59 protein-coding genes, 2 tRNA genes and 1 pseudogene (2 of these 62 running past the window's edge) are annotated in these 55,251 nt (G+C 66.0%); 29 read left to right on the top strand and 33 right to left on the bottom strand.

Features of this window, described 5'->3' with window-relative positions; genetic code table 11:
* The 5 genes in view from cobJ to JIN95_RS12325 are tightly spaced (at most 22 nt apart) and all read left to right on the top strand, a layout consistent with a single transcriptional unit that may run on beyond the window.
* Window positions 1-394: the 3' portion of a precorrin-3B C(17)-methyltransferase gene (cobJ, locus tag JIN95_RS12345; RefSeq protein WP_095635964.1), read on the top strand. It extends 683 nt beyond the left edge of the window; 394 of the gene's 1,077 nt are visible here — the last part of the coding sequence; the start codon falls outside the window, past its left edge; its stop codon occupies window positions 392-394.
* The gene (locus JIN95_RS12340; RefSeq protein WP_095635965.1) at window positions 384-683 is read left to right on the top strand and encodes a ferredoxin; all 300 of its coding nucleotides are present in this window, start codon (window positions 384-386) and stop codon (window positions 681-683) included. The genes cobJ and JIN95_RS12340 overlap by 11 nt, the downstream gene beginning before the upstream one ends.
* Window positions 680-1,393 carry a cobalamin biosynthesis protein gene (locus JIN95_RS12335; protein WP_200531673.1) on the top strand — a complete coding sequence of 238 codons (714 nt, stop codon included), beginning with the start codon at window positions 680-682 and terminating at the stop codon, window positions 1,391-1,393. Before JIN95_RS12340 ends, JIN95_RS12335 begins: the two co-directional genes overlap by 4 nt.
* On the top strand, window positions 1,390-2,607 hold the full coding sequence (locus tag JIN95_RS12330) for a CbiX/SirB N-terminal domain-containing protein (protein WP_200531672.1): 1,218 nt from the start codon (window positions 1,390-1,392) through the stop codon (window positions 2,605-2,607). The genes JIN95_RS12335 and JIN95_RS12330 overlap by 4 nt, the downstream gene beginning before the upstream one ends.
* Before the next feature lie 22 nt (window positions 2,608-2,629).
* Complete coding sequence (locus JIN95_RS12325; protein ID WP_200531671.1) at window positions 2,630-3,007, top strand: DUF3209 family protein; 378 nt, start codon at window positions 2,630-2,632, stop codon at window positions 3,005-3,007.
* Window positions 3,008-3,432: 425 nt separating this feature from the next.
* On the opposite strand, the gene JIN95_RS12320 is transcribed toward JIN95_RS12325, so the two are convergent.
* Window positions 3,433-3,507, bottom strand: a tRNA-Arg gene (locus JIN95_RS12320).
* A 214-nt stretch (window positions 3,508-3,721) separates the two neighbouring features.
* Between JIN95_RS12320 and JIN95_RS12315 the strand changes: the two genes are divergently transcribed.
* Entirely contained in the window at window positions 3,722-4,324 is a 603-nt protein-coding gene (locus tag JIN95_RS12315; protein ID WP_095635969.1) for a recombinase RecA, read from the top strand.
* Window positions 4,325-4,386: 62 nt separating this feature from the next.
* Entirely contained in the window at window positions 4,387-4,806 is a 420-nt protein-coding gene (locus tag JIN95_RS12310; RefSeq protein WP_200531670.1) for a CoA-binding protein, read from the top strand.
* Window positions 4,807-4,870: 64 nt separating this feature from the next.
* On the opposite strand, the gene JIN95_RS12305 is transcribed toward JIN95_RS12310, so the two are convergent.
* Window positions 4,871-5,722, bottom strand: coding sequence for a hypothetical protein (locus JIN95_RS12305; protein WP_200531669.1), 852 nt, complete (start codon window positions 5,720-5,722; stop codon window positions 4,871-4,873).
* 107 nt (window positions 5,723-5,829) lie between these two features.
* Window positions 5,830-6,810 (bottom strand): PLP-dependent cysteine synthase family protein, encoded by a 981-nt coding sequence (locus JIN95_RS12300; RefSeq protein WP_200531668.1) that lies wholly within the window; start codon window positions 6,808-6,810, stop codon window positions 5,830-5,832.
* Between the two features lie 111 nt (window positions 6,811-6,921).
* Between JIN95_RS12300 and thrS the strand changes: the two genes are divergently transcribed.
* The 4 genes from thrS (at window position 6,922) to JIN95_RS12280 (ending at window position 12,155) form a co-directional block, all read left to right on the top strand.
* Entirely contained in the window at window positions 6,922-8,901 is a 1,980-nt protein-coding gene (thrS, locus tag JIN95_RS12295) for a threonine--tRNA ligase (RefSeq protein WP_200531667.1), read from the top strand.
* A gap of 76 nt (window positions 8,902-8,977) precedes the next feature.
* The gene (locus tag JIN95_RS12290) at window positions 8,978-10,141 is read left to right on the top strand and encodes an alanine--glyoxylate aminotransferase family protein (RefSeq protein WP_095635974.1); all 1,164 of its coding nucleotides are present in this window, start codon (window positions 8,978-8,980) and stop codon (window positions 10,139-10,141) included.
* 90 nt (window positions 10,142-10,231) lie between these two features.
* On the top strand, window positions 10,232-11,341 hold the full coding sequence (locus JIN95_RS12285; RefSeq protein WP_200531666.1) for a guanosine monophosphate reductase: 1,110 nt from the start codon (window positions 10,232-10,234) through the stop codon (window positions 11,339-11,341).
* Window positions 11,342-11,435: 94 nt separating this feature from the next.
* On the top strand, window positions 11,436-12,155 hold the full coding sequence (locus JIN95_RS12280; protein ID WP_200531665.1) for a class I SAM-dependent methyltransferase: 720 nt from the start codon (window positions 11,436-11,438) through the stop codon (window positions 12,153-12,155).
* A 39-nt stretch (window positions 12,156-12,194) separates the two neighbouring features.
* On the opposite strand, the gene JIN95_RS12275 is transcribed toward JIN95_RS12280, so the two are convergent.
* From JIN95_RS12275 to JIN95_RS12265, 3 genes are all read right to left on the bottom strand, one after another.
* Window positions 12,195-13,517 carry an MFS transporter gene (locus JIN95_RS12275; RefSeq protein ID WP_200531664.1) on the bottom strand — a complete coding sequence of 441 codons (1,323 nt, stop codon included), beginning with the start codon at window positions 13,515-13,517 and terminating at the stop codon, window positions 12,195-12,197.
* A gap of 349 nt (window positions 13,518-13,866) precedes the next feature.
* Window positions 13,867-17,205: a PAS domain-containing protein gene (locus JIN95_RS12270; protein WP_200531663.1), complete on the bottom strand. Its 3,339-nt coding sequence runs from the start codon at window positions 17,203-17,205 to the stop codon at window positions 13,867-13,869.
* Between the two features lie 410 nt (window positions 17,206-17,615).
* Window positions 17,616-17,689 (bottom strand) — tRNA-Lys (locus JIN95_RS12265).
* A gap of 160 nt (window positions 17,690-17,849) precedes the next feature.
* Here JIN95_RS12265 and JIN95_RS12260 point away from each other — a divergent pair.
* The 5 genes from JIN95_RS12260 (at window position 17,850) to JIN95_RS12240 (ending at window position 24,012) form a co-directional block, all read left to right on the top strand.
* Window positions 17,850-18,908 carry a TAXI family TRAP transporter solute-binding subunit gene (locus tag JIN95_RS12260; RefSeq protein WP_200531662.1) on the top strand — a complete coding sequence of 353 codons (1,059 nt, stop codon included), beginning with the start codon at window positions 17,850-17,852 and terminating at the stop codon, window positions 18,906-18,908.
* A gap of 1 nt (window position 18,909) precedes the next feature.
* Complete coding sequence (locus JIN95_RS12255; RefSeq protein WP_200531661.1) at window positions 18,910-19,431, top strand: DUF1850 domain-containing protein; 522 nt, start codon at window positions 18,910-18,912, stop codon at window positions 19,429-19,431.
* A gap of 64 nt (window positions 19,432-19,495) precedes the next feature.
* The gene (locus tag JIN95_RS12250; RefSeq protein WP_200531660.1) at window positions 19,496-22,207 is read left to right on the top strand and encodes a TRAP transporter fused permease subunit; all 2,712 of its coding nucleotides are present in this window, start codon (window positions 19,496-19,498) and stop codon (window positions 22,205-22,207) included.
* Window positions 22,208-22,267: 60 nt separating this feature from the next.
* Window positions 22,268-23,731 carry a DHH family phosphoesterase gene (locus JIN95_RS12245; RefSeq protein ID WP_200531659.1) on the top strand — a complete coding sequence of 488 codons (1,464 nt, stop codon included), beginning with the start codon at window positions 22,268-22,270 and terminating at the stop codon, window positions 23,729-23,731.
* Window positions 23,732-23,793: 62 nt separating this feature from the next.
* A complete protein-coding gene (locus JIN95_RS12240; protein ID WP_095635983.1) occupies window positions 23,794-24,012 on the top strand; it encodes a hypothetical protein in 219 nt (72 codons plus the stop codon).
* Between the two features lie 54 nt (window positions 24,013-24,066).
* Here JIN95_RS12240 and JIN95_RS12235 read toward each other — a convergent pair whose 3' ends face one another.
* Together JIN95_RS12235 and JIN95_RS12230 are read right to left on the bottom strand one after the other, a co-directional pair.
* Window positions 24,067-25,041 carry an NDP-sugar synthase gene (locus tag JIN95_RS12235; RefSeq protein WP_095635984.1) on the bottom strand — a complete coding sequence of 325 codons (975 nt, stop codon included), beginning with the start codon at window positions 25,039-25,041 and terminating at the stop codon, window positions 24,067-24,069.
* A 107-nt stretch (window positions 25,042-25,148) separates the two neighbouring features.
* A pseudogene (locus tag JIN95_RS12230) lies at window positions 25,149-25,442 on the bottom strand (DUF5779 family protein); the annotation flags it as partial.
* Window positions 25,443-25,606: 164 nt separating this feature from the next.
* On the opposite strand from JIN95_RS12230, the gene JIN95_RS12225 reads away from it, so the two are divergent.
* The 4 genes from JIN95_RS12225 (at window position 25,607) to JIN95_RS12210 (ending at window position 30,029) form a co-directional block, all read left to right on the top strand.
* Window positions 25,607-26,338, top strand: a complete 732-nt coding sequence (locus JIN95_RS12225) for a thioredoxin domain-containing protein (RefSeq protein WP_200531658.1) — start codon at window positions 25,607-25,609, stop codon at window positions 26,336-26,338.
* 75 nt (window positions 26,339-26,413) lie between these two features.
* A complete protein-coding gene (locus JIN95_RS12220; RefSeq protein WP_200531657.1) occupies window positions 26,414-27,655 on the top strand; it encodes an MFS transporter in 1,242 nt (413 codons plus the stop codon).
* 85 nt (window positions 27,656-27,740) lie between these two features.
* On the top strand, window positions 27,741-28,514 hold the full coding sequence (locus tag JIN95_RS12215; protein WP_200531656.1) for an NAD(P)-binding domain-containing protein: 774 nt from the start codon (window positions 27,741-27,743) through the stop codon (window positions 28,512-28,514).
* Window positions 28,515-28,562: 48 nt separating this feature from the next.
* Complete coding sequence (locus JIN95_RS12210) at window positions 28,563-30,029, top strand: class I SAM-dependent methyltransferase (protein ID WP_200531655.1); 1,467 nt, start codon at window positions 28,563-28,565, stop codon at window positions 30,027-30,029.
* A 43-nt stretch (window positions 30,030-30,072) separates the two neighbouring features.
* Here the strand turns inward: JIN95_RS12210 and JIN95_RS12205 are convergent, their stop codons facing one another.
* From JIN95_RS12205 to JIN95_RS12195, 3 genes are all read right to left on the bottom strand, one after another.
* Window positions 30,073-30,327, bottom strand: a complete 255-nt coding sequence (locus JIN95_RS12205) for a hypothetical protein (RefSeq protein ID WP_095635990.1) — start codon at window positions 30,325-30,327, stop codon at window positions 30,073-30,075.
* A gap of 61 nt (window positions 30,328-30,388) precedes the next feature.
* On the bottom strand, window positions 30,389-31,132 hold the full coding sequence (locus JIN95_RS12200) for an SOS response-associated peptidase (protein WP_200531654.1): 744 nt from the start codon (window positions 31,130-31,132) through the stop codon (window positions 30,389-30,391).
* Window positions 31,133-31,160: 28 nt separating this feature from the next.
* Window positions 31,161-31,892 (bottom strand): glycerophosphodiester phosphodiesterase, encoded by a 732-nt coding sequence (locus tag JIN95_RS12195; protein ID WP_200531653.1) that lies wholly within the window; start codon window positions 31,890-31,892, stop codon window positions 31,161-31,163.
* Between the two features lie 127 nt (window positions 31,893-32,019).
* On the opposite strand from JIN95_RS12195, the gene JIN95_RS12190 reads away from it, so the two are divergent.
* Window positions 32,020-32,784: a ribonuclease H-like domain-containing protein gene (locus JIN95_RS12190; protein WP_200531652.1), complete on the top strand. Its 765-nt coding sequence runs from the start codon at window positions 32,020-32,022 to the stop codon at window positions 32,782-32,784.
* A gap of 32 nt (window positions 32,785-32,816) precedes the next feature.
* Here the strand turns inward: JIN95_RS12190 and JIN95_RS12185 are convergent, their stop codons facing one another.
* Window positions 32,817-34,163 carry a polymer-forming cytoskeletal protein gene (locus JIN95_RS12185; RefSeq protein WP_200531651.1) on the bottom strand — a complete coding sequence of 449 codons (1,347 nt, stop codon included), beginning with the start codon at window positions 34,161-34,163 and terminating at the stop codon, window positions 32,817-32,819.
* Between the two features lie 176 nt (window positions 34,164-34,339).
* Between JIN95_RS12185 and JIN95_RS12180 the strand changes: the two genes are divergently transcribed.
* The 4 genes from JIN95_RS12180 (at window position 34,340) to JIN95_RS12165 (ending at window position 36,294) form a co-directional block, all read left to right on the top strand.
* Complete coding sequence (locus JIN95_RS12180) at window positions 34,340-34,522, top strand: DUF5786 family protein (RefSeq protein WP_095635995.1); 183 nt, start codon at window positions 34,340-34,342, stop codon at window positions 34,520-34,522.
* A gap of 100 nt (window positions 34,523-34,622) precedes the next feature.
* Window positions 34,623-34,820 (top strand): DUF5800 family protein, encoded by a 198-nt coding sequence (locus tag JIN95_RS12175; RefSeq protein ID WP_050026971.1) that lies wholly within the window; start codon window positions 34,623-34,625, stop codon window positions 34,818-34,820.
* 88 nt (window positions 34,821-34,908) lie between these two features.
* Entirely contained in the window at window positions 34,909-36,084 is a 1,176-nt protein-coding gene (locus JIN95_RS12170; protein WP_200531650.1) for an LEA type 2 family protein, read from the top strand.
* Between the two features lie 66 nt (window positions 36,085-36,150).
* Window positions 36,151-36,294 carry a hypothetical protein gene (locus tag JIN95_RS12165; RefSeq protein WP_200531649.1) on the top strand — a complete coding sequence of 48 codons (144 nt, stop codon included), beginning with the start codon at window positions 36,151-36,153 and terminating at the stop codon, window positions 36,292-36,294.
* A 424-nt stretch (window positions 36,295-36,718) separates the two neighbouring features.
* On the opposite strand, the gene JIN95_RS12160 is transcribed toward JIN95_RS12165, so the two are convergent.
* Window positions 36,719-38,362 (bottom strand): PAS domain S-box protein, encoded by a 1,644-nt coding sequence (locus JIN95_RS12160; RefSeq protein WP_200531648.1) that lies wholly within the window; start codon window positions 38,360-38,362, stop codon window positions 36,719-36,721.
* A gap of 138 nt (window positions 38,363-38,500) precedes the next feature.
* On the opposite strand from JIN95_RS12160, the gene JIN95_RS12155 reads away from it, so the two are divergent.
* A complete protein-coding gene (locus JIN95_RS12155) occupies window positions 38,501-39,331 on the top strand; it encodes an IS5 family transposase (protein ID WP_200530903.1) in 831 nt (276 codons plus the stop codon).
* Between the two features lie 21 nt (window positions 39,332-39,352).
* Here the strand turns inward: JIN95_RS12155 and JIN95_RS12150 are convergent, their stop codons facing one another.
* From JIN95_RS12150 to JIN95_RS12140, 3 genes are all read right to left on the bottom strand, one after another.
* Window positions 39,353-39,598 (bottom strand): response regulator, encoded by a 246-nt coding sequence (locus tag JIN95_RS12150; protein ID WP_200531647.1) that lies wholly within the window; start codon window positions 39,596-39,598, stop codon window positions 39,353-39,355.
* Between the two features lie 198 nt (window positions 39,599-39,796).
* A complete protein-coding gene (locus JIN95_RS12145) occupies window positions 39,797-40,375 on the bottom strand; it encodes a hypothetical protein (protein WP_321169265.1) in 579 nt (192 codons plus the stop codon).
* Window positions 40,372-40,599, bottom strand: coding sequence for a hypothetical protein (locus JIN95_RS12140; protein WP_200531646.1), 228 nt, complete (start codon window positions 40,597-40,599; stop codon window positions 40,372-40,374). Before JIN95_RS12140 ends, JIN95_RS12145 begins: the two co-directional genes overlap by 4 nt.
* Before the next feature lie 294 nt (window positions 40,600-40,893).
* On the opposite strand from JIN95_RS12140, the gene JIN95_RS12135 reads away from it, so the two are divergent.
* The 3 genes from JIN95_RS12135 (at window position 40,894) to JIN95_RS12125 (ending at window position 43,086) form a co-directional block, all read left to right on the top strand.
* On the top strand, window positions 40,894-41,931 hold the full coding sequence (locus JIN95_RS12135; protein WP_200531645.1) for a site-specific integrase: 1,038 nt from the start codon (window positions 40,894-40,896) through the stop codon (window positions 41,929-41,931).
* 64 nt (window positions 41,932-41,995) lie between these two features.
* Window positions 41,996-42,148, top strand: coding sequence for a hypothetical protein (locus JIN95_RS12130; protein ID WP_200531644.1), 153 nt, complete (start codon window positions 41,996-41,998; stop codon window positions 42,146-42,148).
* A gap of 200 nt (window positions 42,149-42,348) precedes the next feature.
* Window positions 42,349-43,086, top strand: coding sequence for a hypothetical protein (locus JIN95_RS12125; protein WP_200531643.1), 738 nt, complete (start codon window positions 42,349-42,351; stop codon window positions 43,084-43,086).
* A 122-nt stretch (window positions 43,087-43,208) separates the two neighbouring features.
* Here the strand turns inward: JIN95_RS12125 and JIN95_RS12120 are convergent, their stop codons facing one another.
* The 17 genes from JIN95_RS12120 to JIN95_RS12040 form a co-directional block, all read right to left on the bottom strand.
* Window positions 43,209-43,346, bottom strand: coding sequence for a hypothetical protein (locus JIN95_RS12120; protein WP_200531642.1), 138 nt, complete (start codon window positions 43,344-43,346; stop codon window positions 43,209-43,211).
* Window positions 43,343-43,573, bottom strand: a complete 231-nt coding sequence (locus tag JIN95_RS12115) for a hypothetical protein (RefSeq protein ID WP_200531641.1) — start codon at window positions 43,571-43,573, stop codon at window positions 43,343-43,345. Before JIN95_RS12115 ends, JIN95_RS12120 begins: the two co-directional genes overlap by 4 nt.
* A complete protein-coding gene (locus tag JIN95_RS12110) occupies window positions 43,573-43,947 on the bottom strand; it encodes a hypothetical protein (protein ID WP_200531640.1) in 375 nt (124 codons plus the stop codon). Before JIN95_RS12110 ends, JIN95_RS12115 begins: the two co-directional genes overlap by 1 nt.
* Complete coding sequence (locus JIN95_RS12105) at window positions 43,947-44,987, bottom strand: hypothetical protein (protein WP_200531639.1); 1,041 nt, start codon at window positions 44,985-44,987, stop codon at window positions 43,947-43,949. The genes JIN95_RS12110 and JIN95_RS12105 overlap by 1 nt, the downstream gene beginning before the upstream one ends.
* A gap of 7 nt (window positions 44,988-44,994) precedes the next feature.
* A complete protein-coding gene (locus JIN95_RS12100; protein ID WP_200531638.1) occupies window positions 44,995-46,344 on the bottom strand; it encodes a hypothetical protein in 1,350 nt (449 codons plus the stop codon).
* Window positions 46,345-46,989 (bottom strand): hypothetical protein, encoded by a 645-nt coding sequence (locus tag JIN95_RS12095; protein ID WP_200531637.1) that lies wholly within the window; start codon window positions 46,987-46,989, stop codon window positions 46,345-46,347.
* A gap of 3 nt (window positions 46,990-46,992) precedes the next feature.
* Window positions 46,993-48,222, bottom strand: a complete 1,230-nt coding sequence (locus JIN95_RS12090; protein WP_200531636.1) for a baseplate J/gp47 family protein — start codon at window positions 48,220-48,222, stop codon at window positions 46,993-46,995.
* On the bottom strand, window positions 48,223-48,543 hold the full coding sequence (locus JIN95_RS12085) for a hypothetical protein (RefSeq protein ID WP_200531635.1): 321 nt from the start codon (window positions 48,541-48,543) through the stop codon (window positions 48,223-48,225). It lies immediately after the preceding gene.
* A 183-nt stretch (window positions 48,544-48,726) separates the two neighbouring features.
* Entirely contained in the window at window positions 48,727-49,086 is a 360-nt protein-coding gene (locus tag JIN95_RS12080; RefSeq protein WP_200531634.1) for a hypothetical protein, read from the bottom strand.
* Window positions 49,087-49,536, bottom strand: a complete 450-nt coding sequence (locus tag JIN95_RS12075; RefSeq protein ID WP_200531633.1) for a hypothetical protein — start codon at window positions 49,534-49,536, stop codon at window positions 49,087-49,089.
* Between the two features lie 23 nt (window positions 49,537-49,559).
* On the bottom strand, window positions 49,560-50,936 hold the full coding sequence (locus JIN95_RS12070) for a hypothetical protein (RefSeq protein WP_200531632.1): 1,377 nt from the start codon (window positions 50,934-50,936) through the stop codon (window positions 49,560-49,562).
* Complete coding sequence (locus JIN95_RS12065) at window positions 50,936-51,418, bottom strand: hypothetical protein (RefSeq protein ID WP_200531631.1); 483 nt, start codon at window positions 51,416-51,418, stop codon at window positions 50,936-50,938. Before JIN95_RS12065 ends, JIN95_RS12070 begins: the two co-directional genes overlap by 1 nt.
* Window positions 51,419-53,386 (bottom strand): hypothetical protein, encoded by a 1,968-nt coding sequence (locus JIN95_RS12060; protein ID WP_200531630.1) that lies wholly within the window; start codon window positions 53,384-53,386, stop codon window positions 51,419-51,421. It lies immediately after the preceding gene.
* Window positions 53,387-53,395: 9 nt separating this feature from the next.
* A complete protein-coding gene (locus tag JIN95_RS12055; RefSeq protein WP_200531629.1) occupies window positions 53,396-53,623 on the bottom strand; it encodes a hypothetical protein in 228 nt (75 codons plus the stop codon).
* The gene (locus JIN95_RS12050; RefSeq protein ID WP_200531628.1) at window positions 53,610-54,113 is read right to left on the bottom strand and encodes a hypothetical protein; all 504 of its coding nucleotides are present in this window, start codon (window positions 54,111-54,113) and stop codon (window positions 53,610-53,612) included. The genes JIN95_RS12055 and JIN95_RS12050 overlap by 14 nt, the downstream gene beginning before the upstream one ends.
* A gap of 41 nt (window positions 54,114-54,154) precedes the next feature.
* Window positions 54,155-54,592 (bottom strand): hypothetical protein, encoded by a 438-nt coding sequence (locus JIN95_RS12045; RefSeq protein ID WP_200531627.1) that lies wholly within the window; start codon window positions 54,590-54,592, stop codon window positions 54,155-54,157.
* Window positions 54,593-54,641: 49 nt separating this feature from the next.
* Window positions 54,642-55,251, bottom strand: the final stretch of a protein-coding gene (locus JIN95_RS12040; RefSeq protein WP_200531626.1) for a hypothetical protein. Its footprint extends 614 nt past the window's final position; the window shows 610 of its 1,224 coding nt (coding positions 615-1,224); the start codon falls outside the window, past its right edge; its stop codon occupies window positions 54,642-54,644.

Raw genomic sequence — 55,251 nt, 5'->3', positions numbered from 1 at the left:
GGGCGCGCCGCTCGTCAACGACTCGGTGTCGATCTCGCTGTCGGACCACCTCACGCCGATGGACGAGATCGAATCGCGGCTCCGCGCGGTCGCGGCCGAGGGCTTCACGGTCGCGATCTACAACCCGTGGAGCCGGAAGCGGCGCGAGAACTTCGAGCGGGCCTGCGAGATTCTCACGGAACACCGGCCGGCGGACACGCCGGTCGGGGTCGTCCACGGGGCCGGACGCGACGACGAGCGCGTCGAGATCGTCGAGCTGGGCGAGTTGGAATCGCTCGGCGAGACGGACCTGATCGACATGACGACGACGCTGCTCGTCGGCAACGAGGAGACGTACGTCTGGGACGGCCGGATGATCACCCCGCGCGGCTACGAGAGCAAGTATGACTACTGAGACCGCGGCCGACGAGACGACGGACGCCGCCGAGCCCACGTACCGCGTCTCCGTAGACCTGACCGCCTGTGACGGCGTCTTCGCCTGTCTCGTCCGCGACGACCGGTTCGTCGAGGCCGACGAGGGGCTGGTCGGGTTCGACCGGGCCGACGCGGTCGCGCCGATCGAACGCGCCGCAGACGAGGTCGCGGCCACGTTCTCCGACGGGCGTCTCGACGAGGCGCGCTCCGCCGCGGCGGCCTGTCCGCTGGACGCGATCACCGTCGAGGAGCGGGAGGGCGACGCGTGAGCGCTCCCGACTCGACGCCGGACGACCTGCTCGCTCGACACCCGGAGACAGCCTACTTCTGGGGTCACGTCGCGGGCGGCGGCCGGGTGACCGACCGGAGCGTCGAGGTGACCGTCACCGACGAGGACGCGGCGCGGCGCCTGTCCGCGATCGCCGGCGGGGGCACCGTCGACCACCGGATCGCCGAACGCGAGTTCGCGCACGACCCGTCGGTGACCCGGCAGTCGGACGAGTACACGGTGCAGATCGTCGATCCGACGCTGGCCGCGAACGCCGCCGCGGCGTTCGGCCTGCCCGTGGGGTCGGACCCCGGCGGCTACCGGTTCGACGCGTTCCGTGCCCACCGACGGGCGCTGCTCCGAGGGCTGTTCGAGGCGTGCGGCGTCGTCTGCTTCCGCGAGTCGAGCGCCGCCGTCGGCGTCTCGTTCGTCCACGACGACGCCCGGCTGCTGGCGCGGATCCGAACGGCGCTCGACGCGGAGGGGTTCGACGCCGAGGAACCGCAGCCGTCGTCGTCGGGTGGCCACTGGTTCGGCGTCGCCGACCCCGACACGGCCGCCTTCGGCGAGTGGGTGTACGAGGGGGCCGACGAATCCGGGCTGTACGCGGCCGACCGCCGACGCAAGACGCTTCGGAGCGTCGAACGGGCCACGGGGGTCGCGGTCGGAAGCCTCATTGGGCCCCGTGAAACGGAGGAGGCGAAGCCGTGAGCCGAGCGGCGGACGCCGTCGGGATCGGCGACGACGAGACGGCGCTCCTCGTCGGGCACGGCTCTCGCCGCGAGCAGTCGAACGAGGCGGTCCGAACGCTCGCGGCCGGGCTGGAGGACCGACTCGGCGTCCCGACCGACGCCGCGTTCCTCGAACTGGCGGAGCCGTCGATCCCCGACGCGATCGAGACGCTCGCGCACGGCGCGGCGCAGGTCACGTTGGTGCCGCTCTCGCTGTTCGCGGCCAGCCACGTCAAAAACGATCTGCCGCTCGCGGTGAAGCGCGCCCGAAGCGAGCACCCCGGCGTCAGGTTCCACGCCGGCGGACACCTCGGCATCCACCCCGCGATACTCGACCTCCTCGACGACCGGGCGCGGGCCGTGGAGACGGAGTTGGGCGTCGACCGCGAGGACGACGACGTCGCCGTCGTCCTCTGTGCCCGCGGCTCCTCGGACCCGGACTCGAACGCGGACGTGCACAAGCTCGCCAGACTGCTGTACGAGGGACGATCGTTCGACCGGGTCGAAGCCGGGTTCATCGGCGTCACCGAGCCGCTCCTCGACGACGCGCTGCACGACGTCGCGAAGACGCGACCGGACGCGATCGTCGTGTTACCGTACATGCTCGGCGACGGCGTCCTGACCGGGCGGATACGGGACGGGGCCGACGAGTTCGACGCGGAGTACCCCTACGTCGACGCCGCGGCCGGCGACCCGCTCGGGACCGACACCCGCCTGTTGGACGTCCTCTCGGACCGGTGGCAGGAGGCGCGCACCGACTCGGTCGACATGTCGTGTGACACGTGTAAGTACAAGGTCGAACTCGACGGCTACGAGGAAGACGAGGGCGGCGCGCGGGCGATGCTCCGCGCGCTGACCCACCAGCGGGCACACGAGGACCGAGACGACGTCGCCGACGAACCGCACGCCCACGACGCGCCCGAGACGCACCTCGCCGTCTGTACGAACCAGACGTGCGCGGCGAGCGGCTCTCCGGCCGTCTTGGAAACCCTGCGGCAGGCCGCCCGGGACGCGGACGCCGACGTTCACGTCACCCGGTCGTCCTGTTTCGACCAGTGCGGCGACGGCCCGATCGTCGCGCAGTACCCCGACGGCGTCTGGTACGGGGGCTGCGGCGACGGGGACGCGGATCGGATCGTCTCCGCCGTCGAGCGGGACCGAATCGTCAGCGACCTCGTTCACCAAACGCTTTGAGACGCACCTACCACGATACACAATGAGCTGTGATGAGATCGAAGCCCTACGACTCGGCCTGATGAACACGCTCGGAACCGCGGACGACGCGGTCCGACGACACGCGGAACAGGAGCTCGGCGACGCCCTGGACGGCGACACGCCGATCGCCGCCCTCGCGGCGGCGGAGTCCGTGACCGAACTCCGGCGCCACCTCGACGCCGCGCTCGTCGACCTGGAGGAGGAAGTCGCCGCCCTCGACGCGGACGACCCGGAGTACGGGTACGCTCGCGGGCGGCTCGTGGCGGTCCGGGACGCCGAGCGATCGCTGGCTCGGTTCGCCGACGCCGGCGAGTCGTTCCTCGACGACCTCGGCGACGCACACCACACGCTACACGAGGTGTTCCCGGTCGAGGAGTGACCGATCGCCGCACCGCCGACGTGACGGCGGTGAGTCTGTCAGAAAGCCCGTGGGCTCACGTTCTCCACCAGAACCTCGTCCCGAGAGCCGGACCGGTTCGCGAAGGGGTAACGCGATTCTACACATTCGCCATCCTCCGAACTGCATGGTGGCGCCGACTCACATCACGAGAAGTGATGGAATCTTCTGCGGTAAGCGGGGGCATTTTATAAGGACGCCGCCGCTGTCTGGGGAATCCTCACCATCACGAAAACGGATGGGCGCCGATTTGCGGAGCGAATCGCACGACTGCGAGGGGCCGTTTTTTGAGACCAACTGGTCGCCAGAAATCCGGCGATTTTGAGAAGCGCGAATCGGCCGAATTGAGAGCCGTAGAGGGCTCTAGAGGTGAATTTTATTTTACTCCAATCCGACTTAATTTCGGATGGGCGCTGCAGGATTTGAACCCGCGGCAACTTGGTCCGAAGCCAAGCACTCTATCCAGACTGAGCTAAGCGCCCGTACGCATCGCTACTTCGGTGAGGATGTTAAGTCCCGCGATTCGAAATCGCTTCGGACTGGCTGGCGTCGACCGAGGGAGCGCTGACGCCACGGCCGATCAAAAAGAATATTATCGGGACCCGGCATGGTTTCCGTAGTAGATGTGTCTTGGTCGTACGGCGTCACCGCCGAACGAGTGGCCCGAGTCGGTTCCGTCGTCGCTGAGGTACGCCCATGTATGACCTGAGGCCACACTTCGACGAGGAGGTCGAACCAGGGACGAACCTCCTTCTCACCGGGCCGCCGCTCACCGGCAAGCGGTCGCTGATGATGGATCTCTTGGCCGCCGGGACCGAGCGCGGCGACGGCGCGATCGTCGTCACCACGAAGGACGGCGCCGAGCGCGTCCTGAAAGACTACGCGAAGCGGACCCCCTACGAGGGGAAACCCGTGGCGGTCGTCGACTGCGTCACCCGCCAGCAGGGCGTCAACGACGCCCCGGAGTCGGACCGGATCAAGTACGCCTCCTCGCCCGTGGACATGACGGGAATCGGGATCAAGCTCTCCGAGTTCCTCCAGGCATTCGGCGACCGCGGCATCGAGGAGAACCGCGTGATGGTGCACTCGCTGTCGACGCTGCTGATGTACTCGGACCTCCAGACCGTGTTCCGATTTCTCCACGTGTTCACCGGTCGGATCCAGAGCGTGAACGGGCTCGGCCTGTTCAGCATCGACTCGACCTCGCACGACGAGCAGGCGATGAACACCCTCAAGCAGCTCTTCGACGGCGTCATCACCGTCCCCGAGGACGGCGAACCGGAGATCCGGCTGCCCTGAGCGACGGGGAGCCGCTGAGCACCGGGGAGTCTTTTAATCCGCGCGACCGCGTACCCGCGAGCATGCCAATCACCGACGATGAGGGACTGGATCGATTGCTTGACGCCGACACGATCGCCGTGATCGGCTGCTCGACGACGCCGGGGAAGGCGGCCCACGACGTGCCGGCGTACCTCCAGCGCAACGGGTACCGCGTGGTCCCGGTGAACCCCTTCGCCGACGAGGTGCTCGGCGAGCGGGCCTACGACGCGCTGGCCGACGTCGAGGCCGAGGTGGACCTCGTGGACGTGTTCCGGCCGAGCGAGGAGGTGCCGGGGGTGCTCGACGACGTGCGCGAGCGACACGCGGAGCGCGGCGACGCGGGCGCGGTGTGGCTCCAGCTCGGGATCAGTCACGACGAGGCGGCCGCGGAGGCGGAGTCAGACGGGATCGAGGTCGTTCAAGATCGCTGTATCAAGGTCGAACACGGCCGGTTGCGATAACTGAACTTCGTTCACACGTCGGACCAGGTAATTTGGACAGAGTTCGGGCTGTGATCCGTAACGCTTACTCACAAACCTCGGTCTCTTCGGTGAACTTTCGTTCGACGGTCACGCTCACATCTGCGGGAACCACATCCTGTGATACAGCCTCAAATTCCCATCGCCAGTTGCCCGACGTTAGCGTTGCCGTGTTCTCCCATCGGAAGTAATATTCGCCATCGTCGGGTGCCGTAAATTCGTCGTCGATCACTGCGGCGACGGCTTCTTCTTCGAGGATGTCTCGATTCTCATTTTCAATGACGAGCTTCGGCCGCGCACCGTCGCCTAGCTGTCGAATAAAGTAATCGACAGAGTCTCCTTGATTGAGGGTAATCCATCCGGAATAGTACTCGCCGGCCGAGAGCGTGTCCGTATCTGACCAGATCTCAGTCCGTCGCTCGTTCGTTACGGTTCCGACATTGGTCATGATGAGTCGGCCATCACCACTCGTACTAAATCCAACTTCATTGGAGAATTCGGTTACGGTGCCCTCAAACTCGGAGCCGCCGATCGGCGACTCAATAGTCAGATCGATCTCTTGTTGATTCCTCGAATCGATATCGAACGCGATACGATCTTCTTCTTCGATTGCAAAGCTACTTTCCACGGTTGAGCCTTCCGAAGGTAGTTCGTACGATCGATCGATCAGCAGTTCCTGACTAGATTCTTCGATCGTTTCACACGTTTCCTCATCATCCGCGACGGATGTTTGTTCAGTGTCTGTTCCACTCGCTGAGTCTGAACTCTCATCGGACGTTGACGACTCTGGTTGAGTGTCGGGATCGTCTGATTCGTCGGAACCTGACTGTCCTGTACACCCGGTAAGGCTGGTTGCTCCAACTGTACCGACGATTGCGAGATACGTTCTTCGTTCCATACCAAAATTCGAATTGCCCTCGTATTTAAAACATGTCTCTCTAGTTTCAAATCAGATAATGTTGATTTCTGATGCGTGCCCCTTACTCTGATCTCCCCAAAGAATGTTCAGTTTTCCCACTCCTCGAAGCTGCGATAGACGCCCTTCGAGAGGTATCGCTCCGAGGAGTCGGGGAACACGGTGGCGACCGTCTCGTGCGGCGCGTCGATCTCGCCGTCTCGGATCGCCCGCGCGACCCGCTTGGCCGCGATCGCGTTCGCGGCCGCGGAGGAGGCGACGAGCTGTCCCTCCTCGGCGGCGAGCCGCCCCATCTCCTCGTGGACGGCGCGGTCGGGGATCGACTGGATGTCGTCGACGAGGTCCGGGTCGAACAGCTCGTTCCGCTCGATGTCGTGGGTCCCGATCCCCTCGGTCTTGTACTCCTCGTGGGCAACGTCCTCGCCGAGGAACTCGCGGTACGCGGAGCCGGCGGGCTCGACGGCGACAACGTGGGTGTCGGGGTGTCGCTCGCGGAAGTAGCGGGCCATGCCCATCAGCGTCCCGCCGGTGCCGCAGCCGGCGACGACGGCGCCGACCTCCCCGTCGAGCGCGTCGCCGATCTCGGGGGCGGTCGTCGCGTAGTGCGCCTCGGCGTTGAGCGGGTTCGAGAACTGCTGGGGGACGACCGCGTCGTCGAGCTCGTCGGCGATCTCGTGGGCGCGGTCGATGGCGAACCCCATCCCGTCCTCGCTCGGTGTGTTGACCACCTCGGCGCCGAGCGCGCGCATGAGCTGCTGTTTCTCCACCGAGAACCGCTCGGGGACGACGAACACCGCGTTCAGCCCCAGCTGCTTGGCCGCGACCGCCAGCCCGATCCCGGTGTTGCCCGCGGTGGGCTCGACCACGGTACCGCCCTTCCCCACGTCGCCGCGTTCGAGCATGCGTTCGAGCATGTACTTCCCGATGCGGTCCTTGATGCTCGCACCGGGGTTGAACGACTCCAGCTTCGCGTACACCGGCACCTCGTCGGGCGAGTCGTGCACCCGGACGAGCGGCGTCTCCCCGATCGTCTCCAACACCGACGACAGGGGCTCCCGATGGGTCGTCATATTCCCGCAATCGTTGCCGGCCCTTTTGCGTGTTTCCATGCCCGGCGCGGGTGCCCCGTCTCGTCGGCGACGGCGTGCGTTGCCGGGAACGGAGCGGGATCGAACAAACTTATGCCCCTCGTCCGGTTCCGAAGACGTATGAGCGAGACCGACGGGCAGGCGGACGTGACGGTCGTCCTTCCGGACGGATCAGAGCTGGACGTTCCGGCGGGGGCGACAGTCGAGGACGTCGCCTTCGAGATCGGTCCCGGGCTCGGTCGCGACACGGTCGCGGGGAAGATCGACGGCGAGCTCGTCGAGAAGCAGGCGACGGTCCACGACGGCGCGCGGATCGAGATCGTCACCGACCAGTCCGACGAGTACCTCACGGTGCTGCGCCACTCCGCGGCCCACGTCTTCGCCCAGGCCCTCCAGCGGCTCCACCCGGAGGCGACCCTGACCATCGGCCCCCCAACCGACGAGGGGTTCTACTACGACGTGACCGGCGTGGACCTCGACGAGGAGGACTTAGCCGCCATCGAAGACGAGATGGACGACATCATCGCGGCCGACTACGACATCGAGCGCGAGGTCCGGTCCCGCGAGGAGGCCAAGGAGATCTACGCCGACAACGAGTACAAACGCCAAATCCTCGACGACGAGGCCGACGAGGAGGAGGTCACCTTCTACGTGCAGGACGGCTGGCGGGACCTCTGTCAGGGCCCCCACGTCGAGTCGACGGGCGAGATCGGTGCGGTGACGCTGCTGAACATCTCATCGTCGTACTGGCGCGGCGACGAGGACAACGACACGCTCACGCGCGTGAACGGGACGGCGTTCGCCTCCGAGGCCGACCTCGAGGACTTCCTCGAACGACGCGAGGAGGCCAAGGAGCGCGACCACCGGAAGATCGGGCGGGAGATGGACCTCTTCTCGATCCCGGACCACTCGCCGGGTGCCGCCCACTACCACCCGAACGGGATGCGGATCCGCCGGGAGCTGGAGGAGTACATCCGGACCAAAAACGACGAGCTGGGGTACGAGGAGGTGTGGACCCCGGAGCTCAACAAGGCCGAGCTGTGGAAGCCGACCGGCCACTACGACGCGTTCAAAGAGCAGGGCGAGATGTTCGCGTGGGAGCAGGACGAGACGGAGTACGGCCTGAAGCCGATGAACTGCGCGAACCACGCGCACATCTTCGCCGACTCGCAGCACTCTTACCGCGACCTCCCGCTGCGGTTCTCCGAGTTCGGGACCGTCTACCGCAACGAGCAGTCCGGCGAGCTCTCCGGCCTGCTCCGCGTGCGCGGGCTCACGCAGGACGACGGGCACGCGTTCGTTCGCCCGGACCAGATCGAAGAGGAGATCCGCCAGACGCTGAGCGTCATCGAGGACATCTACTCGCAGTTCGGCCTGGAGATCATCTACAAGCTGGAGACGAAGGGCGACAACTCGGTCGGCAGCGACGAGATCTGGGAGCAGGCGACCGACGCGCTCCGCGGCGCCCTCGAGAGCGAGGGACTGGAGTACGACTTAGAGGCCGGTGAGGCCGCCTTCTACGGACCGAAGATCGGGCTCGACGCCCGTGACGCGATCGGCCGCGAGTGGACGATCGGCACGGTGCAGGCCGACTTCAACATCCCCCAGCGGCTCGACCTGACGTACGTCGGCGAGGACAACGAGGAGCACCACCCCGTGATGATCCACCGCGCGCTGCTCGGGAGCTTCGAGCGCTTCATGGGCGTGATGATCGAGCACTTCAAGGGGAACTTCCCGCTGTGGCTCGCGCCGACGCAGGTCCGCGTGCTCCCCGTCTCCGACGACACCCTCGGCTACGCCCACCGGGTGAAGAACGCGCTCGACGACGCCGGCCTCCGCGTCGAGGTCGAGGACCGCGACTGGACGGTCGGGCGCAAGATCCGGCAGGCCCACGACGACCGCCTCCCGTACATGGTGATCGTCGGCGGCGACGAGGAGGAGGCGGGGACCGTCTCGGTCCGCGACCGCTTCGAGAACGAGGCGAGCGGCGTCGAGCTCGACGCGTTCGTCGACCACCTCGTCGACGAGCGCGACGAGAAGCGGACGGAGCCGGACTTCGTCGACGCGGAGTGAACTCGCGGAGCCGGGCGTCCCGGCCCGCCTCTCGGGTTTCGTCGTACTTTTGCCGTTGGTCCGGGTAGGGTCTCGCATGAGTGACGCATCCGCGCTGACCGAGCGAGAGGACGCCCCCGACGTAGGTGAGCTGACGCCGCCGGACCGGACGCTGATGGGCCCCGGTCCGAGCGACGTTCACCCGCGCGTGCTCCAGGCGATGAGCACGCCGCTTGTCGGCCACCTCGACCCCTCGTTCGTCGAGATCATGGACGAGGTCCAGGAGCTGCTGCGGTACACGTTCCGGACGGACAACAAGTGGACGATTCCGGTGTCGGGGACCGGGTCGGCGTCCATGGAGGCGGCGATCGGCAACCTCGTCGAGCCGGGCGACACGATGTTGGTCCCGACGAACGGCTACTTCGGCGGGCGGATGAAGTCGATGGCCGAGCGCGCGGGCGGCGAGGTCGTCGAGGTGGAGGCGCCGTGGGGCGAGCCCCTCGACCCGGTCGACGTGGAGCGCGCGTTCGACGAACACCAGCCGGACGTGTTCGGCTTCGTTCACGCGGAGACCTCGACCGGGGTCCTCCAGCCGAACGTCCCCGAGCTGACCGGCATCGCGCACGACCACGACGCGCTCGTGATCGCCGACTCCGTCACGTCGCTCGGCGGCGTCGAACTGCGCGTCGACGAGTGGGGGATCGACGCGGCCTACTCCGGGCCGCAGAAGTGCCTCTCGTGCCCGCCGGGCGCGAGCCCGCTCACGCTCAGCGACCGCGCGATGGACAAGGTGCTCGACCGCGACGAGCAGCCCCGCTCGTGGTACCTCGACCTCTCCCTCCTTGAGGGGTACTGGGGCGACGACCGCTCGTATCACCACACCGCGCCGATCACGAACGTGTACGCGCTCCGCGAGGCGCTCCGCCTCGTCGCCGAGGAGGGGATCGAAGCGCGGTGGGCGCGCCACCGCGAGGTCGCCGGCGAGCTGAAGGCGGGCCTCCAGGAGCTGGGCTTAGAGATGAACGCGCCCGACGAGTACTGGCTCCCGAGCCTGAACGCGGTGCGGGTGCCCGACGGGATCGACGACGGCGCCGTCATCGACCACCTCCTCGCGGAGTACGACCTGGAGATCGCCTCCGGGCTCGGCGACCTGGAGGGCGACATCTGGCGGATCGGCTGTATGGGCCACTCCGCCCGCCGGAAGAACGTCGAGTACGTCCTCGCGGCGCTGGAGGACGCGCTGGCGGAACAGGGGTTCTGAGCGGTCGAAAGCGGCGCGGGACCGTCCGGCCCCACCCCCGACCGCCTGCCGAGTGATTTATCAGTGAGCGTCTCTCCCCTCGGTAGGGGTATGAACGATCTACGAACCGGACTGAGCTACGGGGACGTGCTGCTCGTCCCGCAGCGCTCGCCCGTCGACAGCCGGAGCGACGTGGACCTCTCGACGCGGCTCACGCCGGGCGTCGAACTGGAGACGCCGCTCGTCTCGGCGGCGATGGACACCGTCACGGAAGCGGAGCTGGCGATTGAGCTCTCCCGCGTCGGCGGGATCGGGGTCCTCCACCGATTCCTCACCGTCGACGAGCAGGCGACGCAGGTCGAAGCCGTGGCCGCGGCGGGCGAGCAGGTGGCCGCCGCGGTCGGCATTAACGAGGACTACATGGGCCGGAGCGCCGCGCTCGTTGACGCCGGCGTCGACGCCCTCGTCGTCGACGTGGCACACGGCCACCTCGAACGGGCCCTCGCGGCGGTCGAGGAGATCGCCGAGGCGTTCCCGGAGACGGGTCTCGTCGCCGGCAACGTCGCGACGCCCGCGGGCGTCGAGGACCTGGCGGCCGCCGGTGCCGACTGCGTGAAGGTCGGGATCGGCCCGGGGTCGCACTGCACGACGCGGAAGGTCGCCGGGGCCGGCGTGCCGCAGCTGACCGCGGTCGACGACTGCGCGACGGCGGTGGAGGACCTCGACGTGACGATCTGCGCCGACGGCGGGATCCGCACCTCCGGCGACGCGGCGAAGGCGCTGATGGCGGGCGCCGACACCGTGATGCTCGGGAGCCTCTTCGCCGGCACGGAGGAGGCGCCCGGCGCGGTCGTCGAGGTCGACGGGACGCGGTACAAGCGGTCCCGGGGGATGGCGACCACCGCCGCCGCCGAGGACCGCGACGACAAGGGGGCGGACGTGGGCGCCGACGAGGGCGTCGAGGCGCTGACGCCGTACAAGGGACCGGTCGCGACGGTGGCCGAGGAGTTCTGTCAGGGGATCCGGTCGGGGCTCTCGTACTGCGGCGGCCACACGATCGAGCGCGCCCGCGACCGGGCCGAGTTCGTGCGCGTCGCGCCCGGCGCGAAGGAGCGTGAGGGGTTCCACACCGACGACGACTGGGAGGGGATCAGCGTGGACAGCGAGACGAAGCGCGTCGCCGACTCAGCCGGCGGGTCGGCGGCCGAAAGCGACGACTGACCGGCCCTTCCGGCATCGGAGCGCGCAGAGAAACCATGCGATTGTGTGACTAACTCGCGTACGGTTTTTCACGGTGACGCGGGTCGTTCGAACCATGACCGACGCGTTCGGACGCGCGATCCGCGACCACCACCGCGGCGACCGGACCGGCCCTCTCCGACAGGGCGACGGCGAGGAGACGCGCGACCACCCGATCGAGGCGTTCTACTTCACCGAGTTCGACCCCGAGAGCGACGGAGGCTCGTGGCTGGCGTCGCGGCTGGACGGGCCGCTCGTCGACCTCGGCGCCGGCGCGGGCCGGCACGCGCTGGCGTTTCAACAGCGGTTCGAGACGGTCGCGGTCGAGCCCAGCCCGGCGCTCGTCGAGACGATGCGCGACCGCGGCGTCGCGGACGCCCGCGAGGGCGACATGTTCGCGCTCCGGGACGCGTTCGAGCGGGACCGGTTCGCGTCGGCGCTCGCGATCGGCACGCAGGCCGGACTGGCCGGATCGATGCGGGGGCTCTCGGCGTTCCTCGGCGACCTCGCGTTCGTGACGACGCCCGGCGCGACCGCGGTGGTCGACTGCTACGACCCGGACCACCCCGAGGCCGCGGCCCTCCTCGGCTACCGCGAGGACCCGACGCCGGGGCTCGCGCACCGAGTCATGTGGTTCGCGTACGAGGGCGAGCGGGACCCGACGCTTCAGTTCCGGCTGTTCTCTCCGGACCGGCTCCGCGAGGCGGCCGTCGGGACCGGGTGGGAGATCGAGGCGATCGACCACGAGGGGACCGGAGACGGCCCGCACTACCGGGCCGCGCTCCGGAAGCGGTAGGGGACACCGGGACAGAGACGAGGGGAGCGGTAACGCGCCCTACCACGCCGTCAGCGCCGCGCGCCCGTGGTCGTGCGCGAGGATCGCGAGGAACGCGAGGACGCCGGTGATCGCGAACGCGCCGCCGACGTAGAAGACGGACGCCATGCTCACCTCGACCATCAGCCAGCCGGCGATGAGGGGGCCCGCCACGGAGCCCGGCCGCCAGACCAGCTCGCGGATGCCGAAGCTGGAGGCGACCCCGCCGTCGTCGGTGCCCTCGTCGGCGAACAGCGCCATGCTCGCGGGCTCGCGGAAGGAGTCGGCAACCCCGAGGAGTCCCGAGAAGGCGACAAGCGGGAGGTACGCGGCCGGGAGCGTTCCGAGCAGCGGCAGCGTCACGTCGGTTCCGACCGCGGTCCCGATCGCGGTCGAGAACGGAATGGCGACCGCGATCAGCCCGTAGGCGCCGCCGCCGGCGAAGACGAACAGGGACCGACCGTAGGCGTCCGAGAGCCGGCCGGTGAACAGCTGGCCGACCATGTTCGTCGCCTTCTCGGCGGTGACGGTGACCGCGATGGCGATGCCGGCCACGCCGAGGCCGCCGGCGGCCATCTCCGTGCCCGCGTAGATCGGAATCCACGTCCGCACCATCGTCACGGCGAAGGCGTACTGGGCACGGAAGCTCGTCATCGTGAGGATCCGTCGGTTCACGGCCAGGTCCGAGAACGGGAACCCCTCGACGCGGGTGTCGTCGTCGTCGAGGACGAGCCACGTGACGACCCAGGCCGCGACCATCAGCAGCGCGATGATCGTGAAGATGGGACCGAAGCCGAGCGCGTCGTATATCGCGCCGGCCGACAGCGAGCCGACGATCGACGCGGCGAAGGAGGCGGCGTTCGCCTTGCCGATCTTGTCGGCCCGCGTGCCCACGTCCGCGATCTGGCCGACCAGCGACAGCGTCATCAGCCCGGCGCCGGTGACCACGAGCCCCTGTAGGGCGCGGACCAGGATGAACGAGGCCGAGGAGTCGACGAGCGGGAAGAGGGCGTAGACGCCGGCGCCGACGCCGAGCACGCCGAGCAGGACCCGCCGCTTGTCGAAGCGGTCGCCGCCCCACGCCAGGGGGACGACGGCGACGGTCTGTGCGAGGGTGAACCCGGTGGTGTACATCCCGATGATGAATCCGGCCGAGACGGTGACGCCGAGCACCGTCGTCGCCTGCGGGTCGAGCGTGTTGATGTACGGGCCCAACAGGGTGACGAGCGTGATGAAGCCGAACCCCTCCGCGAACCGGGTCAGATAGAGCGCCCAGAACTGCGATCGTCTCGTCCCGTTGCCGGCGTCCGCGTTGCTTCCGTTGCCGGCGTCCGCGTTGGTCACACCGGATCGGTGCCCACCGCTTCAAAAGGGGTTTCGGTTCGAAGCGTCCTCAGGGCTCGGACCCGCGGAGCGGCCGGCGTCGGAGTTATGTCGCGCGCGAGTGAATCCGGACGCATGGGTGATCAGGCCTGCGACCGCCGGTTCTGCCCGGAGTGCGATCTCGCGGTGTCGTGCGCGAAAGAGGTGTGTCCCGAGTGCGGGGCGCGGATCGAAGGCGTCGACGCCTGAGCCGGGAGGCCGTCGAGGCTTGTCCCCGGAGGCATCGACGCCTGAGCCGTGGGGACACGTCGGGACGCGGTTCGGAGCCGTCGGAGGCCGACCCTCGTCCTCGGCGTCCTCGCTTTTCGTCTCACTCCGCGGACGGGAGCACGAGCGTCACGGCCGTCCCCTCGCCGTCGACCCCGGGGCCGAACCGGATCTCGCCGCCGTACGCCTCCACGACCCACGCGACGATCCACAGGCCGACGCCGGTGTTGTGCCTGAGCTGCGTCACTTCTCGCTCGCCGGTGATCACCTCGCGGACCGTCGCCGGGATCCCCGGGCCGTCGTCGGCGACCGTCACCCGCGTAACTCCGGCGTCCGGGTCGCGGTCGGCGGTCACCTCGACCCGCGGCGCGTCGCCGGCGTGGTCGACCGCGTTCTCGACGAGATGATCGAGCGCCGTCGCGAAGCGGCCGTCGCCGCGGACGGCGATCCCGTCGGGGACTCTCGTCCGGATATCGGCGTTCGGTGCCCGCTCCGCGTGTCTCTCGACGACCTCGTCGGCCACGGGGCGGACGGCGATCGGGTCCGGGTCCGTGACGTACCCCTCCTCGACCACGCGCCGGATCGTCGCGGCGCCCTCGGCGACGTCGACCAGTCGCTTGCCGGTCGCCTCGATCCGCCGGGCGTGGTCGCGGATCGTCTCGTCGGCGGTTTGCGCGGCGATCTCGCCGGCGAAGCCGAACACGACGTTCAGCTCGTTCCGGAGGTTGTGCCGGAGGATCCGGTTGACGATCCGCACGTACTGCTCGCGGCGCTTCCGGTCGGTGATGTCGGTGTAGATGCCGAACGCGCGCCGCGTCCCACTCGCCTCGTAGGTGAAGCCGCGGAAGAGGAACTCCCGCGGGCCGTCGACGGTCCGTCGCCGGATCTCCTCGGTGACGAACCCCCGCTCGCGGAGCAGCGCGTCGAGCGAGTCGGCGCCGAGCCCGCCGCGGCTCTCGTCGCCGCCCAGCCGCTCCTCGTCGATGTCGAGGGCGTCGATCGTCCGCCCCCGGAGGGCGGTCCCGTCGGCGCCGAACCGGTCCTCGAACGCCGGGTTGAGCCCGTCGATCACCGTCTCGTCGTCGTCGAGGACGACCTCGATCACCGGGTCTGGGATCCGGTCGAACAGCCGCTGGAAGCGGTCGCGCTCCGCGGACAGCTCCGTCCGAGTCCGGCGGAGGTCGGTGACGTCCGACAGCGACGCGACGACGCCGTTCGTGCGCCCCGACAGGGCGGACAGCCGCAGCTCGCCGTGTCTCGCGCGCGACTCCCCCTCGCGTCGGAGCGTCAGGTCGACCGTCCGCGTCGCGTCGTCCCGGCGCTCGCCGTCGACCGCCGGGCCAGACAGCGACGCGATCGCGTCGCCGAGCCGCTCCCCGTCCGGCCCGGAGACGAGCCCGTCGAGCCGCCGTCCCGCGATGCCGGGGCCGTCCGCCGTGCGGGGGTCTCCCGGGTCGCGACCTCGCCGTTCGCGGTCTCGCGAGCCGATCCCGAACCACGCCGCGAACGACGCGGTCGCGTACGTGACGACGCCGTCGTCGTCGAGGACGCACACCATGTCGTCGACGTTCTTCAGGGCGTCCTCGTAGGTGTGAAGCCGCCGGCGGCGCTCGTTGGCGTCCATGGTGGCGACCGCGTTCGTCGCCAGCAGCTCGAGGACGGTGACGTCGCTCTCGTCGAAGGCGTGCGACTCGACGGACCCGACGATGAACACGCCGTGACTCCCGAGCGGGACGGCGACGAACGAGCGCATCCCGTGGTACTCCCGGTCGTCGTCTCCCGCCGACAGATCGTCTCTCGCCGGTCCCTCACCCCCCGCCGCGAGGTCGTCGCACACCCGGGTCTCTCCCCGCTCGAACACCCGTCCGGTGATCCCCTCGCCGGGGGGACGCGGCCCGCGGGAGGCGGCGAACTGCTCGCCGACCCCGTCGCTCGTGACGGCGAGCCGGAGCAGCCCGGCGTCGGGGTCGAACAGGCGCACGCCGCTTATCTGGTGGTCGAGGACCTCGTCGGCGGCCTCGACCAGCCGCCCCGCGACCCCCTCGGCGTCCCCCTCGCGCTGGATCCGCTCGACGGTGCCGAGGAGGCGTTCGAGCGTTCGCTCGCGGCGCTTCCGCTCCGAGGCGTCCGCGAAGAACACCGACAGCCCGTCCGGCGACGGGTACGCGGTCACCTCGGTCCACAGGTCCAGCGGCTCGTAATGCGCATCGAAGGAGACCGACTCCTGGGTCGCCATCGCCCGGCGGTAGCGCCCCTCGTACTCCGCTCCGAGCGCCGCCGGGAACTCCGTCCAGACGTCCTCGCCGATCAGCGCGTCGGGATCGCGGTCGAGCAGCGCGGCCGCCTTCCCGTTGACATAGGTGAACCGCCAGTCGGCGTCGAGCGCGAAGAACGCGTCGTCGATGCGCTCTAAGGTGTTCTCGAACCGCTCGACCGCGGCCTCGCGTTCCTCGAGCGCCCTCTGCCGTTCGAGCGCCCGACCGAGCCACGCCGCGAGCAGCTCGACGAACGTCCGCTCCGACTCGTCGAACGGTCGGTCGCGACGCTCCGGGTCGAGGAAACACAGCGACCCGAACACCTCGCCGTCGACGACGACGCGCCCGCCGACGTAGCTGCCGAACCCGAAGCGCTCGTAGGCCGGATCGCTGCCCAGCCCGGCGGCCTCGGGGTCGGTGAACGCGACCACGCCCTCACCGCCGCCGTCGTCCGTATCGCCTCCGGCTCCGCGGTCGCCCCGTATCGTCCGCCGGCAGTACGTCAGCTCCAGCGGGATCGATCCGTCGTCGTCGAGGGCGGTCGCCGAGAGCGACTCCAGGAGTCCCGTCCCGTCGCGGTACTGCCGGAGCCGGAGCCGGTCGCCGTCGACCCGGGAGGAGTAACCGATCGACAGTCCGAGGTGGTCGCGGCCGAGGTCCAGCAGCGCGTCGACCTTCTCCTCGAGGTCGGTTCCGCGGTCCGAGACGATCCGGACGAACGGCTCGAGGAACCCGTCGCCGCGGTCGGCGGTCTGGGAGCGCTCCCTTCGATCGGCGGCCCCAACCCGGTCCGCGAGGGTCTCGCCGTCGGCCGCGAGCCGCCGGCCGGAGACGTACTCCACGCCCAGGCGGCTCGCGTCGATCGCGGCGTCGGGATCGTCGCGGACGGAGTACGCGAGGATCCGCGCGTTCGGATAGCGCTCGCGGATCGTCTCGATCCTCACGGGCGCGGTTGCACGGCCGGCGCCGCGAGCCTCGCTGCCGTCGGAGGCGTCGCTTCCGCCGCGGTCGCTCTCGGCTCCGCCGTCCGACTCGGCGGTGCCTCGCAGGCGAACGATGACGACGGGCGGATCAGCGTCGACCCCTCGCTCGGCCGGCTCCCGGATCGTCCGCGTCCCCTCGGGGAGCGCCCCCCACGCGGCGTCCACCGGCTCGCCGACGTGAACTGACGGTTCCTCAGGTGTCATACCCCTCGCCCGCGGATCGGTGCGCACGAGCGGTCGGCCGTCCGCGGAGCGTCCTCCGCACCGGACGCACCGGTCGCCGCCGGCACCCGTTCGGTCCTGTCACTCACGCGACTACGACCGCCGTTATAATAACCGTTCGCTCGAATTCTCAGGGCGGACAAACTCGATTTTGAGATGCGAGGAGACGGGTTATATTACCGAACAAATATATCTGCTATCGGTTCCGGATCGATCCGATTGCCGTCACGCGATCTACGCGACTCGGGATTTGTCGGTACAGGAGCGGGCCGGGCGCGATTGTGAACGACGAGAAGACGATCGCTCGCTACGCTCGCGCTGCGACTTCTCTACTTCAAATCGCTTCCGTCAGGTTCCGTCACCGCATCGCTGTCGCTCTGCGGTTTGGAACACGGGCCGGGCGCGATTTGAACACGCGACCGACGGATTAAGAGTCCGTCGCTCTCCCTAACTGAGCTACCGGCCCTCATCCAACCGTATCCCCGTCGACGTAAAAGGCCTTTTCATTCGCCGGCGCGGGTCGCGTCTTCCGGTCAAAAATTCGACCGAAGAAGCCGGGATAACCGGATGGTGTAGTCGCGCCCATGGGAAACCGTTATCAACGCCCGTTGTGTATCACATGTCGTATGTCAGACAACCCAATCAGCGAACGGATCGACCGGCGGACGCTCCTCCGCGGGGCGGCCGCGGCCGGCGTCGTCGGCATCGCCGGCTGTTCGGATAACGGTGGCGACGGCTCCGACGGATCCGACGGCGAAGACGGCAGCGACGGAATGGACGGCGACGACGGCTCCGACGGATCCGACGGCGAAGACGGCGGGAGCAACGACGTCATCCGCTGGCACGCCGGCGGCACGGGCGGGACCTACTTCCCGCTGTCCGGCGAGTTCGAGGGGATCATCGAGGACAACACCGACTACCCGGTCGAGGTCTCCTCGACGGGCGCGTCGGTCGAGAACGTCGGCAGCCTCGGAAACGGTGACGCCGACTTCGCGCTCATCCAGAACGACGTCGCCTACTTCGCCCGCAACGGCGAGGGGCTCGACGCGTTCGACGGTTCTCCGGTCGAGAACCTCCGCGGCGTCGCGACGCTGTACCCGGAGACGATCCACGTCCTCCTCAACCCCGAGTCGGACGTGAGCTCGCTGTCCGACCTCGAGGGCATGCGCGTCAACACCGGCGACCTCGGCAGCGGGACGCAGGTGAACGCGCTCCAGATCCTCGAGTCGGCGGCCGGCCTCACGACCGACGACTTCGACGAGCAGAACACCGACTTCACGCAGGCGGCCAACCAGCTCCGCGACGGCGACGTCGACGCGGCGTTCGTCGTCGGCGGGTGGCCCGTCGGCGCGGTCGAAGAGCTCGCGACGACCACGGACGTTGAGATCCTCAACATGTCCGACGAGGAGCGGCAGGCGGCCCGCGACGACGCCTCGTGGTTCGCGGACGACACGATCCCCGGCGGCACCTACGAGGGCATCGACGAGGACGTCGACACCGTCTCCGTGCAGGCGATGATCGCGACGCGGTCCGAGTACTCCGCCGACGCGGTCGAGGCGGTCACCGAGGCCATCTTCGAGAACCTCGGCGAGCTGTCGATCAAGACGAACTTCATCAGCGTCGACTCCGCGCAGGACGGGATGTCGATCGAGCTGCACGAGGGCGCGGCCCGCTACTTCGAGTAACGTGGCGCTCCGGTCGCGACTCCCGTCGGGTCGGCGCGGAACCGCCCTGGCCGCGGTCGCCCTCGTGGCGGTCCTCGCGGCCGCCACGGGGGCGGCGTTCGCCGTGGGCGCGGTCGACACCGTCGCCGGCGGCCCGACGCTGGTCGTGACCGACGAGCGCGGCACCGAGCTGGTGACGGCCCCGGTCTCCGACGAGACCGAGATCGTCATCGAGTATACGCACAGCGTCGAGAAGACGACCGTCCGCGACGTGTACGCCCCGAGAGACGGTGAGCTGGTGATGACTCGAATGGAGTTCAGCTCGTTCGGGGCCGGGCTCCCGTCGCAGGCGGACGTGACGGAGCGCGACGGCCGGTACGTCTTTGAGCCCCCGTCCGAATCGTACGCGACGCTGCACCTCAAGACGGGCACCGTCGCCGATCACGACCTGATCGTCGGCGACGAGCGGTACGACATCGCGGGGATGACCGACGGCGGCGCGGTCGATCTGACGGTCGAGCGGCGGGTGGCGCCGGGGCTGTAGCCGTCGTCGCACCCGCCGGGCGCGGAGACCGAGGCGAGACAGGACACGAGAGGGTGACACAACTGTGACGACGAACACATCAGACGGGATCGAACCGGACGCGGAAGGAACCGAAGCGGCCGACCAGGTATTCGAGGAGATCGACAACCGACGCTCGCTGACGGGCGTCGCGCTGGTCGCCGTCGCGCTCGTCGGGATCGCCTTCTCGGCGTACCAGCTGTGGCTCGGCGCCAGGGGGTTCGTCTTCGAGTTCACGATCCCGGGGCTCACCACGGTGCGGCTCGGCTCGCTCTCCTCGCTGCAGGTGCGCGCGATCCACGTCAACTTCGCGCTCGTGATGGCGTTCCTCCTCTTCCCGGGATCGACAGGCAACGGGGCGATCACGGGGCGGCTCGCCGCGCTCCCCTCGATCGCACGGGACCGGTTCGGCGACTCGCCGGTGACGAGAGCTGCCGAGGGGATCCGCCGAGGGATCTGGTGGCTGTTCGTCGACGAGGAATCGACTCGGATCGCGCCGTCGGACCTCGCGTTGGTCCTCCTGTCGACGTTCCCGACCGCCTACTACCTCACCCAGTACGACGAGATCACGGACATCATCCGGGTCCGGGGACTCGCCGGCGCCGGCACGCTCGGCGAGGTCGTCCCGTGGCTCTCGGCCGCGGAGGTCGGCTTCCTCGCCGAGTACAGCCTCGCGTACCTGATGGGCGTGCTCGCCATCCTGCTCGTGTTGGAGGCGACGCGACGGGCGCTCGGCCTGCTGCTCACGCTGCTCGTGAGCCTCTTCCTCCTGTACGCCAAGTACGGGTACCTCCTGCCGCGCGACCTGCCGGTGGCGCAGACGTTCGCCACCTCCGAGCTGCGGTGGAACCAGATCGTCCAGAACCTCTGGTACACGGTCGAGGGGATCTTGGGCGTCCCCGTCGGCGTCTCCGTGCGGTTCATCTACATCTTCATCCTGTTCGGGGCGTTCCTGGAGATGTCCGGCGCCGGGAAGTGGTTCATCGACCTCGCGTACTCGATCACGGGCACCCGGAAGGGCGGTCCGGCGAAGGCGAGCGTCGTCGCCTCCGGGTTCATGGGGATGCTCTCCGGCTCCTCAGTCGCGAACACGGTGACCACCGGGGCGCTGACGATCCCCCTGATGAAACGCTCCGGCTACTCGCCTGAGTTCTCCGGCGCGGTGGAGTCGTCCGTCTCCTCCGGCGGGCAGATCCTCCCGCCGGTGATGGGCGCGGCCGCGTTCCTCATCGTCGAGTACACGGGGACGCCGTTCCGCGACGTGGTCATCGCCGCGACGCTGCCGGCCATCGCCTTCTTTTTCGGGATGTGGGTGATGGTCCACTTCGAGGCCGCCAAACACGGGATCGGCGGGCTGAGCCGGTCCGATCTGCTCGATCTGGGACCGCACATGCGGCGCGGGTGGTTCTACCTCGTCCCGCTCGGGCTCCTCCTGTACTACCTCGTGATCGCCCGGCTCTCCGTGGGCCGCGCCGGGTGGCTCACGATCATCGCGACCGTGGCGCTCATCTCGATGGTCGCCGCCTACAACGAGCGGACGGGTCCGTACCTCGTCGGCGCCGTCGCGGCCGGCTACGCCCTGTTCGCCGTCTCGCTGGCCTCGCTCGGGGTGACGCCGATCGAGCTGGCGTACGGCGCCGACGCCGCCGAGTACGGCGTGACGGGAGCCCTCGGCGAGGCGCTCTCCTCCCTGCCGACGATCATCACGGCGATCAGCGTCGCCTTCCTCCTCGCCGACCCGCGCGGGGACGCGCCCCTGCTCGACCTCGACGACGACGTGGTCGACGCGGCGACCTGGTTCGACGATCGGACCGGCTTCGAGGTCGCATCGTCGCGGGCGGGACAGTTCGGATCGTTCGTGCTGAAGGCGATGGACTCCGGCGCGAAGACCGCGACCATCGTGGTCGTCGCGGTCGCCGCCGCCGGGATCATCCCCGGCGTCATCGGGATCACCGGGCTCGGCGGGAGCCTCCGTGCGCTCATCATCAGCGTGAGCGGCGGGTCGCTCGTCCTCCTGTTGATCCTCGCCGGACTCGCGGCCGTGATCGTCGGCATGGGGATGCCGACGACGGTGATGTACATCATCATCGTCGTGCTGCTCGGTCCCGTCCTCCCCGAGTTCGGGATCGCGATCTTGGCGGTCCACCTGTTCGTCCTCTACCTCGGGCTGATGGCCGACGTGACCCCGCCCGTGATGGTCGCCGCGTACGCGGCGGCCGGCATCGCGAAGTCCGACCCCTTCGAGACCGGGAAACAGGCGTTCCTCCTCTCGCTGAACAAGATCCTCGTTCCGTTCGCGTTCGTGTTCTCCCCCGGGATCCTGCTGCTCCGCACGACCGACGGGCAGGGATCGATCCTGACCGGTGCCGACGTCTCCGACCTCGGCTTCTTCCTACCGGAGGTCGTTGCGCCGGTCGTCGCGGTGTTCGCCGGCGTGTACGCGCTCGGCGTCGCGATCATCGGCTACTACCACACGGACGTGCGGGCCGGGGCGCGCGTCTCGCTCATCGCGGCCGCGGTGTTGCTGTCGGTCCCCGGCATGGTGCTGTTGCCGGCCAGCGCCGCGTTCGGGCTCGTCGGGATCGACGTCGCGCTGTACTCGGTCACCAACGAGCTCGTCGCCCGCGGCGTCGGCGGCGCGCTGCTCGTGGTCGGCCTCGTCCGCAACCGCCGGCGGGCGGGCGGCGAGGAGGGAGACGACGACGACGGGTCGGACCGGCGCGAGCGGCCGGACTCTCAGACGGCGGCCTCGCAGTAGGTCCGGGCCCCCGCGCGGAGAGCGCACTCGTTAAGTGTCGTCCCGCGGAAATCACGGGCAATGAGTAGTGGGGCATCCGGATCGGCGCGAACGCGATACGCCATCCTCGGCTGTGGGAGCGTCGGGCACGCCGTCGCGGAGGACCTGACCGGCCGCGGCAAGGACGTGCTCATCCTCGACCGCGACGAGAGCCGCGTCGAGGCGCTCCGCGACCAGGACCTCAACGCCCGCGTGCAGGACATCGCCGACCCGGACGTGATCGAGGCGCTCGACGACCGGGACATCGTGTTAATCTTAGCGAGCGACGTCGAGGCCAACAAGGCGGCCGTCTCGGCGGTGCGCGACACCGGCGGCGACCACTACGTCGTCGTCCGCGCCTCGGACCCCGTCAGCGAGGACGAGCTGCGCGAGCGCGGCGCCGACGTGGTGATCAACCCCTCGACGGTGATCGCCGACAGCGCGCTCCAGTCGCTCGAGACCGGCGAGCTGGAGTACATGGCGCGCCAGCTCGCGGAGATAATCGAGGGCGGCGACGGGCGGATGGCAATCTTGACCCACGACAACCCGGAGCCGGACTCGATCGCGTCGGCGACCGCGCTCCAGGCCATCGCCGGCGCGTTCGGGGTCGACGCCGATATCCTCTACACCGGCGACGTGGGCCACCAGGAGAACCGGGCGTTCGTCAACCTCCTCGGGATCGACCTGGTGGCGCGCTCGGAGGCGCCCGACCTCTCGGAGTACGGGACGGTCGCCGCGGTCGACCTGGCGAAGTCCGCCGAGGACGGCTTCGACTTCGACGTCGACATCGACATCTACCTCGACCACCTGGAGTCGGAGGTCCCCTTCGACGCCCGGTTCGTCGACGTGCGGACCAACGTCTCCTCGACGTCGACGATCCTCACGAAGTACCTCCAGGAGTTCGACCAGTCGCCGACGGAGGCGGTCGCGACCGCGCTCCTCTACGGGATCCGCGCCGAGACGCTCGACTTCAAGCGGGACACGACGCCCGCGGACCTGACGGCGGCCGCCTACCTCCACCCGTTCGCGAACCACGACACGCTCGAGCAGGTGGAGTCGCCGTCGATGAGCCCCGAGACGCTGGACGTGCTCGCAGAGGCGATCCAGAACCGCGAGGTGCAGGGGAGCCACCTGTTCTCGACGGCGGGGTTCATCAGGGACCGCGAGGCGCTCGCCCAGGCGGCCCAACACCTCCTCAACCTGGAGGGGATCACGACGACGGCCGTGTTGGGGATCGCCGACGACACCATCTACCTCGCCGCGCGCTCGAAGGACATCCGGCTGAACATCGGCAACGTCCTCGACGAGGCGTTCTCCGAGATGGGCGACGCCGCGGGCCACTCGACGCAGGGATCGTTAGAGATCCCGCTCGGCATCTTCACCGGGATCCAGTCGAGCGGCGACAACCGCGACACGCTGCTCCACCTCACCGAGGAGGCCGTCCGCCGGAAGCTGTTCGACGCGCTCGGCGTCGAGGGCGGCGGCGAGGGCGGCAACGGGTCGTGATCGGATCGCCGGAGCGATTTTCTTCCCCCGGGCCGTAATCGGAGCCAACAGGGACTCCAAGCATGTACGTCCCCGAGGACCCCCCGGAGACCTGTCCCGCCTGCGGCGACCCGTACGCGTCGGTGTCGCGACACGACGACGGGTTCGTCGTCAACTTACTCGACAACGAGCGGTACCGACGCGTGTGTTTCCACCCGGTCGACCCGGACGCCGACCCGGGGGCCGCGTTCGACTGCTTCCACCACACGCACCGACAAGCCGGGAGCTCCGCGGGGGAGTGACGGGGGAGAAAATCGGCGTCGAAGGCCGAGCGCCCGGCGATCGATGACGCCGCGTTAGAACTCGTCGCCCTCGGTGATCGAGGTGTACGAGCCGATCAGCGCGCCGGAGAGGTCCACGTTCTCCAGGGTGACGCCCTCGTCGAGCACGGAGTTTCGGATCTTCGAGTCCGTGATCGTCGCGTCCGGGAAGACGACGGTGCGTTCGAGCGTCGAGTCGGTGACGGTCGCGCCCGACATGACGTGGACCACGTCGCCGAGCTCGGAGTTCTCGACGGTGGCGTCGTCGGCGACGAGCGTGCCGCCCTCCAGGGCGTACTCCACCGCGTCGAGGTAGCTGGCGGCGGTGCCGATGTCGAACCACGCGCCGTCGAAGGTGAACGCGTGGACCGCGCCGCGCTCTTGGAGCCACTGGAGGAACCAGCCCGGCTCGTCGGGGTTGTTCCCGTCTTCCAGGTACGTCGAGAGGTCCGGCAGCGTCTCGGCGGGGAACGCGTAGCAGGCGATGGAGACGAGCGTGCTCTTCGGATCGTCGGGCTTCTCTTGGAAGTTCACGACCTCGTCGCCGTCGAGCTCGACGAGCCCGTACGACTTGGCTCGCTCGCGGTCCTCGACGTCGTAGGCGGCCAGCGTCGGCGTCCCCTTCGACTCGAAGAAGTCGGCGAACTCGCCCAGATCGAAGCTGATCATGTTGTCGCCGGCGACGACGATCAGGTCGTCGTCGACGCCCTCGCGCTCGACGAGCTGGGCGAGCGCCCCGACGACGCCGAACTTCTCGTCCTCCTCGACGGTCTCCTCGACCGAGAGGGTCGGCTTCTCGAACGGGCTGTCGGCGATGTACTCCGCGAACGTGTCGGCGAAGCGCTCGTTCGTCGAGACGAACACCTCGTCGACGCGGTCGTCGGCCTCGAGGTCCTCGAAGATCTCGTCGATGACGGTGTTCTCGCCGACCGGCAGGAACATCTTCGGCCGGGTCTCGGTGATCGGCCAGAGCCTGGTCGCATACCCCCCAGCGAGTACGACTGCTTTCATACGGGTCTCGTCTCACCCCGGTGCCATACTTCTTGTGCTCCTGTCAACGGTCGAAAACCGGAGTGAAGTGGCGATCGCGACGATCGCTGGCGGGGGGCGCGACCCTACTCGCTCAGCCGGTCGGTGTCGATGGTGACGCCGGGCGGCGTGACGATCAGGAAGCCGCGGAAGTGCATCAGCTCGCCGCCCATGTCCTTGACCTCGCGCGCGAACCCCGCGGCCAGCTCGTTGAGGTCGCCGTCGACGGACAACACGAGGGTGTTCCCGTAGTCGACGCTGCGGACCCACTCGTCGGGGTCGGTCGTCCCGTCAAGGACGCCGAGGACGACGTCGCCGGCGGCCGCGAACGCCTCGTCCATCTGCTCTTCGGCGTCGCGTAGATCGAGGTCCCAGTCGCTCATACCTCAGGGTCGCGAGGCGGCGGCAAAAACGTTCGGACGCGTTCACGTCACCCCCGGCGGCCCGGCGGCACGAGAGCCGGGCCGGCCCGCCGCGGAACTCCCCTTCGCCGCCCGCCGATTTCCCCTCTCGGTGCGGTTAAGTGCGCTCCGACCGGATCGGCGGTATGGAACACACGCGACGGTCCCTGCTCGCGGGGGCCGCGGCGGCCGGCGTCGTCGGCGCGGCCGGCTGTCTCGGCGGCGGAAGCGGCGGCGGTGGCGGCGGAACCGGCGACGGAAGCAGCGACGGGGGCAGCGACGGCGATGACGGCCTCGACCTCGGCGGCGTCGACCTCGATCCCGGCCAGTACGACTGCGACCTGACCGAGCCGGAGGGCCCGGACCTCGGCTACCGGCCGACCCTCGGCGACCCCGACGCCGACGTGGTCGTGCAGGCGTTCGAGGACTTCACGTGTCCGCACTGCGCGACCTACAAGCTGGAGGAGTTCCCGACGGTCCGCGAGGAGTACGTCGATCCCGGCGAGGTCCGGTACGAGCAGTGGGACTTCCCGATCCCCGTCGACGAGCGGTGGGCGGTCCCCGTCGCCAGCGCGGCCCGCGGGGTCGGCGACCGGGAGGGAGACGAGGCGTACTTCGAGTTCTCGTCGGCCGTCTACGAATCGCAGGGGAGCTACAGCGGAGAGGCGATCGGCGCCGCCGCGGAGACCGCCGGCGCGGACCCCTGCGCGGCCATCGCCGACGCGCGGTTCGCGGCGTACGGGGAGGCCTCCGTGAGTGACCGGAGCGAGGGGGTGTCGATGGGGCTCAGGGGGACGCCGACGATCTTCGTGAACGGCGAGGCGGTCGACGGGGCCGACGCGGACGCCATCGCGGCGGCGATCGAGTCGGCGCTGTAGGCGGGCACACGCCGCGTCAGTCGCGGTTCGGCCCGAGCGTCGGCCTTTTGAGCGTCCGGCGCGTTTTATAAGTAGATGACGGGGGACGACCGCGGCGACCGGCGGCGGCTGGGCGCCGTCGTGCTCGCCGTGCTGATCTCGCAGGTGCTCCTGTACCCGGGGGTTCCGGACCTCGTGGTCGCGCTCGGCGCCCCCGCCGGCATCGACGCCGGGATGTGGTTCCTCGTCGCGGAGTTCGGCGCGTTCGTCTCCTTCGCGGTCGTCTGGGGCGCCGCCAGCGACGCGCTCGGGCGGCGGGCGCCGCTGATCGTCGCCGGCGCCGTCGGCGGCGCGGCCTCGTACGTCGCGCTCGCCGCGGTCCCCGAGCTCGCGTTCGGCTTCCGGGCGGCGCTCGCGGTCCGAGTCGTCGGCGGCGCGCTCACCATCGGCGCCTTCTCGCTGGCGATCACCTCGCTGATGGATCTGGAGGGCGGCAACGGCCGCAACATGGGGACCGCCGGCGTCGCGATCGGGCTCGGCGCGGCGGTCGGATCGGTCGTGGGCGGGACGCTCGCCGACATAAACGCCTTCTACCCCGTCTACGCCGGCGCCGCGGTGCTGGCGGGGTCGGGACTGATCGCGGCCACCGTCGACGACCGGGTCGTCGCCGGAGGGGAACGCCCCGAAGACGACGTGGGCTTCCGCGACGTGCTCGCCCGGGCGCGGACGACCCGGGGACTCATGGTCCCGCTCGCGTTCGGCTTCGTCGACCGACTCACGGCCGGCTTCTTCGCCCTGGTCGGCGTCTACTACTTCCAGGACCCCGAGACGTTCGGCCTCTCCGCCGGGGCGGCGGGCGCGACGCTCGCGCTGTTCTTCGTCCCCTTCGCGGTGTTACAGGCCCCGTTCGGCTCGCTGTCGGACCGGGTCGGGCGCTTCCTCCCGGTCGTGTTCGGCTCGGTCGCGTACGGGATCGTGACGATCGGTGTCGGCGCGGCGCCGATCTATCCCCTCGCGGCCGCGCTCATGGTGTTCGTCGGCGTCTGCGGCGCGCTGATGGCGCCGGCGACGATGGCGCTCGTCACGGATCTGGTCGAGCCGGAAGCCCGCGGCGCGGCGATGGGGCTGTTCAACGTGTTCGGCTCGCTCGGCTTCCTCGCCGGCTTCCTCATCGGCGGGAGCGCGACCGACGCGTTCGGCTACACGCCGGCGTTCCTCGCGGTCGGCGGCCTCGAACTCGCCATCGCGCTGGCGCTGTTCCCGGCCGTCAAAGCGATCGCGCCCGGCGGCGGCCTCCTCGGACTCGGCGGCGGGACCGGCCGGTCGCCGTCGGAGTGAGCCCGATCGCGAGCGGAAGGAGGGCCGTGCCACCCGGCCGAGTCGAGTCTTTTTAAGGCGCTCGCCCCCTCCGTACGGACGACAGATGGACCTCCTCGTGGTGGGCGCCGGCGAGATCGGCCGCTGGATCGCCGACACGGTGTCGGCCGACGAGTCGCCGGTCGACGCGACCGTCTCCTTCGCCGACAGGGACCCCGACGTGGCCGCCGACGCGGCCGCGCCGCGCGGCGCGGAGACGGTCCCGACCGACGGCGACACCGCCCACGACGCGGTGTGTCTCGCGGTGCCGATGTCGGCCGTCCCCGCCGCCGTCGAGGCGTACGCCCCCCGCGCGGAGCGGGCGATCCTCGACGTCTCCGGGGAGATGACCGACGCGGTCGCGGCGATGCGCGAGCACGCCCCGGGGCTCGAACGCGCGAGCTACCACCCGCTGTTCGCCCCGCCGCGCGTCCCCGGCAACGTCGCCGCGGTCGTCGACGAGGGCGGCCCGGTCGTCGAGGGGATCGCGGCGGCGATCGAGGCCGGCGGCAACGAGGTGTTCGAGACGACGCCCGCGGAGCACGACGACGCGATGGAGACGGTGCAGGCCGGCGCGCACGCGGCCGTGCTCGCGTGGCGGCTCGCGGGCGACGACGTGCGCGAGGAGTTCCACACCCCGGTCTCCGCCGCGCTCGACGACGTCGCCGACACCGTCACCGAGGGGTCGCCCGCGGTGTACGCCGAGATACAGCGCGCCTTCGACGGGGCCGACGACGTTGCCGCGGCGGCCCGCGAGATCGCCGACGCCGACCCGGAGGCGTTCGCCGACCTGTACGAGGCGGCCCGCGGCGACCGCGAGGAACGCGAGCGACACGAGTGAGCAGAGGCCGAGCGACACGAGTGAGCCGACCGACCACCCAGTGATTTCATGATAGACAGAGCAGCCGTCCGGAACAACGCCAACTACCTGCGCAACGTCAGACCGATCGACCCCGAGGAGATCGCGGAGTACATCGAGGGCGGCGCCCACCCCGCGGTCGTCCGCGAGACGCTCCGCGAGGAGGCGTTCGACCTCCGACTCCGCGAGCGCGAGGACGGCGCGTTCGAGCCGGTCCCCGACGAGCCCGTCGCGGCGCCCGGCTGGGCGCCGACGGCGTTCCCCGAGGAGTACTCGTTCGCCCTCGAAGACCTGCTCGTCCGCGAGTTCGGCGCGAACTGGCACCGCGGGGAGTCCGGCGCGGAGCTGCGCGAGGCCGTGCGCCGGCTGAAGGACGACTACCTCTACGGCAACGACGTAGCGTACGACCGCGTCGCGGCGCTCGGCTACGCGATCTACCACCTGCCGGCCTACTACGCGACGATCGGCTACGTCCTCGACGACCTCGTCGAGAACGCGCTGCTCGACCGGACCCTCCGCGTCCTCGACGTGGGGGCCGGGGTCGGCGGTCCCGCCCTGGGGCTCCACGACTACCTCCCCGACGACGCCGTCGTCGACTACCACGCCGTCGAACCGAGCGCGGCCGCCGACGTGCTCGACCACGTGCTCGGCGAGACCGGCCGGAACTTCCGGCCGACGATCCACGAGGCGACGGCCGAGTCGTTCCTCGGGACCGACGGCGGCGGCGGACCGGAGGGCGGGGACGCGGCGGCGCGCGACGCAGTCCCCGAGGAGTTCGATCTGGTCGTGTTCGGGAACGTCCTCTCGGAGCTCGACGACCCGGTGGCGGTCGTCGAGGCCGCGCTCGGCCGGCTCGCGGACGACGGGAGCGTCGTCGCGTTCGCGCCCGCCGACCGCAACACCGCCATGGGGCTCCGGGACGTGGAGCGCGCGGTCGCGACCCCCGAGAGCGGGGTGTCGGCGTACGCGCCCGCGCTCCGGCTCTGGCCGAACGCGACGCCCTCGGACGGCGGGTGGTCGTTCGACGTGGCCGACGATCTCGAGGTCCCGCCGTTCCAGCGCCGACTCGACGAGGCGGCCGAGCGCGGCTCCGGCGACGAACCGGGCGAGTTCGTCAACGTCGACGTGCAGTTCGCGTACGCAATCTTGCGCCCCGACGGAAAACGGCGGGTGGACGTTCAGGCGACCGCCGACCGCTGTGCGCGCATGGCCGACTCCGAGGACCACGTCACCGACCGCGTGAACTACCTCGCCGTGAAGCTGAGCCACGACCTGAGCGACGGCGACAACGCCCTCTACCGCGTCGGCGACGGCTCGCAGGCGGTCGACCACTACCTCGTCTGCACGCGAGAGACCGTCCTCAACGACGACCTTCGGGCGGCCGACTACGGCTCCGTGGTCTTCGTCGAGAACGGGCTCGTGCTCTGGAACGACGACGAGGGGGCGTACAACGTGGTCGTCGACGACGAGACGGTCGTTGACTTGGTCGCGCCCTGACCGGGCCGCGGCCCTCCGATCGCGGAGGAGCCTCGAACCGGGGTCACGGTCGACTGCTCGCGGTCAACCCGTTTCCGCCGACCTCGTCGCGGACGACGAGGTAAAGCGTCCAGACCACGACGCCGCCCAGAAGCGCGGCGATCGTCCACGCGAGCACGTGGCCGCTGTTTCGCTCCACCGCGTCGAGATAGATGATCAGGGAGGCGCACACCGCCGCGACGGCCGCCACCGCGGCGAGGAGGAGGACGACGATCAGTTCCGCGCCGCCGGGAACGCCGACTTGGAGGACGGAGGGCATCACTCCTCGTTTACCTAACAGAAATATAAAGATTACCTCCAGCGGACACGTTGTGGGGCCATCACCCCACCGGCTCGATCAGCTCCGGCGCGTCGACGCCCGGCGAGTTCACGCGCGTCGAGACCGGATACGCCGTCATCTCGTCGGCCGGATACGGGTCGAGCAGCGCGGCGGCCTCGTCGGGGTCGCCCCGGAGCCACGTCTCCTCTTCGCTCGGATCGAGGATCACCGCCATCCGGTGATGGAGGTCGTCGACGAGCGCGTTCGGCTCGGTCGTGACGATCGTGAACGTCTCTACGGGCCCGGTGTCGCCGTCCTCGCCGCCTTCGCCCGCGCCGCCGCCGAACGCGCCGAGCCCCGTCTGCGTCGTCTCCGGCTCGGGCGGCTCCCACCGCTCGTAGAGCCCCGCCATCGCGAACGGGCGGTCGTCCTCGAAGGCGACGCGGTAGGGGGTCTTCCCGGCGCCGCTGCCGGCGTCTCTATCGTCGCCTCGCCGTCCACCCTCGACCCACTCGTAGAACCCGTCCGCGGGGACGAGACACCGCCGCCGCTCGAAGGCGTCGGCGAAGCTCCGCTTCTCGCGGACCGTCTCCGCGCGGGCGTTGATGAGGTCGAACGACTCGTCGGCCCACGAGGGCGTGAGTCCCCACTCCATCCGCGTCGCGGCTGTCGGGTCCTCGTCGGCGATCACCGGGAGGTCCTGTCCGGGCGCGCAGTTGTAGCTCGGCTCGTGGTCGCCGAAATCGGCGTCGAACCGGGACTCGAGGTCGGCGGTGGAAGTGAAGAGGGTGTAACGGCCACACATCGATGGCGGCGATTGGCGCGGGAGACACTTAACTCCGCGACGGTCTGGCCGCATCTCCGAGCACGTCCCACCGGTCCGCGATGATCCCGTCGACGCCGGCGTCGAGGAGCCGCTCGGCGTCGGCGCGGTCGGCGACCGTCCACGCGTTCACGGCCAGACCGGCCTCGTTCGCGGGCGCCACGAACCCCGGCTCGGCCGCGAGGTCGATTTCGGGATGGATCGCGACGCAGTCCAACGCGACCGCGCGGTCGATCACCCGCTTCACGCGCTCGACCGTGCGGCCGCCGTCGACGTCTGCGTCGGCGACGAGCAGTGCCAAGTCCGCGTCGGGATCGAGCTCCCGCAGTGACTCCAAGACCCCCGGCCGGAACGACGAGAACCACACCTCTGCGTCCGCGCTGCGGGCGACGGCGAGGGCGTCGGCGGCGACGCTCGACTCCTTGATCTCGACGTTGACGGCGGTCCCGGCCGGGGCGGCGGCGAGCGCGTCGGCGAGCAGCGGGATCGGCTCCCCGGAGTCGAGCACGGTCAGCTCCCGGAGGTCGGACCACGCCGCGTCCGAGACAAGTCCGGTCCCCGCGGTCAGCCGATCGAGCTCCGCGTCGTGGAAGACGACGAGCTCCCCGGTCGCGCACCGGCGCACGTCGATCTCGACGGCGTCGACGTGCGGCGCGGCTCGCTCTATCGCGGCGACGGTGTTCTCCGGGTATTGGCCGGCGCAGCCGCGATGGCCGATCAGCGCCGCCGGTGGTCGCGTCATCGCCTCCTCGTCGGCGGCGGAGCGAGTTAACGGATCCCCTCGTGACGGGGCGTGGTACGCCAGCCGGACGGCGCCGCGCGGCCACGCACCCGCCGACTTTTTAGCCGCGCGTCGCCCGGAGACGGACATGCGCATCGAGAACAGCTTCATCCCGGTCGAGGGGGTCGGCGAGACGACCGAGCGGCGCCTCTGGGAGCGCGGCGTCACCACGTGGGAGGCGTTCGATCCCGCGGTCGACGTCGCCGGCGTCGGATCGACCACCGCCGACCGGATCGAGTCGTTCATCGCCGAGTCGCTGACGCGGCTCGACGACGGCGACGCCGCCTACTTCGACCGCGCCTTCCCGAGCGGGGAGCGCTGGCGGCTCTACGAGAACTTCCGCGAGGAGACCTGCTTCTTCGACATCGAGACGACCGGCCTCGACGAGCACCGCGACCAGGTGACGACGGTGAGCTTCCACCAAGACGGCGAGACGACGACGCTCGTCGCCGGCGAGGACCTGACCGCGCGGCGGCTCCGCGAGCGGTTCGCCGACGCGAGTCTGCTCGCGACGTTCAACGGGGCCCGCTTCGACGTGCCGTTCCTGGAGACCGCCTTCGATATCGAGATCGACACGCCGCACCTCGATCTCATGTACCCCTGCAAGCGGATCGGGCTCTCCGGCGGGCTAAAACCGATCGAGAAGGAGATCGGGATCGAGCGGGATCGCCCGGACATTTCGGGCCGCGACGCCGTCCGGCTCTGGCGGGAGTACGAGCGCGGCGACGACGACGCGCTCGATCGGCTCGTCTCGTACAACCGCGAGGACACGGAGAACCTCCGGACCCTCGCGGACGTCGTCACCGAGACGCTCCACGAGGACGTGTTCGTCGGCGGGACCGTCGAAGGATAGCGGCTGTCGCCCCGATAGCGGGCCTCTCGCGGCTACGTCGCTTCCGCGTCGGCATCGACGTCTTCGGTGTCGGAATCGGCCTCCGCAGCCTCCGCGTCGTCGGAATCGGCCTCCGCAGCCTCCGCGTCGTCGGAATCGGCCTCCGCAGCCTCCGCGTCGTCGGAATCGGCCTCCTCGGTATCGGACGGATCCGCATCTGACTCCGCGGGATCGGCACCTTCCCCGTCGGCCGCCGGCTCGGGAGCTGTCGCGTCCTCCTCGTCCGTTTCGTCCCCCGGCTCGGAGTCCGTGGTCTCGGAGTCCGTGGTCTCGGAGTCGGCCCGCTCATCGTCAGACCTCTCCGCGTCAGATTCCGGGTCGCTCGCGGCGTCGTCGGCCGATTCCTCGTCCTCGTCTTCCTCGGCGCTCTCACCCTCCTCAGCTTGGCCCGTTTCTTCGTCCGTGTCGTCGTCTTCGTCCGCCTCTTCGTCGGCGCCGTCGCCTTCGTTCGACTCTCTCGCCCCTTCGTCCCCACGGTCGCCTTCGTTCGATTCGTCCCTCTCGGTCTCCTGGACGAGTTTCATCTCGCCGCGGGCGCGGAGGGTCCCGTCGATCTGGGCGCCGTCGTGCACGACGAGGTCGCCGGCGGAGACGTCGCCGAGGACCCGCGCGCCGGCCTCGACCGTGACGGTTCCGCCGCGGGTGGTCACGTCGCCGTGGATCGTCGTGTCCGCGCCGACCGTGATCTCCTCGCGGGCGCGGAGGGAGCCGAACACCTCGTTCCGTTCGCCGACGCGGATCGACTCCGCGCGGAGGTTGCCGTGGAGCCGGCAGTCGTCGCCGACCGTCGCGGGGGTCGAGACGCGCCACGCGTCGTCGGAGATCTCGGCGCCCCGCGGAATCAGTAGGGGGTCGCGAACCTCCTCGCCGTCCGCGAGCGCCTCCGCGAGGTCGTCGGCCGCGTCGGTCTCGCCGAGCCGCAAGAGCTGAGAGAGGACGATGAAGTAGAAGACGAGGGTGGGGACGGGGTTCCGGATGACGATCCAGCCGTTCGCCTCGAACCCCTCCTCGATCGTCACGTCGTCGCCGATGTCGAGGTCGCCGGAGACCATCAGCCGGCCGGTGATGTGCACGCGCTCGCCGAGGTACGCGTCCTCGCCGACGAGGACGTTGCCGTCGACGGAACACCACGTGTCGAGCCGGCAGTCGCCCTCGGCCTCGATGTCGTTCTCGACGCTCACGCGCTCGCCCAGGGCGACGTTGCGCCCGCGGAGCCCGAACTCCACGGTCGACTGGCCGCCCACGAGCACGTCGCCGTCGGTGACGAGGTCGTGCTCCTCGACGGTCGTCCCGGACGGGACGGCGAGCTCCTCTACCGGACCGCCTCCCCTCAGCGACACACCGTGAACACTCCCTCCGCCCGTATAAACCGTGTGGGGTCGTCCGACGCCCGTCGGACGACTCCGGACGCTCCGTGGCCGCCGCGCCCGCACCGCTCCGCACGCTCCGTGTGCGGGGCGTTGCCGAACCGTCCCGGTGTCACTACCCTTTTCAGGCCGGCGCGGAAGGCTCAGACATGGGATTCGGATCGTACGACGAGAGCGAGCAGAAGGACCAGGACGTGGACACCGACGACGACGGCGCCGTGAACGTCCACGAGAACGACCACGACGGCGAGGTCTCCATCGAGGGCGGCGCGTCGACCGACGATCTGGTCGGGCGTCTCTCGGAGATGAAAGACGACGCGGACGACGAGTAACCCCCTGCGCAACGCGAGAACCGTCTTCGAGTCGATCGCCGCCGTATCGCATCCCCGCCGTGTCACGCCCCTTTTATCCGGTCGCGACCTACCGACTTCCATGAGCACCGACCTGACGTTCACCGACGACGGCGTCGACGTCGTCTACGAGGGTACCGAGTTCGAACTCGACAAGGACCTGATCGAAGAGGCGACCGGAAAGGGGTACCGCGACGTCACCGACCACGAGGTCTTACAGATCGTCGCGGAAGAGCCCGACCTCGACGGCGAACCCGTGCGGATCGGCGACGTGTTGTAGGCCGCCCTGGGGGCTGTTGGCGATCCGACCGGTGTGCGATCCGGTGACGATGCGGTACGATTTTACGATCCGACGGGGTTGACCGAGTATGGACCCGAGCGACGCCGTCTCCGCGCTCGTCGGCTCGAAGCTCAAGATCGCGCTCCTCGGACTGCTCGTCGTCGGCGGGGCCGTCGGCGGGGCGTTCGCCCTCGGGATACTCGGCGTGCCGAGCGTCGCCGCCGTCGACAACACGTTCGGGAACGTGACGAACGAGACCACGGAGATCGAGACGGATCTGGTCGTTTCGAACCCCAATCCCGTCGGCGTCGGCCTCGACGGCGTCTCGGTGAACTACACGGTCTCGATGAACGACATCGAGATGGCGCAGGGCGGCCGAGAGGGCGTTCGCGTCGGCACCGGAAACTCAACGCTGGCGCTGGAAACGCAGCTGCGGAACGACGGGATTCCGCCGTGGTGGGTGAGCCACGTCCGCAACGGCGAGCGCACGACGCTCGACATCGACGCGACGGCGACCTCGGACCGCCTCGGACGGGGCGTCGACTTCTCGCGGAGCCGCGAGATCGAGACGGACCTCCTCGGCGCGTTCAACTCCGACGAGACGCGGCCGGTGAACGCCGACAGCCCGCTGGCGAGCGACCCCGTCCTCTACGTCAACGAGACGCGCGGCGAGTGGGGGAGCGTCAGCGAGTCGGAGACGCCGATCGACATGGCGTTTACCGTGTACAACCCGAACTTCGAGCCGTACGCGGTCACCGAGATCGGCTACGACATCACGATGAACGGGGTGGAGATGGGCTCGGGCCAGACCGAGGAGGGGTACGTGATCCCCTCCGAGAGCACCGAGACGATCGAGTTCACCACCGCGCTCCAGAACCGCCACCTCGACGACTGGTGGGTCACCCACCTCGACGAGGACGTTCGCGGCCACCAGGTGACGGGCCTCCGCATCGAGTTCTACGCCGTGATCGAGTTCCCGAGCGGCGAGGAAGTCACCGTTCCCCTCGACTCGCTCACCTACGAGGAGACGATCGAGACGGACATCTTCGGCGAGGGCGAGGACGTGCGAGACGGGAGCGACTCGTCGGACGACGGCTCCGACTCCGGGGACGACGGCGACGAAACCGACGATACGTCCGACGGCGGCGACGAAACCGACGACGGCGACGGGAGCACCGAAAACGACACCGACGACGGGTCGGGCGACGGAACGGAAAACGAGACCGACGACGGCGACGATGACGACGGCGTGTTGCCGCTGTGAGCCGGTTCGTTACCGATTGACGGCGACACCGGGGATGCGCGTGACCCAGTCCGAAATCTCGGCGTCGTGGACGCTGTCACCCCCGCAGAAGACGCGGTCGATCTCGACCGAGCCGTCGACGATCCGCGCGTCGAGCTGCCAGTCGTACTGGTCCGCGGCCGCGATCTCGACGCGGAGTTCGCGCCGACGCTGACGACCGCGAGCGCGTGATCGGGGTCGCGAATCCCCTCCGCGTCGAGCTCGATGTCGAACTCCTTCGTCTGTGCGCTGCCGCCGTGGACCGGTTGCTTCGGGGCCATACTGGCGGCTGGTCGTCTGGAGGGGTTTAGCCTGACCCGCGGGGTTCCGGCCGGTTCCGGACGGTCGTGAGCCGCGAACCGTCCGCGAGGTAGACCGTTCCAGATGTTTCCAGATGGTTGACCTCGACGAGGGACCCCGCTTCGGCTCCCGCGCTACCCGATGTCGCCCGTCCCCGGGCTCTTGCTCACAAAGACGCCGGCACATCACGAGATACGTCCACGAACCATGCGTTCCGAACGCGTGGTGTCCGTCGCTATTGGCCCCACAACGCGACGAGATGACTGGTAACGAAACCGTGTCGCACCCACCGAGTACGCAGTGAAAGTCCACCGCGTCACATAGAGGGTGATGCCGGTTCAGAGACTCCCACCGGTTGCGGATGTTCAGCCGATACACCGCGTATCTCGAAGCGTGTGCCTCCAGCGTCGCTCTCCCTGACCGAGACATCCCAGCCGTGGGCGTCGGTAATACGCTTAATAATCGTTAGACCCATACCCGTCCCGCCGTCGGTCGAGTATCCGGCCTCGAACACGGACTCCCGCTCATCGGCGGGAATACCCGGACCGTCGTCCGCGACGTAGAACCCCCCGCCGTCTTCGAGTCCTCCGACCTCGATTCGAACGGAGCCCGATCCGTGCTCCACAGCGTTACGAAAGAGGTTCTCGAAGACGTGTCGCAGGCGCTCGTCGTCGGCCCGGATAGTCAAGTCGGTCCTCACATTGAGGGTAGCGTTACCGCTCTCGACGGTCTCCCAGCTTTCCGCTGCGACCGACTGGATCTCGACATCTGAGACTTCTTCGACGATCTTGCCTTGGCTGGCAAGCGTCAGGGTATCTTCGATGATCGCCTCCATTCGGTCCAGCGAACGCTCGATAGACTGGATCGTGTCCGTTTCACCGCTATGGTCGTCTTCTAACATGGAGACCCGACCTTTGGCCACCTGAAGCGGGTTTTGTAGGTCGTGGCTGACGATGGAAGCGAACTCCTCCAGCCGAGAGTTTTCGCGCTGGAGATTCTGCTGGGCGCGTTCGCGTTCGAGTTCGTACCCGATCCACTGAGCGAGGACCTTTACGGCAGATCGCTGAGATTCGAGGATGGGATCATCGCGTGATTCCGTGTCGGCGAAACAGAGCGTTCCCCAGACCTCCCCGTCGACCATTACCTTCGCACCGAGGTAACACCGGAGACCGAACCGCTGATAGGCGGGATCGTCTTCCCAGCCCTCTTCCGGTGCATCTCGAAAGACGACCGGCCCGTCGGCCTCGACGGTCTTCCGGCAGTAGGTCCGCTCCAGCGGGTCGGTCTCTCCCTGCTGGATGAGGTCGTGATCTCCGGTCGCGGCCCGGATCTCCTGGGTTCCCTCATCGATCCGAGTGAGATAGCCGATGGAGTAGCCGAAGTACTCTGCACCGATTTCGAGCGTGCGGTCGATCCGCTCTCCGAGCGAGTGGTCTTGGTCGGTGGTCACGTCATAGAGCCGCGTAAGAGCGGTCGCGGTCCGTTCGAGTTGGATTTCGAGCTGACTACGCTCGGTCACATCGCGCTGGATGCTGACGAACTCCTTGACCTCCCCGTCATCGGTGATTGGGGCGATCGTCTGGTGAGCACAGTAGTGTTCACCGTCCTTGCGTTCGTTGATAATCTCTTCCTCCCAGGTCTCACCAGAGAGGATGGTGTCCCACAGTCGCTCGTAGTACTGATCGCTTTGCTCACCCGAATTGAGGATGTCCGGTGTCCTGCCGAGTACTTCTTCCGTTGAGTACCCGGTCACTCGCTCGAAAGCCGGGTTCACGTATCTGATGGTACCGTCGGTACTGGTTATCAGGATCGCGTCGGCAGCGTGTTCCAGCGCCTGTTCGGCCCGTTCGAGGCGATTCAAGGCCTTCCGGCCGCGGTAGCTCGCGACGGCGTTTTCGATACGGTTTGCGAGCAATTCGTACTGTTCGGTGCCGGTCCGCTTGCGGAGATAATCGGTCACGCCAGCCGAGATCGCCTCGCTTGCGATCTTCTCAGATCCTTCTCCGGTAAACAGAATAAACGGCTGTGTTGAATCGCCATACAGCGGCAGGGTAGGTCGCTAAATCAAAGGCGTTGAAGCGGGAAGATTCGGTTGCCTATGACACAAATCTCCCGCTTCATTGGGGAAGTTGTGCCGGTTGCTCAAAGAGTTACTGGCGATGGAGGCGAATCCGCCGCCCCGGAAGGCGGCGGCGGATTCGCCGACTACGCACTCGTTTCCCTCCACTGTCTGCGAATTTACCTCGACACATCCTATCGGATGACGATCGACCTACTCAAAGAGATGCCACAAATAATCGGGGAGATCGGCCTTGATGCGGCCGATCTCCCCGTGCCGTCTACGTTGTGTAAAGCGTTCGACCGGATTAGTATGAGCGTCTGTCGAGTGCTGCTGCGCCAGTCGGCGCAGCTGCACGATCTCTCCGAACACGCCGCGATCGACGCCACGTTCTACGAACGCTCAGCAGCGAGCCGCCACTACTGCCAGCGAATCAGCTACCACGTTCAGAAGCTGAAAGTCACGAAACTCGTCGATACAGCGTCTCAAGCTGTCCTTGACGTTCACTGCTCAACCAACCGAGAAGGAAGTGACGCAGATCTCGCTGAGCAGATCGCCCGCCGGAACGCGGGCGATCTGCGGTCTCTCGCTGCTGATAAGGGCTACGACAAGCAATCGCTCCGCGAAGGATTACGCGATCTCGGGATCAGACCGCTGATCAAACACCGCATCTTCGCACCGTACGACCACGCACACAACGCCAGAATCGACGATAACCGCTACAACCAGCGCTCTATGACCGAAACCGTGAACTCGGCTGTCAAGCGCTCGCTCGGCTTCGCCGTGCGAGCGCGGTCGTGGTTCCGCGAGTTCCGTGAGATCGCTCTGATGTGTATGGTCTACAACATCAAGCGCTTCGTCAAACAGTGAATCTCTACGCCTTACAGCGATTCAACACAGCCGAATAAACGGAAGAGTCGGATACCGCTCACGAACGGCCTCGAAAAGCTCCAATCCGTTCATTTCGTCCATCTTGTAATCGCTGACTACGCAGTTGATCGGCTCCTCCGCTAACACGTCGAGGGCCACCTCTGGACGCTGTACCGTCCGCACCTCAAGATCCGGTTCTTCGAGGGCGTCTTCGAGGTAGTCGCTAGTCAGATTCAGGATGCCTTTGTTGTCGTCGACGTGTAACACTGTAATAGTCGTCATCCTGTCTGAGTTCGTATGTCTCTTGACCGTATATGATGACGCACAGATTCTAAGTGTCTGAAAAGAGCTGGATCGAATAGCAATATACCTCAGCCGCGACGAGAGTCCACTACTGTGGGTTTACTACCTGATTTGTGTACTGTTCTGGATAACGGTCAGTTCAGAACCATATTGCTGCACCTCCTAAACTACCAGTAGATCAACAAAAACTCCCACAATAACTCGACGAATATCCCGAATCAGAGCTGTTCCGGACGCGGTCCGATCCGGCAACCCCAACGAAGTAGTACCGCTTCGACCCGCCGCGATACTCGACGTCGACGAGGGTGTAGTGCTCCAGCTTCGGCAGGTGGTTCTCGCGGAGATACCGCAGCGCCGTGATCGCCCGGCGCGCGTCACCTTCGAAGCGGCGCGCGGTGCGTGCGAGTACGTCTTCGTCGACGGCATCGGCGCCGAGCGCGTCACGGGCGCGGCGGGAGAGGATCTCCGTGATCGTGTCCTCGCCGGTGGCGTCAATCGCACGCGGTAGGCGACGCTGATCCGTGAGGTGGTGCGCTCGTCGAGGTCGGCGAGGAGATCGACCTCGCGGTTCGCGATGCCGATCCACGAGAGCCCGCTGATCTCGTGGAGATCGGAGAGTACCTGCGTCTCGCGCAGCTGGTCGTCCTCGTCGGCGAGCTCGTCGGGAAGGTTCCCGTTCTCCTCGGCGACTCGGAGCTGGTTCGCGACGGAACTCGCGTGATCGAGATCGTCGTCGCTCACGCGGACGCACCCCCGTCGGTGTCGGCGCCCGTGTCGTCGGGCGTGTACTTGTGCCCGCCGTCAGCGGTCCCGATCGTGAACTGGTCGGGCCGGTTCGGACATCTGACCAGGTGACCGTACTCGAGCTCGCCGTTGATACTCCGGGTGCAGCGCGCGCCGCAGGTGTCACAGAAGCACTCGCGGTCCTTCTCGGCGGTGAACGAACCGGAGTGACCGAGGCTCACGCACCGACACCCCCGTCGACGGAGGTGTTTTTAGTCGAATAGATACCTCTCGGTAGCGATAAGATAGAGTCAAGATAGGAATGGGGCCGGAGGGATTTGAACCCCCGCCGCTCACGGCCCATACGGGCCGTTCGCGGGTTCAACCTCCCTCAACCCTGACGGGTTTCGGTCGGCCCTCCGTCCCCACTCTCCAGTTCTTCAAACTGTCGTGTGAGGCCGCAGGGGAACGGACTGATATCTCCTGTCGGCCTCGGACGACCCAACCAGCGGACGGGTGAACGGAGACACCGAACAATGAAACCCATCTCCGAACGCGACCCGTCAGAAGAACTCACACCCAGAGCCGCACGCAGGCAGTTCTTGAACGTCAAACAGAAGAACGTTAAGGCGTCCTCCTACCGGGCCTACAAGTACCCCACCAAACACTTCGTCCAATTCTGCGAGAACCAAGGCATCGAATCGGTCGGTGAAATCAACTCCTACGTGATGGAGACGTGGGTACAGAAGCGGGAGTCCGAGGACATATCCCCCGCAACGGCCCACCAGTCGGTCAAACTCGCCCGTGTGTTCATCAAATGGTGCGAGAACTCCGGTCTCATCGAGCCGGGCGTCTACGACCGAACCCGCGTCCCAAACGTAGACGAGACCGATATGGTCAGTTACGAGACCGTCCCGGCTCACCGAGCCAACCAGATACTCGACTACCTCTCCACCTACGAGTACGCCACCAGACAGCACGCGCTGTTCCGGTTGATGTGGGACACCGCCTGCCGAGCCTCCGGGGCCGTTAGCCTCGACCTCGAAGACCTCCACCGGGACGAAGAGGGAGACCCCGCGCTTGACTTCATAGACCGGAAGCAGAAGGGGACTTCCCTCAAAAACAATTCTAAAAGCGAGCGACGAATCCAACTGACGGACTCTCTCTACGACCTGCTCCACGAATACATCAACCTCCGTCGGGACGATGTGACCGACGAATACGGCAGGAACCCGCTCTTCACAACGGCCCACGGACGGCTCACCCGCCAGCGGGCCTACAAGAACGTCGTCGCCTACACACGGCCCTGCGTCTACTCAGGGGAGTGTCCCGCCGGGAAAGACATAGAGACCTGTGAGTTCACGAAAAAGAAGCGGGCTATGTCCTGCCCGGAGAACACGTCGCTCCACCCGGTGCGGCGAGGCTCCATCACCCACCACATCAACAAGGGCATCCCGAAGGAGATTATATCAGAGCGCGTAGATGTATCTGTCGAGGTATTGGAAAAGCACTACGACGCCCGAACAAAGGAGGACGCCCTCAAGAGAAGGAAAGAATACCGAGACCTACTGTAACCCAGAAGGGGACTTCCATAATCTATCTGAAAGGTATAAGATAGCGGGTCTCGTGTAGAACAGTATGGCGCTCAAACCTTCCCCGATGCAGGCCGTTCTGGTTCAGGAAGCCGTGGTCGAGACCATCAAGGAGCGCGACCTCGGCAAGCACGAAGAAGAGTTGATGCAGGACTTCTGTAACGATATCGACCTCTACCTCGTCGGCGTCAGCATCTAAAACAGTCATTCTGCGGAAAATAAATCAACAAGTAATTCCAAATAGCGGATAGCCTGTCTGATATGACCCACTCCCACTTTTCGGACGTGCCTCCCGACCTCATTGATAACCTTAAGGAATACTTTGAGATTTCTATTGGTTGTCGGAGACCTTCTGGTTCAGAGCAATCAGAGGCGTCAAAACGGTGGATTGGGTATGTGGTGTCCGATGAAGAGTATGGCCGCGTAGACTTTGTGAAGATGCTGAAGTACCCGATTGAATTTGGCACAAAGAGCAGTCTTTGGTATAATGGTATCTTCATTGATTCCGATAATCCGAAATTGGCTATACTTCGGGCGGAACTGACTATCTTTGAAATGCTATCTAATCGAACTGGTGTCGTCGATGGACCGTATATTCCGATGTTGCGGTATGAAATGCGAGTGAATCGGGAACTGTTTGAGCAAGGAGAATTTCGCTATGCGCTTCTCAGACAACACACGCTGTTTGAAACCGTCTTCCGTTTGAAAGCAGGATTAGGTCAAGAAAAGTGGAGGTGGACTGTTGAATCCGTCTACCGTGGTGAGAACCTGATTAGCAAACGTATGTATGAAGATTTTGAAGAATTTAATGATATGAGGAATAATTTGGCGCACAATTGGTTCTATCATCTATCCGATTCTGATGAGAGTGTTCGTGAAATCACTAAGATGGGGTTGAATCTCATTTCACGTTTGCTAATAAACGAACTTTCAGATATATTTGAAACATATACTAATAGGCATCCATCTCATAGGCTATATTCCAAACTGGAACAGCGAGATACTTGCGCAATATCATCTAATGCGAATATTAGTGTCAGAATCAGATGTGAAAAGTGCGAGGAAAAATTCAATCCACAGAATCACCACAAAAGGTGCCCTCATTGCTACTCTCCCCATCAACATTGGCGAGAATAAGATAACAAAAGGGTCCGATTAGCCGCAGGCCGACCAACCGCAGTCCATACACGTCGGGCACCCGCCGACAATCTGGATATTCAGGGACCGACACTCTCGGCACTCGGAAGCGAAGCCGCCCATTACTCCTCGCCTTCCCGTCGCTCAGGAACCACCTTGTCCAGAACCGCCGCGAGCCGACCCTGCCGAAGCGAGAGGGCCATAAAGAACCCGAGCAAGAGCGCCACTTCCGGGGGTGTCCCGTCGAGACCCGGAATCATCGGAGCCTCCGACCGAGACTAATCAGCGTACCGAACTGGAGAGCCACACCCAGCAGGAACCCCAGCCGCCAGTAGTGGAGTTCGCCACGGTGGCCCTCTGGGTCAGGGTGGATGTGCGGAAGCAGGCCCACCGAGAATCCGTTACCGACGGCGTGGAGTTCGCCGTAAGTGAAGTGTTCGAGACCGACGATGTTGGTGTCAAACACGTTGTCGTCTTCGGTCGGCATTATTCAGCAGGCTCCTCTTCTTCCGGCTCGCCTTTCGCTTCAGCCTGCCGGATGGCCTCGTGACCGATATCCTCGCCCGAGACCACGTCCCAGATATAAGAGATGGCCTTTTCGAGCGCCGCCAACTGAATCTGTACGTCAGGAGCGTCCTTCGCGGCCTCTTCTTCGTACTCGGTGATAGCGTCAAGGACGTGTATTTTCCGAGTGTCGGAGACGAGGTCGCGGTCGAGGACACCAGCGCCAGCGTCAGAGACCTTCACTTCTTTCACGCCAGCACGGGTGACCGATTCATCAACTTCTACCCGGTCAACCATCGGGTCGATTTCACCGCTGTAATCCGGGGGAACCAGAAGCACGTATTCGATTTTAGCCATTATCCAATCACCGAAAGGGGGAAGTGAACGAGGATGCCGTCTTCGCCGGAGTTACCCGAATGACCACCGTTGTTCGTAGAGCCGGGACTACCACCAGACACATCTGACGAGTCAGGAAGGTCGCCGTCGCTGATGACAATGATTACACCGCCACCGCCGCCGCCACCGCCGCCGCCATCGCCAGCGTTGTTGTGGACGCCCGAGTTCCCGCCGTTTCCACCACGGGTGAACACAGACACGGCCCCGGAGATGGTTTCTGCGAGAAGGATGATTAGGCCACCGGCACCGGCACCACCACCACCATCCTTTCCGTGGGAGTTACTGCCAGTCGGCCCGTTTCCGCCGCTCCCACCGTTTCCACCACGGCCACCGAAGGAGCCACCGCCACCGCCACCGGCTCCAGCACCAGCCGGATTATTGTTGTTGTTGTTACTGTCTCGGCCACCGTCGCCACCAGCGGAACCGCCGCCCGAAAGCATTTTCGCCATCGGGGTTTTTGTCACGTAGCCGCCCGACACAAGCCAGTCCTCAAGCCACACGTTGAGCATATCCACTTCAACGATGGACTCATTGGACACACCGCCGCTCCCGTTGTCGTTGTATTCACCGCCGTTCTGTGCGCCAAGTGCCCCGGTTTCAATCATCGGGTCAGTCCGGGCGACAATAGCGGGCGGGAGAGCAGAGGAGACACGGTTGCTACTTCCCGAGTTACCATTTCCGTTGGTACTCCCGCCGTTCTGACCGTCGGCACGGATTGTTCCGGTTCCGTCGATGTTCTTGGCGAGAATGAAGGCACTACCACCACCGTCGCCACCGTTACCACCGCCACCGTTTGAACCCGAACCAACACGCCGCGTCACGGTTAGCGTACCGTTGACAGTCAGCGTGTCGGCAACCTGAAGAACGGCACCCAGAGGGGCCGTAACGGTCGTACCAGACTCGATGACGAGGTTCTGGTAACTCGCAAAGCGGTCGAGTGTCGTGTTCGAGGAGATAGTAACATCTCCGTTGATTCCAATTCCGTAGTTAATGTTGCTCATATATTAGTTATCTCCGAGAGAGCCGAGTCTGCATATAGTGCGTTCGCTCGTGTTGGTACTTCTCCGTCTTGCTGTCCCCCGTGTCACCGGGAGGCATCGTCCACCGACGGTAGAACGAATTGAGCGAAGGCTGGTTCGAGACGTTGGTGCGTGCCAACCGGACGCGGATATCCGGGTTTGAATCGGCGGGAACTGCCGCTGAAATGTCTCCGTGGTTGTCGATACCGGAGACCAGAACCGAGCCGTCTTCGTCCAGCACGTCAACCAAGACGCTCTCACCGTCTTCGTTCCGGTCGAACCGAACAATATCCCAACTAACAATCCGCTCGTCGGCTTCAGGGAACGAGACGACCGCCTCGCCGTATTCCCGTGCGCCCTCGTGGATGTTGTCGATGTATAGGGAGCGAGCGTACCCGGACGAGGACGTGTCGCTGGTGAACGTAATCTCGGAAGTTCCCGAGACCGTGTTCTCCATCGGGTAGGCCGTTAGTTCCTCAACACCGTTCACGAACAGGGTGAACGTCCCAGCGTCGTAGTCCACGTCGAACACGAAGTCGTAGTTCGAGTCTGGCGTCCACGAGGCAAACAGTTCAGAGTTATCGTGGAGGGTGACGTTCCCACCACCGTCGTTGAACGTAACCTCGAACCAGCGCGTCCCACTCGGGCCTTCGAGCCGGAGGTGGGCCGCGTCGTTGATGTTCGCCGTGTCCGTGTCAACGCGGAGCCGGGCCTCGATGTTCTGGGCCACGGGTGCTTCTCGGGATAGCACAGCAGAAGCGGCGTTCGCGCTTGATTCAACGTGTCCTTCTGACCCGACAAGGGCCGGGGCGGTCGTCCACTCCCAAGCGTCGTCGTTCGGGCCAACTCCGTTGTTGAAGTCCGCGACCACTACCTCATCAATGAGTTTGATGTGGCCGTTGTCGTTGAGTTCTGTTCGGGGAACAGGCTCGTGAGCAATCTTCGCCCCGGTAGCGGCGAAGGACTCGTACTTCTGGTAGCCGACGGCGGGCTGGGCCTCGAACTTCTCCCCGTCGGAGATGTAGAGGAGGTTAGAAGTGGTCTTGTACCACGACACCGCTTCCGTGTAGTTGCCGGGCGTCTCGGGCTGGGCGAACTTGAAGCCGCCCAGTTGCTCGGCGTCGAGTCCATCCACCTTGTCCGCGTTCACCACCGTCCCGTCGTTCTCGGGGTCGAGGGTGTTCAGGTGGTCGATGGTGTGCGTTACGTCTTTGATGAGATTGTCGAACAGGAAGTTCGCCCACTCGGCGGGAAGCGGCTCGTCCTTAACGAAGGCCCAGCCGTCCTTCCACTCAACGCCGGGGTCTCCCCACGACTTTAGAAGTGTCTCGTATGCCATTTATTGAATCAGTCCTCCGAAGGTGCCGCCGGAGTCGGCGGGGTCGCCATTTTCATCGAGCGTTCCGAATCCCCTATTGGGGTCAGTCTGCCCACTCTCGTACTCTTCAACGGACACAGGCCGGAAGGAGCCGTTATACTGAATCTCGACGTTCTTCCCGGCGGGATTCAGTTTGTCGGCTATCAGCGGCAGGTCAGCGGGGTCGAGAACAGAATCTTCGACCCGGTGTGAGGGAACGAGGAAAGCGACAGTCGAGGGTTCGTCGTAGAGGTATCTCCAGTCCTGATACCAGAGTTCGTCTACGTCCCCCCTCAGGATGCTGGAGAGCAATATAAAGATATCGCTGATAGTACCCTCGGCGGTGAGGGACTGAAACTCCATCAGAACCCGCGCACGGTACTTATCAAGGCTCTCTCCATCGCGGCGGGAAGCCCCGACCACGTCGGCAATTCGATTTATGGAAGAGGCCTTCTCCGCATCCTGAAGCGTCATCGCCTTATCGACGGTCTCGATATCGGCGTCGAGCCGGTCGATGGCCTCGGCGGCGGCCCACAGCAGGTCGTAGTTCCCCGAGGACTCGTCCTTCGGCATAAACGCCGGAAGGGCCGTTGTCAGTTCCTCGATAGTGGGATACTCGTCAGACATAGTTTAGAGGGAGTTCTGTGTGATGGTCAGCGAGCCGTCGAGGGCGTCAGCCGTGGCGACCTCCTGCCCGCTAATCTCGACGTTGTCGGTTCCGGTCGGATTCTCTGTGAGACCCAGTTTCAGGTCGGTCACGTCATAGACGCCGGGAACCTGCCGGATAGCGAACTCAATCTCGCCAGCCAGCACGTCGTCGCCGCCGCTGAGGTCGCCCGAAGTGAGCGTCCCCGACGACCGCATACCACCGACGTACCGAACGATGGAGTCACGAACGGCGGTGTCGCCCTCGTACTCTTCGGTCGTCGTGATAGTCATATCGACGTAGACCTGCCGCTGGGTCGGCTCACTCCACGAGACCGGGTGGGTCTGTCCGTTCGGGAGCGCCGCCGCGCCCGTCTTGGCCGTCCCGGCGATGCCGCCAACGGTGCCGTCTCCGGCGGCCTTGAGTTCGAGAATCTGGTCAGCGATATCCTGCTCGTCGCCGCCCTCCACGACCAACTCAAAGGCGTTCGAGTCGCGGCCCTCAGCGTCGGTCTCCGGGGTGTCGTTGATGAAGATGGAGACGGACTTGACGCCGGAAACCCGCTTGAGGCCACGGATGAGCGCGGGGGCCGACGCCCGGCTCCCCTCGCCCAGTTCCGTCTTCGCCCGCTCGCGGAGTTCCGGGTCGGTCTCTCGGTTCTTGCCACCGTCGGTCTCGGAGGAGTTCGAGACGCCGTGGATGCCGGTCACGGGCGTTTTCAGACGAGAGATGGTGTTCGACCCGAGGTTCGAGTCCGAGCCGCCTTCGAGCGCCTGTATGTTCACGTCAACCGTGGTCTGTCCGGCGGGAAGCGTCGCCTGAACGGTCGTCTCGAACTCGATGGGTTCGTAGCCGCCGGTCTGAACGACCGTCCCGACTGGGATGGTGTAATCCGTGCTGGCCGCGCTCTCGCGGTGGAAGCAGGCCTGTCCGGTCGCTCGCTGGGCGGGCTTCCTGCTGACACCGACCTGCTCCACGACCTTATCCAGAGCCGCCCCGGTGGCGTTCTCAATCTGGGAAGCGTCGAGGATGGCCGCAAGGTCAATCTGGGCTTCCGCGAGGCGTTCAGCAATCGGGTCGTAGTAAAAGCGGATGGCCGCATACTGACTGTCGTTGAGGTCTTCCCCGAACCGGGTCTTGGCGTCGGCCATCATCGCTTCGAGGATGACCTCTTTGGTGTCGGGGTCGAACGAGCCTTCGTCGTTGATTGTCATTTATTCAGAGAGAGTAGTGAGGAAATCCTCGCCGGTCGCGTAGATTACCCGAACCTCGACCGTGTTCGGTGCGTCCGGGTCAGGAGAGATGATGATGTTTTGTACCGAGTCGATGCCGTCGTCTTCTTCGGCCACACGGCGAGCCTCAAGCCGGAGGAGTGCCGAGATGTTCAGGTCGGCGTTCTCACCGATGAGTTCGGTGTAGTACGACGTGAGCCGGATTGCGAGCCGTTGCTCGAACTCTGCCCGGCCCCGAACCAGCGGTAGGTCGTTGCGGTGGTCGAGAGAAAAATCGAAATTAGAATCGAGTCCAATGTCCATTGTATGCTAATGCGCTTCCATTATATTCCTAAACCAGACTATACGTGATGCTTATGTGCGTGGCTACCGAAGGTAGGGCAGAAGAACGGTCATAGCGACTATACAAACGACCAATTCGGTTTTACCCAAATCTGCGGGAACCTCGACTCCCCAGACAGGACTCTCTCTACTCTGTTTGGGTCGTTAGTTGGAGTGAACCGAGTCGTTCCCACCGGACGAGGTGTAGTCAACGGAGCCACCCGAACCGGGGTCGGTAGCGGCTCCCGAGACAGCGAGGTAAGCGGCTTTGCCATCTACGGAGACGGTGGAAGAGACGCTTTCCTGCTGAATAGAGTGAGACGAGTAGGCGATACAGGCCCCCTCGTCGTCAACGTCGTGTCCGTGAGAACCGAACTCAAGGCTCGCGTCCTGCTCGACGCCGATGGGGGTGCCGTTCACCTTCACCGTCGAGTCACCGTCCAGAACACCGCTTACGGTCGCGGAACACGCGCCGGGGTGTCCCCCGGCTTCAACGGACGCTCCGATTAGTGCGAGCGGTTCCATCTATTCCTCCGAGGGCTTTGGCCCGGTCTTGAAGTCCACGTCCTCGTGGTGCCAGTTGAAGACGCCGCCGCCTTCGGTAACGATTCCGTAGCCGTCGCCGTCAACTAACTCGAAGCCACCCGAGCCGGTCACACTCAATGTTCCGTCACAGGACAACTCGACGTTCACGGTGCCGTCCTCCTGCTTCGAGAAGTGGAGTTCGGTTCCCTCGTTGAACTTGAAGCAGAAGTCCCCTTCTGAGAGGTCAGTTGGGAACTCGACCGGCGGCGTGTTAACGGGGGAGTGGGCCACCCGCTCGCCGCCGACTTCGGAGACCTGTACCGTGTCGCCCTCTTCGGGAACTGAGTAAGCCTCCTTCTGGAACGTCAGGAACGGCATCTTTCGCGGCTCCCGGTTCGGCCCGGTCACTACGTCCACGAGGACGCGACCGCTGGCCTCACCGATGAACACAGAAGATACTCGTCCAAATTTTGTCATACGTTATCACCGTCGTTCCGCACGCCGTCGCCGTACCCGGCGCGGTCTTGCTTGTAGGCCTTGAGCGTCTTGTAGCCCACATCGTCGCTGGCGTTGTAGTAGACCGCCATCGTCTGGATGTTCCGGGGAATCGAGCCGACCTCGACCGTCACACTCCAGCCGCGCCGGGGCGAGAACTTGTGCTGGATGCTCGAAACGATGAAGGAACCGCCGTCGGCGGCTTGGTTACAATGGCCCTCGACGTAGTCAGCGACCATAATTATGTCACCGACTGTCATCGCGGCCAACTTCTCCTTCTGCTCTGAAGCCATCCCGTTGAAGATGATACTGCCGTTCCGGTAGTCCACGGACGCCGAGATGAGCATATTCCGGGCCGCGTCCTCAATCGAATCCAAGTCCCAGATTTTCAGCGGCTCGTCGGTCGTGATGACCTTTCCGCCTGCTACGTCGCCGTTCTCGTCCTCCACCCACGCTTCGGCCATCGGGTAGAGTTCGTCCGAGGGGTCACCGCCATTCCAGACGTTCCCATCGAAGTTTCCTCCGAACCAAAGGGTCTCGCCGTTCACCTTAACGACCGAGACCGGGTGAGCGCCCTTCACGACGTTATACTCCTTCATACAGTACGCCTTGTCGGTCGGAAGACCGCTTACGGCGTGCCGGTTGCTGGGCTTCATCGCCGGGAGGCCCAACCAGAGAATCCCCTCGTTGTCTACCCACGAGGTGAAGCCGAACTCGTTTTCGACCATCTTGAGGGCCTGATTCGGGGAGATATCATCGAACTCCAGCCCCTTGTACGTGTTATGAGGCATCCCCTGTGTCTTCCCGGCTCGACCGAGGAAGTCCGCCGCGAGACCGAGGGCGTCGTTGACTGCGCCCTTCCAGCCGCTTCGGGCCGCGTCGGCCCCGGAGCCGTGGATGGCTTCGACTATGTCCTCTTCGGCGTCCTGCTTTTCCTGTTCGAGAAGGGAGTTGTTCACGGCGCGGATGCCGGTCAGGACGTTGTGAGGGTCGTCGCGGTTCTCGAAGATGAAGTCGGTAACGTCTTCGACTTTCACTTCCTCGAAGTGTTCCGTGATGACACCGCGTTCGAGAATCTTCCGAGCGTCATACAGCCGGAACCGCCCGTTGTCCCGGTGAATCTCTAAGGACTCTTCCGGGTACAGGTAGCGGTTCTGAACCGTGTCCGCAATCCGAACCTCGACCGGCTCGGCATCCTTGGCCTTCTGGGCCATCAACTTCCCGGCCTCTTCCGAGACCGTCACCCGAGCGTGGCTGTAACGGGTCTTCTCCGACTCCGTGGAGAGGTCGAAGGCCTCGAACGCCAGCCCAGACTCAAGAAAGTGGATTTCGGCCCCGCCTTGTGAGCAGGTCATTAGTGGTCGTGTCCGTCGCTGATAACTCCGTCCTCGTTATCGGGCTTCTGCGCTTCATTAGCGCCCGTCGAGAGGACGTTCAGGCTATACTTGTAGAGAGATTCGCGGTTCTGGGGGTCGAACGCCCGTGGGCCTTCAAAATCCCCGTCCATAACACGAATCTCACCGCTCCACCCCGGCGCGATAACGCGCATCGGGAAGTTAGTATCGAGGAGGTTTCCGAACGAATCGAGTTCCGACTCTCGAACCAACCCAGAGATGTGTACCTCCCGGTTCTTCGAGCCGAGGTCGGACACGTCCTCGGTGCCACAGAAGTTATCCTCCCGGTTGAGGTTGCGTTCTTTCGACACCGAGATTCGCGTCGGAACGTAGGTCGGCGCGAACGTGACACCAGAGCCGTAAACGAAGAAGGTGTCTTGTCCGTTTGAAACCGGCCTGCCGCCGCCGCCACCGCTCCCAAACGAATACGGATTGACGTACATTTACTTCTGGGTCTCCTCGTCCACGATTTTCTCCTCGCGGTAGAGCGACGGGAACTCGTCTGCGAGTTTCTGGTACTCGGAGTTGCCAACGTTCCCGTAGATGTTGATTTGCGTTCCGCCTCCACCGCCGCCAGCCCCCATACCGTAGGGACTGCCGCCGCCGACAGAGGGAGCCGAGCCGGTCGAACCGACATTACTGATGCCCCGAACCGCGCCTTCTGCGAGGAGGGAGCCGCCTACAAGGAGCAGGCCCAGCCCCGTCGAGGCGAGGAAGGCACGCCACGCCAACTTCGCGCCGTTGACAGCGGTGACCCACGCCCAGATTGCCTTGATGGACGCGAACACGCCCGCGATGAGCGCCTTCGCCCACGAGACAAACTGGAGGCCGATGAACCACGTCCACGCCCGCCCGGCGGCCACGATAGCCACACGGAGCAGGTAGTACGTCGCAATCAGCCGGAGCAGGCCGAGGATGAACTCGTTGTTCAGGAACCCGCTGAACCACGCGAAGAGGTCGAAGACCGGCCTGAACACCGTGATGATGAACGAGGCCGCTTTCGAGACGTTGTAGAGGACAACGATGAGGTCGATGAAGATTGTCGTCAGGTCGCTGAACGCGCCCCAATTGTCGTCAATCTCCTTGATAGACCACCGGAAGAGGTCGATAAAGGCGTCTCCAAGAGCGCCCCCCACGAGCAGAGTAACCCGCTCGATGGGTTCCTGAAGTTCCACGATGGCATCAACCAGTTCGGAGACCCAGTTCGCCGCGCCGTAGAGGGAGCGGAAGATGGTGTCCTCGAACGCGGTCAGGCCCTTCATCGAGTCAGCGATGGGGCCAAGCGCCGTCGGGATGTGGTCAAGGAATCGCTCGGTAATCGGATTGAAGGACTGAGCAACCGGCTGGAAGACCCCATAGATGTCTTCCTTGAGTTGCTTGGCACGGATGCCGAGGTTCTTCATCGACTCCTCAAGGGAGTCGCCGTACCCGAGCAGGCCGACGCCGATGAGACCGGCCCCGGCGACCGCGAGACCACCGATGGCCGCCGCCGCGCCGAGAGCCGCCCCGGCGAGGGCAATCACCATCGGGATGATGAGCGCAATGAGATTCATCCAGCGGTACATCGTCGGGCGCATTGCGGCCAACTTCTGACCGATGCCCCCGACCATATCCATTTCAGGAATCTTACCGAGGCCGTCCTTGGCGAGACCGCCGAAGAACTTGCCCTCGCGCTTGGCCGCCCACCCGAACCGGCGGGCACGCCGACCGACGTTCCGACCGAGGTTGCCGACCATATTCCGGCGGCGAGACCACTTCATACTCTTATCGAGTTGTGAGCGCGTCAGGCCGGGCCGGTCGGGCATCGGGCCGTGGGGAACGTCAGGCCCGGTGCCGGTCGCCACGTTCGTCCCACGCTGGATGCGCCGCATAAACTCGGTCTCGGGCGTCGTCAGGTCGAGGGGCCGACCGTCACCGCCGAAGATGTGGCCTTCCCGCCCAATCGTGAAGTCGTCATACCACGAGGGGTCGCCGCTAAGGGAGAGCCGCTTGAGTTGACCGTCGATTAGGTCGTTGACGGCTCGGGTGACTTCGATTCGGCCTCCACGTCGGCGGGAACCCCCGCCGCCTTCGTCGCCGCCCCCACCACCGCCACCACCGCCACCGCCGGGAGCGTCGCCCCCTTTGGTGAGGTACGTGATGGTCGCGGTCTCGTTCTTGGCGAGGGCCTTCTTGATGGCCGCCGCTTCCTTTTCGCCGCTGACCTCGATATCGAGGACGGTTTTTAGGTTCTCTTCGAGGGCTTCGAGGAGCGCCTTCGTCTTCTCGATATCTCCGTCGTCGTCAATGTCGAGTTTGACCGACAGCCGCTTTCCGTCAATTCGGTCGAGTTGCTTTTCGAGTTTCTTGAGGTCGTCAGAGAATTGGTCAAGAATCTCGACAGCAACCTCTACCGGGTCTGAACTTGCCATTTAGAACTGTCAGTCGTCTTTGTGTTCGTTCGTGTAGACTACCGTTTCACCGCGACCGCCGCCGTGCGGAGCCTTCATCTGATTCACCGGGCCGGTGTTGACCTGCCCAGCGCCTTCCTGCTCCTGCGCTTCCGAGTGCTGGCGCTCCATTTCTTTCAGGAGAACCATCCGCTGGAAGGGGGTCAGGTCGGCCTGTGTTCGAGCGAGTGGGATGCCGAGTTCGCTACTCAGCGCCACGACGCCGCTGGCCGCCCCGGCTTCCACGAAACTTGGTCGCGTCGCGCACATCACCCGCAATTTCGAGCGCCTTCCCGCCGAGTTCGACCGAGTAGCCACCGACCATCATCGAGACCATCTTCTCGGCCTCGTCGCGGTCGTGTTCGATGAAGTCGCCGTCCCCGTCGTAGGAACCGACGAGGGCGTTCACCGCCGCCTTCTGCATAGCGACGACGAACTCGGCGTCCATCTGGGAAATGTCGATGGAGTCTTCACCGGCCTCTTCGGCCTCCTCCTTGGCGGCCTCGACGGCGTCGATGGCCTCTTCCTCGTCCATATCGAGGTGGGCCTTCAGGAACGCCGCAATCGGCAGGAACTCCTCGTCCTTCATCGGGCGGAGAACAGCAGTAACGTCCTCACCGAACATCTCGAAGTCGTAGTCTTCGCGGTACGTGTCGCCGCGAACGCACATCTCGAACAACTTGCTAACGGGCTTGTCAGATTCACTCATAGGTAGTCTTGTAAATTAGAAGGGGTGTTCTGGGAGCGGTTCTACTCGGAGTCCTCGGCAACGTCCGACGGGTCGGTGTCCTTCTCGCCACCGATGGACTTGCTCATAGCGATGAACTCGTAGGAGGTCTCGACCGTCTCGCCGGAGTTGACCTCGTACCCCTCGCTCGTCACGAGGATATCGTAGAAGGCCGTCTCCCCACCGTCGAGGTGGGTGATGGTGATAGAGCCGAGAACACGCGGGATACCGTTTTCATCGAAGAAAGCCGAGTCCAAGTCCTGCCGGTTGCCCTTGCAGGACATAGAGCCTTCATACGAGACCTGATTGATGGCGTAGCCATCGGGAAGGGTCTGACCCGACCCATAGATAGTCTCGATATCGACGTTCTTCGTGACGGACAGCGATTCAACAACGACTTCGGGGAAGTCCTCGCCAACCGACACAACAATGTCGGCGGCGCTTTCCTTGCGAGAAACCATTTTAAGAGATTAAGAGAGTAGTCAGCGAGCGAGAGCCGCAGAAGGGGGCTTAAGCGACTGCCCCAGCCGTGACCGTCGCTTCGATGTTGCGGAGCGGGTCGATGGTGTCCACGCCCACGTCCACGGACGCCGTCATCGAGTCCACCGGCTCGACGGTGACGACGAAGGCGGTGATGGCGTTCATATCCATCAGACCGCCGAGGCGGGAGACAATCGAGGAGCGGAGAGCGTTCCGGGCCGCCTGCGTGTGAAGTTCACCGATGAACTTCTCGGAGACCTCGTTCGTGACCTCGGTGACGTAGTCCACGATGAGGCGGTGAAGCACCTGCCGCATCGCATCTTCCTCAACGTTCGAGTCGTCAACGCAGGTCAGGTCTTCAACAATTCGAGCGCCACGGGCGTCGTTCGCAACGGGGACGACCTTCTTCTGGACGAGCGTTTCCTGAACGTCTTTCGCCAGCGTCTCCGAGAGCGCGTTCTGCGTCTGGAGGCGCTTGAACATCGGGCTGTTGTTGATGCCGAGCGCGGCCCGGAGGCCGAGGTAGGCACCGACGATGGACTGCCCCTCCGTGTTCCGGCTCGGGTAGAGCAACTGGATGCGCGAGGAGTCGTGGGGGTTGTCGTAGGCGCTCGGGTCGGGGATGTGAGTGGCCGCACCA

The sequence above is a fragment of the Halorubrum sp. LN27 genome, from assembly GCF_016635065.1.
Taxonomy (GTDB): Archaea; Halobacteriota; Halobacteria; order Halobacteriales; family Haloferacaceae; genus Halorubrum; species Halorubrum salipaludis.
The sequence above is the reverse complement of the archived record's forward strand: the minus strand, read 5'-3'. Positions and strand labels throughout refer to the sequence as shown.

What these genes read in the sequence shown, in the direction of transcription:
- JIN95_RS12340 (WP_095635965.1), top strand. Translation starts at nt 384, where the DNA reads ATGACTACTGAGACCGCGGCCGACGAGACGACGGACGCCGCCGAGCCC.
- JIN95_RS12325 (WP_200531671.1), top strand. Translation starts at nt 2,630, where the DNA reads ATGAGCTGTGATGAGATCGAAGCCCTACGACTCGGCCTGATGAACACG.
- JIN95_RS12315 (WP_095635969.1), top strand. Translation starts at nt 3,722, where the DNA reads ATGTATGACCTGAGGCCACACTTCGACGAGGAGGTCGAACCAGGGACG.
- JIN95_RS12310 (WP_200531670.1), top strand. Translation starts at nt 4,387, where the DNA reads ATGCCAATCACCGACGATGAGGGACTGGATCGATTGCTTGACGCCGAC.
- JIN95_RS12305 (WP_200531669.1), bottom strand. Translation starts at nt 5,722, where the DNA reads ATGGAACGAAGAACGTATCTCGCAATCGTCGGTACAGTTGGAGCAACC.
- JIN95_RS12300 (WP_200531668.1), bottom strand. Translation starts at nt 6,810, where the DNA reads ATGACGACCCATCGGGAGCCCCTGTCGTCGGTGTTGGAGACGATCGGG.
- thrS (WP_200531667.1), top strand. Translation starts at nt 6,922, where the DNA reads ATGCCCCTCGTCCGGTTCCGAAGACGTATGAGCGAGACCGACGGGCAG.
- JIN95_RS12290 (WP_095635974.1), top strand. Translation starts at nt 8,978, where the DNA reads ATGAGTGACGCATCCGCGCTGACCGAGCGAGAGGACGCCCCCGACGTA.
- JIN95_RS12285 (WP_200531666.1), top strand. Translation starts at nt 10,232, where the DNA reads ATGAACGATCTACGAACCGGACTGAGCTACGGGGACGTGCTGCTCGTC.
- JIN95_RS12280 (WP_200531665.1), top strand. Translation starts at nt 11,436, where the DNA reads ATGACCGACGCGTTCGGACGCGCGATCCGCGACCACCACCGCGGCGAC.
- JIN95_RS12270 (WP_200531663.1), bottom strand. Translation starts at nt 17,205, where the DNA reads ATGACACCTGAGGAACCGTCAGTTCACGTCGGCGAGCCGGTGGACGCC.
- JIN95_RS12260 (WP_200531662.1), top strand. Translation starts at nt 17,850, where the DNA reads ATGTCAGACAACCCAATCAGCGAACGGATCGACCGGCGGACGCTCCTC.
- JIN95_RS12245 (WP_200531659.1), top strand. Translation starts at nt 22,268, where the DNA reads ATGAGTAGTGGGGCATCCGGATCGGCGCGAACGCGATACGCCATCCTC.
- JIN95_RS12240 (WP_095635983.1), top strand. Translation starts at nt 23,794, where the DNA reads ATGTACGTCCCCGAGGACCCCCCGGAGACCTGTCCCGCCTGCGGCGAC.
- JIN95_RS12235 (WP_095635984.1), bottom strand. Translation starts at nt 25,041, where the DNA reads ATGAAAGCAGTCGTACTCGCTGGGGGGTATGCGACCAGGCTCTGGCCG.
- JIN95_RS12225 (WP_200531658.1), top strand. Translation starts at nt 25,607, where the DNA reads ATGGAACACACGCGACGGTCCCTGCTCGCGGGGGCCGCGGCGGCCGGC.
- JIN95_RS12220 (WP_200531657.1), top strand. Translation starts at nt 26,414, where the DNA reads ATGACGGGGGACGACCGCGGCGACCGGCGGCGGCTGGGCGCCGTCGTG.
- JIN95_RS12215 (WP_200531656.1), top strand. Translation starts at nt 27,741, where the DNA reads ATGGACCTCCTCGTGGTGGGCGCCGGCGAGATCGGCCGCTGGATCGCC.
- JIN95_RS12210 (WP_200531655.1), top strand. Translation starts at nt 28,563, where the DNA reads ATGATAGACAGAGCAGCCGTCCGGAACAACGCCAACTACCTGCGCAAC.
- JIN95_RS12205 (WP_095635990.1), bottom strand. Translation starts at nt 30,327, where the DNA reads ATGCCCTCCGTCCTCCAAGTCGGCGTTCCCGGCGGCGCGGAACTGATC.
- JIN95_RS12200 (WP_200531654.1), bottom strand. Translation starts at nt 31,132, where the DNA reads ATGTGTGGCCGTTACACCCTCTTCACTTCCACCGCCGACCTCGAGTCC.
- JIN95_RS12195 (WP_200531653.1), bottom strand. Translation starts at nt 31,892, where the DNA reads ATGACGCGACCACCGGCGGCGCTGATCGGCCATCGCGGCTGCGCCGGC.
- JIN95_RS12190 (WP_200531652.1), top strand. Translation starts at nt 32,020, where the DNA reads ATGCGCATCGAGAACAGCTTCATCCCGGTCGAGGGGGTCGGCGAGACG.
- JIN95_RS12180 (WP_095635995.1), top strand. Translation starts at nt 34,340, where the DNA reads ATGGGATTCGGATCGTACGACGAGAGCGAGCAGAAGGACCAGGACGTG.
- JIN95_RS12175 (WP_050026971.1), top strand. Translation starts at nt 34,623, where the DNA reads ATGAGCACCGACCTGACGTTCACCGACGACGGCGTCGACGTCGTCTAC.
- JIN95_RS12170 (WP_200531650.1), top strand. Translation starts at nt 34,909, where the DNA reads ATGGACCCGAGCGACGCCGTCTCCGCGCTCGTCGGCTCGAAGCTCAAG.
- JIN95_RS12155 (WP_200530903.1), top strand. Translation starts at nt 38,501, where the DNA reads ATGACACAAATCTCCCGCTTCATTGGGGAAGTTGTGCCGGTTGCTCAA.
- JIN95_RS12135 (WP_200531645.1), top strand. Translation starts at nt 40,894, where the DNA reads ATGAAACCCATCTCCGAACGCGACCCGTCAGAAGAACTCACACCCAGA.
- JIN95_RS12130 (WP_200531644.1), top strand. Translation starts at nt 41,996, where the DNA reads ATGGCGCTCAAACCTTCCCCGATGCAGGCCGTTCTGGTTCAGGAAGCC.
- JIN95_RS12120 (WP_200531642.1), bottom strand. Translation starts at nt 43,346, where the DNA reads ATGATTCCGGGTCTCGACGGGACACCCCCGGAAGTGGCGCTCTTGCTC.
- JIN95_RS12115 (WP_200531641.1), bottom strand. Translation starts at nt 43,573, where the DNA reads ATGCCGACCGAAGACGACAACGTGTTTGACACCAACATCGTCGGTCTC.
- JIN95_RS12110 (WP_200531640.1), bottom strand. Translation starts at nt 43,947, where the DNA reads ATGGCTAAAATCGAATACGTGCTTCTGGTTCCCCCGGATTACAGCGGT.
- JIN95_RS12105 (WP_200531639.1), bottom strand. Translation starts at nt 44,987, where the DNA reads ATGAGCAACATTAACTACGGAATTGGAATCAACGGAGATGTTACTATC.
- JIN95_RS12100 (WP_200531638.1), bottom strand. Translation starts at nt 46,344, where the DNA reads ATGGCATACGAGACACTTCTAAAGTCGTGGGGAGACCCCGGCGTTGAG.
- JIN95_RS12095 (WP_200531637.1), bottom strand. Translation starts at nt 46,989, where the DNA reads ATGTCTGACGAGTATCCCACTATCGAGGAACTGACAACGGCCCTTCCG.
- JIN95_RS12090 (WP_200531636.1), bottom strand. Translation starts at nt 48,222, where the DNA reads ATGACAATCAACGACGAAGGCTCGTTCGACCCCGACACCAAAGAGGTC.
- JIN95_RS12085 (WP_200531635.1), bottom strand. Translation starts at nt 48,543, where the DNA reads ATGGACATTGGACTCGATTCTAATTTCGATTTTTCTCTCGACCACCGC.
- JIN95_RS12080 (WP_200531634.1), bottom strand. Translation starts at nt 49,086, where the DNA reads ATGGAACCGCTCGCACTAATCGGAGCGTCCGTTGAAGCCGGGGGACAC.
- JIN95_RS12070 (WP_200531632.1), bottom strand. Translation starts at nt 50,936, where the DNA reads ATGACCTGCTCACAAGGCGGGGCCGAAATCCACTTTCTTGAGTCTGGG.
- JIN95_RS12065 (WP_200531631.1), bottom strand. Translation starts at nt 51,418, where the DNA reads ATGTACGTCAATCCGTATTCGTTTGGGAGCGGTGGCGGCGGCGGCAGG.
- JIN95_RS12060 (WP_200531630.1), bottom strand. Translation starts at nt 53,386, where the DNA reads ATGGCAAGTTCAGACCCGGTAGAGGTTGCTGTCGAGATTCTTGACCAA.
- JIN95_RS12050 (WP_200531628.1), bottom strand. Translation starts at nt 54,113, where the DNA reads ATGAGTGAATCTGACAAGCCCGTTAGCAAGTTGTTCGAGATGTGCGTT.
- JIN95_RS12045 (WP_200531627.1), bottom strand. Translation starts at nt 54,592, where the DNA reads ATGGTTTCTCGCAAGGAAAGCGCCGCCGACATTGTTGTGTCGGTTGGC.